Genomic DNA, 56316 nt, shown 5'->3' with positions numbered 1-56316 from the left:
GATTGCCTGCAAACAAAAACCCCGCCTTTTGAGCGGGGTTTGTTGTTTCTACAGCCTTACCACATCAGATCATCCGGGATCTGGTAGGCCGCGTACGGATCATCCTCGTCCGGCACCTGGCTCTCCGTCAGGATATTGAGCTGCACGATACGCTCCGGTGCGCGCTCCTGGATCTTCAGCGCCGCTTCGCGCGGGATCACCTCGTAGCTGCCGCCGTGGTGCACGATAGCCAGGGAGCCGTTGCTCAGCTTGTTGCGCATCAGTGTGTTGACCGACAGGCGCTTGACCTTCTTGTCATCCACGAAGTTGTAGTAGTCCTCGGTGGTCAGCTTGGGCAGGCGCGAAGTCTCGATCAGTTGCTTGACCTGGGCGGTGCGGGCCTTGGCCTCGGCTTTTTCCTGCTGCTGGCGGTTCAGTTCCTGGTCGCGCTTGACCTTCTCGGCGTGCGCCTCGGCTGCCAGGCGGGCCTGGGTGTCATCCGCCTCGATTTGGCCTTTATGGACCAGGCGCTGCTGCTTCTGTTTCTCTTTGCCGACCTGCTTGGCCTGCTTTTGGTTGACCAGACCTGCTTTGAGCAACTGGTCGCGAAGGGAAAGGCTCATGGTGCTTACTCACTTAGGCAACTGCTCAACCGCAGCTGGACACATTCTTTTCCTGACGTTTGGCTTCGCCCCACAGGGCGTCCATCGTTTCGAGGGTGCAATCTTCTATGGATTGGTGCGTATCGCGCAATGCCTGTTCGATAAATCGGAAGCGTCGTTCGAACTTGGCATTGGCGCCACGCAGCGCGGTTTCCGGGTCGACTTTGAGGTGACGGGCCAGGTTGACCGCCGCGAACAGCAGGTCACCGACCTCATCGGCAATGGCCACCGAATCGTTGTCGGCCATGGCTTCGAGCACTTCATCCAGCTCTTCGCGCACGTTATCCACCACCGGCAGGGCCGACGGCCAGTCGAAGCCGACCTGGCTGGCGCGCTTCTGCAATTTGGCGGCACGGGACAGGGACGGCAGCGCCGTGGGCACATCGTCCAGCAGGGAGAGCTGCTCCGGCGCAGCGGATTTTTCCGCACGCTCCTCGGCCTTGATCTGCTCCCAGCGTTCCTTGACCTGTTCTTCACTCAGTTGCGGGATATCCAGCGGTGCATACAGATCACCGGTAGGAAACACGTGGGGATGACGCCGGATCAGCTTGCGCGTGATGCTGTCGATCACCCCGGCGAATTCGAAGCGCCCTTCTTCGCGCGCCAACTGGCTGTAATACACCACCTGGAACAGCAGGTCGCCCAACTCGCCTTGCAGGTGATCGAAGTCGCCGCGCTCGATGGCGTCGGCCACTTCATAGGCTTCTTCCAAGGTGTGCGGGACGATGGTCGCGTAGGTTTGCTTGATGTCCCACGGGCACCCGTATTGCGGGTCCCGCAGGCGATTCATCAGGTGTAGCAGGTCTTCCAGCGAATACATCGACTCACTCATGGGGTACGGTTACGGCGTGTTTCAATGATGTTCGGCAACTGGGAAATCCGCCCCAGCAACCGCCCCAATGCGTCCAACCCCGGAATCTCGATCGTCAGGGACATCAACGCGGTGTTGTCCTCTTTGTTCGAGCGGGTGTTGACCGCCAGCACGTTGATCCGCTCGTTGAGCAGCACTTGCGACACGTCACGCAGCAAGCCGGAACGGTCGTAGGCGCGAATAATGATGTCCACCGGATAGGTGAGCACCGGCACCGGGCCCCAGCTGACCTGGATGATCCGCTCCGGCTCACGGCCGCCCAGTTGCAGCACCGAGGCGCAGTCCTGGCGGTGAATGCTCACGCCACGGCCCTGGGTGATGTAGCCGACGATGGCGTCACCCGGCAACGGCTGGCAGCAGCCGGCGATTTGGGTCATCAGGTTGCCGACGCCCTGGATCTGGATATCGCCGCGCTTGCCGGGTTTGTAGCCGGTGGCCTTGCGCGGGATCAGTTCCAGCTGTTCGCTGCCGCGCTCCGGCTCAACCAGTTGCTGGGCCAGGTTGACCAGTTGGGCCAGGCGCAGATCGCCGGCACCAAGGGCGGCGAACATGTCTTCGGCGATCTTCATGTTGGCTTTTTCGGCCAACTTGTCGAAGTCTACCTGGGGCAAACCGAGGCGCCCCAGTTCGCGTTCAAGCAAGGTTTTACCGGCGGCGACGTTTTGGTCGCGTGCCTGCAATTTGAACCAGTGGACGATCTTCGCCCGTGCCCGCGACGTGGTGATGTAGCCCAGGTTCGGGTTCAGCCAGTCGCGGCTCGGCGTGCCGTGTTTGCTGGTGATGATCTCGACCTGTTCACCGGTCTGCAGGCTGTAGTTGAGCGGCACGATGCGCCCGTTGATCTTGGCGCCCCGGCAGTTGTGGCCGATCTCGGTATGCACACGGTAGGCAAAGTCCAGCGGCGTGGCACCCTTGGGCAAGTCGATGGCGTGACCGTCCGGGGTGAAGATGTAGACCCGGTCAGGCTCGATATCCACGCGCAGCTGTTCGGCCAGGCCACCGATGTCGCCGAGTTCTTCGTGCCATTCCAGCACTTGGCGCAGCCAGGAGATCTTCTCTTCGTACTGGTTGGACCCGGCCTTGACGTCGGTGCCCTTGTAGCGCCAGTGCGCGCACACCCCCAGTTCGGCCTCTTCGTGCATGGCGTGGGTGCGGATCTGCACTTCCAGCACCTTGCCCTCGGGGCCGATCACCGCGGTGTGCAACGAGCGGTAGCCGTTTTCCTTGGGGTTGGCGATGTAGTCGTCAAACTCCTTGGGAATGTGCCGCCACAGGGTGTGGACAATACCGAGCGCGGTGTAGCAGTCGCGCATTTCCGGCACCAGTACGCGCACGGCCCGTACGTCGTAGATCTGGCTGAAGGCCAGGCCCTTGCGCTGCATTTTGCGCCAGATGGAATAGATGTGCTTGGCACGACCGCTGATGTCGGCATCGACGCCGGTGGCCTGCAACTCGGAGCGCAACTGGCCCATCACGTCGGTGATGAAGCGCTCGCGGTCCAGCCGCCGCTCGTGCAGCAGCGTGGCGATCTGTTTGTATTGATCGGGCTCGAGGTAGCGGAAGGACAAGTCCTCCAGCTCCCACTTGATATGGCCGATACCCAGGCGGTGCGCCAGCGGCGCATAGATATCGAAGACTTCGCGGGCAACGCGGTTGCGCTTCTCGTCGTCGGCAGTCTTCACCGCACGGATCGCGCAGGTACGCTCGGCCAGCTTGATCAGGGCGACACGCACGTCGTCGACCATCGCCACCAGCATCTTGCGCAGGTTCTCGACCTGGCCCTGGGTGCCCAGCACCATGGACTGGCGCGGGCTGAGGCTGGCGCTGATGGCGGCCATGCGCAGCACGCCGTCGATCAACTTGGCCACCACGGCGCCGAAACGCTGGCTGACGGTGGGCAACTGAATATGCCCTTCACGCACGCCGCGATAGAGCACGGCGGCAATCAGTGAATCCTGGTCCAGCTTGAGATCGGCGAGGATCTCGGCGATTTCCAACCCGGTGCGAAAGCTCGAAGTGCCTTCGGCCCACAGGTTCTTGGCCGCATTGTCTTGCTGCTCAGACTCGCGAGCGAACTCGCAGGCTGCTTTCAAGGCTTCACGGTCCAGTGCCGGGTCGACACTGATGGCATGATCCAGCCATGCCTCGAGATTGATACTGCCGTCGGTGTTGATCGGCTGGTGTGCTCTCACCTGTACCATCTTGCTTACCTTCCCTACGACGCACCTTTGATGCGCCAGAATTCATCGCCGACCTTCTACTGCTCCCTGGCAGATCACAGGCCCTGGAGACGACAGGCCGGTCGGATTAAACGGGCATCCTAGCCCGCTTCAAATAACGCCATCGCCTCGACATGCGCGGTTTGCGGAAACATGTCGAGGATCCCGGCACGTTTTAGCCGGTAGCCTTGCTTGACCAACTCAACCGTATCCCGCGCCAGCGTGGCCGGGTTGCAGGATACATACACCAGACGCTTGGCTCCCAGGGTCGCGAGCTTGCGCACAACCTCCAGGGCACCATCACGGGGTGGGTCCAAGAGTACCGCAGAAAAGCCCTGTTTGGCCCATTCCGCGTCAGTCAAAGGCTGGGACAAATCGGCCTGAAAAAACTGCGCATTATGCAAATCGTTGCTGACGGCGTTGACGGCCGCGCGGTCCACCATGGTCTGCACGCCTTCCACCGCCACCACTTCACGCACTTGGCGCGCCAGTGGCAGGGCAAAGTTGCCCAGGCCGCAAAACAGGTCCAGCACCCGTTCGTCGGGTTGTGGCGCCAGCCATTCCAGGGCCTGGGCGACCATAGCCTCGTTGACCCCGGCGTTGACCTGCACAAAATCGCCAGGTCGGTATGCCAGCTCCAGACCCCACTGTTCCAATCGAAAACCCAAGACTGAATCGACTTCGACCGGCTCAGGTTGACCCTCGCCATGCAGCCACAATTGGGCTTCATGGAAGGCGCAGAATTCCTTCAACACCTGCAGATCCGCTTCCGACAACGGCGCCATGTGCCGCAGCAACACGGCGATGGACGTACCGCTGAACAACTCCACATGCCCCAAGGCCTGCGGTTTGCTCAGGCGACGCAACATGTTCGGCAGACGCTGCATGATCGGTTGCAAGGCCTGTACCAGCACTGGGCAATCGTCGATGGCGACGATGTCCTGGCTGGCCACGGCGCGAAAACCTACTTCCAGCTGCTTCGCCTTGGCATCCCAGCGTACGGCGACGCGCGCTCGGCGACGGTAGCCGAACTCCGGCCCACTCAACGGTGCGGCCCACTCTTGCGGTTCGACACCGGCCACACGGGACAGTTGCTCGGCGAGCATGCGCTGTTTAAGGGCAAGTTGTTCGCCGTGGGGCAAATGCTGCACGCTGCAACCGCCGCAGCGGCCAACATGGGCGCACGGCGCCGGGCGGCGCAGTTCGCTGGCCTTGAACACGCGCTCGGTGCGCGCCTCGACGATCTTGCCGTGGGCACCCAACACTCGCGCTTCAACTTCTTCGCCGGCCAGCGCGCCATTCACGAACCAGATGCGGCCTTCAAAGAACACAATACCCCTGCCGTCATTGGCCAGGCGCTCGATGGTCAGGCGTTGTTTCTTGCCCACTGGGATCTGCGGGGCCCGGCTGCCGCCCGTCGGTTGGAAGCGCAGGCCTCTCTCGTGCTTGGCCATCAGTTGGGTTCGTCGAAGATGCCGGTCGACAGGTAGCGGTCGCCTCGGTCACAGATGATCGCGACGATCACCGCGTTTTCCACTTCCTGGGACAAGCGCAACATGCCGGCCACCGCGCCCCCGGACGACACGCCGCAGAAAATACCTTCTTCACGGGCCAGGCGGCGGGTGGTGTCTTCGGCTTCACGCTGGGCCATGTCGATGATGCGGTCCACACGAGTCGCGTTGTAGATCTTCGGCAGATACTCTTCGGGCCAGCGGCGGATACCGGGAATGGCCGAGCCTTCCATCGGTTGCAGGCCGACGATCTGGATCGCCGGATTCTGCTCCTTCAGGTAGCGGGAGTTGCCCATGATGGTGCCGGTGGTGCCCATGGAGCTGACGAAATGGGTGATTGAGCCCTGGGTCTGGCGCCAGATTTCCGGGCCGGTGGTGGTGTAGTGCGCCTCCGGGTTGTCACCGTTGGCGAACTGATCCAGCACCAGGCCACGGCCTTCGGCGGCCATGCGCTCGGCTAGGTCCCGTGCGCCTTCCATGCCCTCTTCCTGGGTCACCAGGATCAGCTGGGCGCCGTAGGCGGTCATCGCCGCCTTGCGTTCGGCGCTGCCGTTGTCGGGCATGATCAGGATCATCTTGTAGCCCTTGATCGCGGCGGCCATGGCCAAGGCGATCCCGGTGTTACCCGAAGTGGCTTCGATCAGGGTGTCGCCGGGCTTGATCTGCCCGCGCAGCTCGGCGCGGGTGATCATCGACAGCGCCGGGCGGTCCTTTACGGAACCGGCCGGGTTGTTCCCTTCGAGCTTGAGCAACAGGGTATTGCTGGTTTCACCCGCCATGCGTTGCAAGCGGACCAGGGGCGTGTTGCCGACGCAATCGGCGATTGTAGGGTACTGCAAGGTCATGGCGTATTCGCAATCCAGACTGCGGGGGCGAACATCATACCGGGAAAGGCCGGCGGGCCATATCACGCAAAGTGCGGACCTTATGGCTAAAAGGAATAAGCCGCCGAATGGTCACCGCTGTCCATGGTTGCGCTGGAACACGTCAGGCCCCATCGCCGCAATCTGGCCGTCGATCAACGCATCGAAGGGTTTGAGCAAGGGTGCAAACGAAGCTGGCGATTCCAGGACCTCCAGCGCCTGCACAATCGCCTCCACTGTCGACAGCGCACCGGGGCCGGGGGCCTTGCGCAACCGATAACGGGACACCGCACTGTCGGCCAACGCGACCCTTGGCAACGCCGCCAATAGCGGGTTGAGGTGCAAAAGCTTGCGCGCCTTGCGCCAAGTGCCGTCGGGAACCACCAGCAGCAGCGGCTGATCTTCGGGCGCGTACACCTTTAATGGCTGGGCGTCGTCAGCCGGAAACAGCAACCGAGCCTGGTAACCGGGCACGTTCAACAGCGTCGGCAAGTCTTCAAACACCTCCCCTACTACCAACTGCGCGTTGTTCAAACCCAACGCCGCCAGCCGTGCGGTATTCAACGCATGGTTGACCTCGCTCGGGTGCTGCAACAGCAACACCCGCGTGCGACTGTCGAGATTGGGGATCAACGCGCACAGACAGTGGGCGACAGGCCTGAGGCAACGGGAACATTGGGGTCTGGGCATGGTTTATCAGGCCTGGTTGAGCTGGGCTTTGAGTAAGTCGCGGAAGGTCTGGATCAGCGGTTCGCGGCTGCGGCCTCGACGCATGATCATCGAGAACGGCGCCTGATAGCCGAAGGTCGCCGGCAGCAACACACGCAGGTCGCCCTTATCGGCCCAGGCCTGGGCATAGTGCTCGGGCAGGTAGCCGATGTAGGCGCCGGACAGCACCAGGATCAGCTGCGCCTCCATACTCTCCACGGTGGCTGCGCTGTGCTTGAAGCCGTGGCGTGCCAACTCGGCCTGGCTCCAATAGCCGCGACCGACCATCCGTTGCTGCGTGATCACCTGCTCGGGAATGCGCCGTTCATTGAATAAAGGATGCCGCGTGCTGCAATACAGCCAGTGCTGCTCGCGGTACAACGGCATGTAGATCAGCCCGCTCATGCGGTTGGAAAACGCGCCGATGGCCAAGTCCAGGCGGTTGTCCTGCACGCCCAGTTGCAGCTCATAAGGGCTCATCACCGACAGATGCAAGTGCACCGCCGGGTGTTCCAGGCTGTAGGCGCCGATCACTTCGGCGAAGGGCAACGCTTTGTCGCTGACCGTGGAGTCCAGCACACCCAGTTTCAGCGTGCCGCGCAACTCGCCCTTCAACGCGGCGGCGTATTGCTCGAAACCTTCCAGCTCGCCCAGCAGACGCAAGGTCTCTTGATGAAACAATTCGCCTTTGCTGGTGAGGCTGAACCCACCACGCCCGCGATGACACAGCACCAGGCCCAACGCCGCTTCCAGCTGGCTCATGTACGTGCTGATGGCCGATGTGGACAGGTTGAGTTCGTGCTGGGCATTGGCAAACCCCTGATGCCGCACGACGCTGACGAAGATGCGCAGGAGTTTCAGGTCGGGCAAGGCGTTGGCCATGGGTTCTCCAGAAACACACAAAACCTGTGGGAGCGGGCTTGCTCGCGAATGAGGTGGATCAGTCGAGCTATCTATGGCTGACACACCGTATTCGCGAGCAAGCCCGCTCCCACATTTGAGCCGAGTTTACCTCAGGCAATAGTTTAGAAAAATCTGAACTAAGTATTTGCCCCTGCCGATTCTTTCATTTCCATGTATTTCGCAGAATCGGCCCCTAATAAACAAAACAACGATGAGGCACTCCCGTGGACAAGATTTTCCACCAACCACTGGGCGGCAACGAAATGCCGCGCTTCGCCGGCATCGCCACCATGATGCGTCTTCCCCACCTGCAAACGGCTAAGGGCCTGGATGCCGCCTTTGTCGGCGTGCCCCTGGACATCGGCACCTCGCTGCGCGCCGGCACCCGCTTCGGGCCGCGTGAAATCCGCGCCGAATCCGTGATGATCCGCCCTTACAACATGGCCACCGGCGCCGCACCATTCGACTCGCTGTCGGTGGCCGACATCGGCGACGTGGCGATCAACACCTTCAACCTGCTCGACGCCGTGCGCATCATCGAAGAAGCCTACGACGAGATTCTCGAACACGACGTGATCCCGCTGACCCTGGGCGGCGACCACACCATCACGCTGCCGATCTTGCGGGCGATCCACAAGAAACACGGCAAGGTCGGGCTGGTGCACATCGATGCCCACGCCGACGTCAACGACCATATGTTCGGCGAAAAAATCGCCCACGGCACCACATTCCGCCGCGCCGTGGAAGAAGGTTTGCTCGATTGCGACCGTGTGGTGCAGATCGGTCTGCGCGCCCAGGGCTACACCGCCGAAGACTTCAACTGGAGCCGCAAACAGGGCTTCCGTGTGGTTCAGGCAGAGGAATGCTGGCACCATTCCCTCGCGCCCTTGATGGCCGAAGTGCGTGAAAAAGTCGGCGGCGGCCCGGTGTACCTGAGCTTTGACATCGACGGCATCGACCCCGCCTGGGCTCCGGGCACCGGCACCCCGGAAATCGGCGGGCTGACCACCATCCAGGCCATCGAAATCATCCGTGGCTGCCAGGGCCTCGACCTGATTGGTTGCGACCTCGTAGAAGTTTCGCCGCCCTACGACACCACCGGCAACACCTCGCTATTAGGCGCCAACTTGCTGTACGAGATGCTCTGCGTGCTGCCTGGCGTGGCACATCGCTGATGAGCGCCCACGAAGTACTGCAAGCCGCCGCCGACCTGGTGGCGGCCTTCGCCCGCAATGACCGCGCCGCCTACTTCGGCGCGTTCACGGCGGACGCCAGCTTCGTGTTCTACACCCTGCCCCAGCCGCTGCTCAGTCGCGACGCCTACCAGGCGTTGTGGGACAGCTGGCGCCGGGATGAGGGGTTCGAGGTGCTGTCCTGCACCTCGAGCAACGCCTTTGTCAGCCTGCAAGGTGACGTGGCGATTTTCATGCATGACGTGGCCACCGAGCTGCGCATGAACGGGGAGCAATTCAATAGCCAGGAACGCGAGACCATTGTCTTCAAACGGCAAGGGCTTGGCGCAGAACAACAAGAAGGCCTGTGGCTGGCCTGTCACGAACATTTGTCCGCTATGCCGGAAGGGCTGCCGCCCCCTTAGCCAATGTGATCGGAGCAGATCATGAATAATAAAAACAACGATAAAAGTATTCGAAAGATAGAAACCAACGGGGTCGAACAGATCCCGGACCACGAACGTACCGCCGGCCCCAAGGATCTGTTCCGACTGATCTTCGGCGGTGCCAATACCTTTGCCACCGCCGTGCTGGGTTCTTTCCCCGTACTGTTCGGTTTGTCGTTCCAGGCGGGTGTCTGGGCGATTGTGCTGGGCGTGCTGGTGGGTGCGCTGATCCTGGCGCCCATGGGCCTGTTCGGGCCGATCAATGGCACCAACAACGCCGTGTCTTCAGGTGCGCACTTTGGCGTGCACGGGCGGATTGTCGGCTCGTTTCTCTCGCTGCTGACGGCGATTGCCTTCTTCTCACTGTCGGTTTGGAGTTCAGGCGACGCGCTGGTGGGCGGTGCGAAACGTCTGATTGGCTTGCCGGAAACCGACCTGAGCCTGGGCCTGGCCTACGGCGTGTTCGCGATCCTGGTGCTGACCGTGTGCATTTACGGTTTTCGCTTCATGCTGTGGGTCAATCGCATTGCGGTGTGGGCGGCGAGCCTGCTGTTCCTGCTGGGGATCTTCGCGTTCGCGCCGGCCTTCGACAGCCACTTCGCCGGCACTGTCGCCCTGGGTCAGACCGGCTTCTGGGCGGCGTTCATCGGCGCTGCATTGGTCGCCATGAGCAACCCGATCTCCTTCGGCGCGTTCTTGGGTGACTGGTCGCGCTACATCCCGCGTGAGACGCCGAAAATACGCATCATGCTGGCGGTGGTCCTGGCGCAAATCGCGACCTTGATCCCCTTCCTGTTCGGCTTGGCCACCGCGACCATCGTGGCGATCAAGGCACCGGACTACATCGCAGCCAACAACTATGTCGGCGGTTTGCTGGCGGTGGCGCCGAGCTGGTTCTTTCTGCCGGTGTGCCTGATCGCCGTGATCGGCGGTATGTCTACCGGCACTACTTCGCTGTATGGCACCGGGTTGGACATGTCCAGCGTGTTTCCACGCCTGCTGTCGCGGGTCAAGGCCACGTTGCTGATCGGGGTGATGTCGATTGCCTTCATCTTTATCGGACGTTTCGCCGCCAACCTGGTGCAAAGCGTGTCGACCTTCGCCGTGCTGATCATCACCTGCACCACGCCGTGGATGGTGATGATGATCATCGGCCTGATCGTGCGTCGCGGCTTCTATTGCCCGGATGACCTGCAGGTGTTCACGCGTGGTGAAACCGGCGGCCGCTACTGGTTCAGCCATGGCTGGAACTGGCGCGGGCTGGGGGCCTGGATCCCGAGTGCGCTGATGGGCCTGTGCTTCGTCAACCTGCCGGGGCAGTTTGTCGGGCCGTTGGGCAATCTGGCGGACGGCATTGATATCAGCCTGCCGGTGACGCTGGGGCTGGCCTCGGTGGTGTACCTGACCTTGCTTCGTATGTTCCCGGAACCGGCGGCTGTTTATGGGCCGGCCGACTCTCGCAGCAAGCGCACGGACGCGCGCGTTAAACCGGCGCTGCAACAAGCCGTCTGATCCTCATAAAAAAGATAATCGGAGAACCGCCGTCATGGCTTTGGATTTATTCGTCGTACTCATCTACGCCGCCGGCATGCTCGTGCTCGGCTACTACGGCATGCGCCGCGCCAAGACCCACGAAGACTACCTGGTGGCCGGGCGCAACCTGGGCCCGTCGTTGTACATGGGCACCATGGCCGCCACGGTATTGGGCGGTGCGTCCACCGTCGGCACCGTGCGTCTGGGCTACGTGCATGGCATCTCCGGCTTCTGGCTGTGTGCCGCGCTGGGCATGGGCATCATTGCGCTGAACCTGTTCCTGGCCAAGCCACTGTTGAAACTGAAGATCTTCACCGTGACCCAGGTGCTGGAAAAACGCTACAACCCGATGGCCCGCCAGGCCAGCGCCGTGATCATGCTGGCCTACGCGCTGATGATCGGCGTGACGTCGATCCTCGCCATCGGCACCGTGCTGCAAGTGCTGTTCGGCCTGCCGTTCTGGATCTCGGTGCTGCTCGGCGGTGGCGTGGTGGTGGTGTACTCCACCATCGGCGGCATGTGGTCGCTGACCCTCACTGACATCGTGCAGTTCGTGATCAAGACCGTCGGCCTGATGTTCATCCTGCTGCCGATCTGCCTGTACCGCGTCGGCGGCTGGGACGAACTGGTGGCCAAGCTGCCCGCATCGAGCTTCAGCTTCACTGCGATCGGTTGGGACACGATCATCACCTACTTCATGATCTACTTCTTCGGCATCCTGATCGGCCAGGACATCTGGCAACGGGTGTTCACCGCCCGTGACGAAAAGGTCGCCAAGTACGCAGGCACTTTCGCCGGTTTCTACTGCATCCTCTACGGCCTGGCCTGTGCATTGATCGGCATGGCCGCGCATGTGCTGATCCCGGACCTGGATAACGTCAACAATGCGTTTGCCGCTATTGTGAAAGTGTCGCTGCCGGACGGCATCCGCGGCCTGGTGATTGCCGCGGCACTGGCCGCGATGATGTCCACCGCCAGCGCCGGCTTGCTCGCCGCCTCCACCGTACTGACCGAAGACCTGCTGCCGCGCCTGCGTGGCGGCAAGCAGTCGAGCCTGGCCATCAACCGCCTGTTCACGATGCTGACCGGTATTGCCGTGCTAGGTATTGCACTGGTGGTGAGCGATGTGATCAGCGCCTTGACCCTGGCCTACAACCTGCTGGTGGGCGGTATGTTGATCCCGCTGATCGGCGCGATCTTCTGGAAACGCGCGACCACCTCGGGCGCCATTACGTCCATGACCCTGGGCTTTGTGACGGCGTTGGTGTTCATGATCAAGGATGGCTTGGATGCGAACACACCGATCTACTACAGCCTGGCGATTGGGCTGGTGAGTTTTGTGGTGGTGAGTTTGTTGTCGCGCCGGCCAGCGGGTGTGGCGGCCAGCGCGGTTTGAGATACAACTGGATTTAGAGCGGTTTCTTCAGCGGGCGCGACGTCGGATGTCGTGCCCGTTTTTTTATTCAGCATTCCGGCCGGCTTCTTCAAACAAATCTCCGCAAGATTTACAGCCAAAATACTGCTCGGTTATAGGGCAATCGATCTCCCCTGTCGCCCCCGCCCTCACCCGCCACGCACAAGCCTCGCCGTGAAATCTGAGTGTGCCTTCAAGGTAACAAGGTGCCCAGTCGTACTCGTCATGCAGCGTGCGTGCGTCAATAGGTTCTGCGCGCTTGAAGAAGGACGCGACTTGTCGCTCATCCAACGTAACGTCGCTGGGTCGACAGCGCTCCGGTTCTTCGGAGTGAAAACCCGAGATAGCGATGTTGTCGATATCTGGAGGGGAAGCTGCGCAACCGGCGATTATCACCCACACGCCCAACAAGCCTCCCCGTAGGTTCATTGCCACACCGCGCTGCTGGCTTCACCAGGGTGCTTGTAGGAGATTTGCGGATGCGTGTAGACGTCCTCCGGCGTCAGGCGGAAATGGCCATACAGCTCACCCACCAACCACTGCAGAGACTGATTTTGCATAGCAGTCACTTCCTCATATCGCGCTGCATCAAGGTGCTTGCCGACCAGCTCGATCGCCAAGGAGTCCGCATTCATCGGGTAGCGATCAGGATAGTCCTTGTTGCGCTCATAACGGTCCAGCGTTCGAACCTGCAACGTCCAGGTGAGTGTTTGAATAGAGTGGATTTGAGCCGGGTCGCACGTCGCCTTATCCGTTGCCAGACACTTGGAACGCAGGTAGCGCCCAACGTGGTAACAGCGCTTTTTGAGGCTGGCCGTCTGGTAGATCACGCCACTTTTCTCGATGAGAAAGTGCGCGCCGTTGCCCTTGGCAAAGTAAGCGTTAAAGGTGTGCTGCGCCGTCGGAGCGTCCGTCTGGTGGACCACCAAAGCGCTCACGCTACGCAAATCCCCATGCTCGATCGTTGAAAACCGGCGGAGCTCGACTCTGTCGGAAATCAACATGCCTTCGCTATCAATGCTCGACATTCCAATGCCCATTCATCCATGTGAAGGCAGAAATATAGAAGGACGAATAGGAAAAAGGGCACGGATGACGGAATAAGAGGAAGGCTCTGACAATGCGGCATGCCTCGTCAGACAATTGCGGATACTACGAAATGAACAGCGGATACAGTCTTGCTACAGGGAACCGAACACGCCCTGAAGAACGACCCGAGGTATCAGCGCCCGCGCGATTCAATCACGTGAGCGCTTCCAGGACTTACCTGCGACGTGGGCGACGTTGCTCGTCATCGGTGCGAATCGGCACGGGTTGCAGTGGGGGCTCGATCAAGCCCAGTGCAACACCCAGATCATGGAGCCAGTTTTGAATTTTCTCTTTCATGGTTGCCCCCTTTGAGGGTAATGCTGGTAGGCGCAAGTTCTGTCGCCCTTTCCTACACTGATAGTAGCCCTAAGTCCTACGTAATGCTTGAACGAAACCACAACGAACTATTACTGAATTCATCAAAATCCTGACGGATCGTTCAAGCAATGGCGCGGGTGTCTTGCAGGACCGCAGTCTTGCTGGCTTGCTGCAGGTCGATCCATGCGTTGAGGTTAGCGCCGAGCATACCCTTTCGCCACATCAGCCAGGTGGTCGCAGTGGCAAAAGGCCCTGTCAGCGGATGAACGGACACGCTGTCCTTGCCTGGCAGGCTCTCAAGCATGGATTCGGACATCAACGCCACCCCGGAGCCAGCGATCACGCACGCCAGCATGCCCTGATAAGACTCGATCTCAATTGCCCGCCCCATGGCCACGCGCTCGTGGGAAAACCAGGTTTCCAGGCGCGTGCGATAGGCGCAACTGCGACGGAAGGTGAACACCGAGCGTCCCGCAACATCCTGGGGCCCTCGCACAGGCGGGTGGTCGGCCTCGCAGATAAGCACCAGGCGCTCTTCACACAGAGGCACACCGTCCAGGGAAGCGATGGTAATAGGGCCGTCCACAAATGCCGCATCCAGACGGCCAGTAATCAGGCCTTCGAGCAACTCACCGCTGGGCGCCGATTGCACTTGCAGATTCACCATCGGGTAAGCCTTGTGATAGCCCGCCAGCAGCTTCGGCAAATGCACCGCCGCCGTGCTGTACATGCTGCCTACCACAAAATCGCCGGCCGGTTGCCCGCCTTGCACCGCGCCGTGGGCTTCATCATGCAGGGCCAGCAGACGGGTGCTGTAGTCCAGCAACACCTTGCCGGCCGGAGACAGCTGCAAGCGCTGGCGCTCGCGCACAAACAGCTCTACACCGAGCTGCTCCTCCATTTGCTTGAGGCGTGTCGACAGGTTCGACGGCACTCGATGCAAGCGGTCCGCCGCGCGCGTGATGGAGCCCTCTTCCGCCACCGCCTGGAAAATGCGCAATTGACTGAACTCCATACCTTTCTCCAAAACTGAACAAGTTACTCACTATTATTCATTTTTACAGAAAGTCAATCCGCTTTAGCCTGAGGGTATTCGTTTACCCGCAGGAAAACTGACCATGTCTCCATTCGTCCGCTTACTCGCCAGCTTTGTCGCCCTGATGATGGCGATGGGGATTGGCCGCTTCGCCCTCACCCCCCAAATGCCCCATCTGCTCAGTGAAGGGCAGATCGACCTGACCGGCGCCGGCCTGATCGCCGCCGCCAACTACCTGGGCTACTTCGTCGGTGCGGTGGATTCAATCTTCGCGCGCAGCCATCACCATGTCCGTGGGCGCTTATATGGCGGGTTGTGGTTGTGCGTGCTGCTGACGCTCGCGTCGTACTGGGCCCACGGGTTCTGGCCGCACCTGTTGCTGCGCTTTGGCACCGGTGTCGCGAGTGCCTGGGCCCTGGTGATGATCACCAGCCTGAGCCAGCCGCTGGCGATTGCCGCCGGACGTCCGCGCCTGGGTGCCTTGGTCTTTGCCGGGCCGGGGCTGGGGATTTTGTTGACTGGCTTACTGGCGTTGGGCTCGAACCTGATGGGGCAAAATTCGGGCACATTGTGGCTGGTGTATGGCGGGGTGGCGCTGCTGATGTTGCTGGCCATTTTGCCTTTCCTGCCGAAGCCCTCCGCCAGCGGCACGCCCGTTGTCGGCCAGACCGATGCTGGCAGCAACGGCAGCATCGCGCACTTGTGCTGGATCTATGTGTTGTATGGTCTTGGCTACATCATTCCAGCGACGTTTCTGTCGCAGATGGCCAGCGCGCAATTCAAGGGTGCCTGGCAAGCCGATCTGTTCTGGCCGTGCTTTGGCTTGGCCGCCGCGATTGGCGTGGTGGTGGCGACCCTGCGCCGCAAGGACCCAGACACCACTCGCCGCTGGCTGATGACTACATTGTGGCTGCAAGCGGCCGGGGTGTTTGCCTGCTTGCTGGGCAATGGCTGGGGCCTGGCACTGGGGGTGTTGCTGTGCGGCGGACCGTTCCTGGCTTGCATGCAGTTGGTGATGGCCCGCCTGCGGGACGTTGCCCCCCACGGCTATCAGCGCAGCACCGGACTGCTGACCGCCAGCTTCGCCATCGGCCAATTGAGCGGCCCATTACTGGCCTCGGTCAGCAGCCACCTGAGTGGCGGGCTGCAAACGGCACTGGTAGTCGCCGGTGCCGGATTACTGGTGGCGGGCTCGATTCTGGTCAGCCGGCAACCAGCGGCGCAGGCACGCGCACCTGTTCACGCCGCGCCAGCACCAGGAAAAACAGCCCACCCAGGAAGCAGCCGGTAAACCAGGCGAAGTTGGCCATGCCCTGCAACGCCGGGGTAAAGGTGATCGCGACGCCCACCAGCGTCGCGGGCACCAGCGCCTTGACCGCCGTCCAGTTCACGCCGCCGTCGAAGTAGTAGCGCCCGCTGGGGCTGTCATCGAACAACGCGTCCACATCGATCTGCTGTTTTTTGATCAGGTAGAAATCCACCAGCAGAATGCCGAACAGTGGCCCAATGAAGGCCGCGAGAATATCCAGGGTGTAGTGGATCATCAGCGGGTTATTGAACAGGTTCCACGGTGTGATGAAGATCGACGCCACGGCGGCGATCATCCCGCCCGCGCGCCAGCTGATTTTGCTCGGCGCGACGTTGGCGAAGTCAAAGGCTGGGGACACGAAGTTGGCGACGATATTGATGCCGATGGTTGCGGTGACAAAAGCAAAGGCGCCCAGCAACACCGCCATGCTGTTATCGATGCGCGAAACCGTGGCGATCGGGTCATGCAGCATTTCGCCAAACACCGGCAAGGTGCCCGAGACTATCACCACGGTGACCAGGGAAAATGCCAGGAAATTCACCGGCAGCCCCCAGAAGTTGCCGCGCCGTACGTCCTGCATGCTGCGGCAGTAGCGGCTGAAGTCGCCGAAGTTCAGGGTCGGCCCGGAGAAGTACGACACCACCAACGCCGTCGCCACGATCACCTGACCGAATGCCTGCCAGCCCGACAGGGATTTTTCCGCCAGGGTGAAGCTGATGTTCGACCAGCCCGCCTTCCACACGATCCAACCCGCCAGGGCGAACATCACCGCATAGACCACCGGCCCGGCCCAATCGATAAAACGGCGGATGGACTCCATGCCGGCCCAGAACACCGCCGCTTGCAACAGCCACAGGCTGAGGAAACCAAACCAGCCAAGGTAAGACAAGCCCGCAAAATGCGGCTCCGCGTACACCGCCATCTGTGGGAAGAAACGCAGCACCACGATGATCAAGGCGCTCGACGCCAGGTACGTCTGAATCCCGTACCAGGCCACGGCGATCAAGCCGCGAATCACCGCAGGAATATTCGCGCCGAACACACCAAACGCCAGGCGACAGATCACGGGATAAGGCACAGCGGCTTGCTGACTCGGCTTGGCCACCAGGTTGGCGATCAGTTGCACAATGCAGATACCGGCGAGCAAGGCGATGAGTACTTGCCAACTGGCCAAGCCCAAGGCGAACAGGCTGGCGGCAAACACATAACCGCCGACGCTGTGCACGTCGCTCATCCAGAAAGCGAAGATGTTGTACCAGTTCCACTTTTGCGGCAGCGGGCCCAGGTCCCGGTTGTACAGGCGCGGGCTGTAGCCTTTGGGCAATTGTTCGGTCATCGCGGGGCTCCTCGAAATACCGGCCTGCGCTTCCGTCACGGGGATGCATACGGGAGGCGGCATGGTTTGTATACGAGGTGTTCAGCAGAATGCGTGCCAATTGAACGCAATCCCTATGAAACGGTGTTCCAAATGGAGGGGAACAGGCTTGGATACAGGGCCTACGCTCAGCAACGGTGCACAAAAATCCTGTACACAATCAACGCTGCACTCGATGTGCACACAGATAACCCACCGTGCAGCAGGCTGCGGTCAAGAAGGTGCCCCACGCCATGTCCATGACCGCCAACTGCGCAGACCATCCTTTCAGCGTGGCCCAGTTGCTCAAGTCATAGGTGCCGTAGGCGACCAAGCCCAGTAAGGCACCCAGGCGTGCTGCGCGTTGCCAGCTTGCGCTGGGCAAGACCACGAACACCACGCAACCGAGCACGTAAAGGAGATAGAAGAATGTGGCGGGCAACAGACGGGGCTGGTCTAGCATCAATGGACCCAGCAGGGATTTGTAGGTGGGGCCCATGAGGACACCGAGCCAGAGACCGTCCAGCACTAGGAAGGCGAGCAACGTGCCGAGGTAGGCGAACAGCGATTTCTTGGTCATTGGTGCAACCTCTGTAGACGCCGACGAGCGTCTACAGAAGAGCAAAGCGTGGTCAGCTTAGTTCAATGCGATCCGCGTGAATCACAATCTGGCCCTGCTTGTACAACGCACCAATGGCCTTCTTGAAGTTGCCCTTGCTCACGCCGAACAAGTTGCTGATCACCGCCGGATCACTCTTGTCGCTGACCGGCAAGCTGCCGTTGTTTTCACGCAACTTGGCGAGGATCTTCGAGTTGAGGCTGGAGGCCGCTTCCTGGCCGACCGGCTGCAGGCTCAGGCTGATGTTGCCATCGGCGCGGATCTCTTTGATAAAGCCCTTCTCTTCTTTCCCTGGGCGCAGGAACTTGAACACTTCGTTCTTGTGGATCAGGCCCCAGTGCTTGTTGTTGATGATCGCCTTGAAGCCCATGTCAGTGGCTTCGGCCACCAGCAGGTCGACCTCCTGGCCCACCTGGTAGTTGGCAGGGGTCTTGTCCAGGTAGCGATCCAGGCGTGCAGTGGCGGTGATGCGCTTGGTGTGTTTGTCGAGGTAGACGTGCACCACGCAGTATTCACCTGCGGTCATCTGGCGCTTTTCTTCCGAATACGGCAGCAACAGATCCTTGGGCAAACCCCAGTCGAGGAACACGCCAATGCTGTTGACTTCCACCACTTTCAAACTGGCGAATTCACCCACTTGAACTTTGGGCTTTTCAGTCGTGGCGATAAGTTTGTCATCGCTGTCCAGATAAATGAAAACGTTTAGCCAGTCTTCATCTTCACTAGGAATATCTTTGGGGATATACCGATTAGGCAAGAGGATTTCGCCATCTTGCGCTCCGTCCAGGTACAAACCAAAGTTAGTGTGTTTAACCACTTGCAAGCTGTTGTAGCGCCCGACCAAAGCCATTTTCAATACCCTCATTACGTGGGCGGCATTCTACCCGAGTTGTGCCCGCCACGCGCGCGCGCCTGAAAAATCGCGGGTTGACATGGCTCCGACCCGCTCGTCTGATCAATCGACCCATTTTTTCCGCGCAGTCGGTCACGGATAGCTCCATGGTTTCGAGCTAAAACAGTAAGTTAGGGGATTATTTCAACGATGAACTTCGGCTATTTCCCACCGCGCCACTTATTCCCAGGGGATATTTGCCAAGCAATTGTCAAGTATTTCCTGTACGATGCCTGGCCAAGTTAATTTTCTACAGGTTAGTGGCCGCCATGCGCGTAAAAGCATCCAACAGCAAAGCAAAGCCAGCTCCCGCCGTTGAAACCAGCGAATCGATCAACAGCCAGATTGCTGCATTCCTCAAGTCCGGCGGCGAAATCCAGCAGATTGCCAAGGGCGTGAGCGGCCAGACTTTCGGCCCATCCAAGCAGATCAGCCTGGGTAAGAAGTAATACCGCGCAACACACCTGGTCCCTACGCGTCTTGCCATCAAGGCGCTAGGACTAGAGCCCGAAATACCCTCTGCTTACCTTCATCATCGCGCTAATCGACGAACGGGCCTCACCGCCTGGCATTCGCCGGTATGCTTGCACACGTCTAGCACGGGCATCTGCCCGATTTTCTCCGTTACTGCTCCTCGCTTTTCATGGAGTGAAGCATGTTCAAACCCTGCATATTCCTGGTCGGCGCCCTGATTGCCAGCCCTCTCGCCGAAGCCCAGATCTTCCAGCGTGAATTGGGTGACTTCGACTTGAAATTGGGCACGACGCCCAGCCGCAGCATGGCCCAGGGCCTGGTCAAGCCAACGTCTCCCGGCAGCGATTCATTCCATGGCGGGCTGGACCTGAGCCACGACAGCGGCCTGTACTTCGGCCAGTTTTCACCGAACATGGGCCTGTCTTCGTCCAGCAACCTCGAAGTCGATTCCTACATGGGCTTCAAGCACCCCTTCGACCAGACTTTGGGCTACGAAGTGGGCCTGATCCACTACAGCTACCCCACGCTCAGCCCCCTCGACAGCCAGGAGTTCTACGGCGGCCTGAACCTGCTGGGCAATCGCTTCGGCGCCTCCTTCAGCAACGACCCGGACCGCCAGGACAGCACCCTGTTTGCCGACCTCGGCGGCACCCAGCCGTTCGGCATCGGCGTCAGCATGAAATACACCACTCATCAGTTGGGCACCCCGGTCTCGGTGGACGGCGGCTCCATTCGGACCTTCAGCGACTGGTCGGTGCAATTCTCCCGACAGTGGATGGGCGTGGACTTGAACCTGATCTACAGCGATTCCAGCCTCAGCGGCGGGGATTGCTCGGCCTATTCCGGACACAACTCGCAATGCGATGGGCTGTTGACGTTGAAGGCCGCACGGTCGTTTTATTGAGGCGCTGAACTGTCGCACCCGGCGCGGGTTCACATGTGATAACCCACTCTGCGAAGGACCCGCCCATGCTGCGTCGGCTCAAACTACTGGTGGTACTGCTGACCCTGAGCCTGGTGCTCACCGGTTGCAATCGCGTGGGCCTAGCCTATCGCAACCTCGACGTGATCATCCCCTGGACCCTCAATGACTACCTGGACATGAATGCCGGGCAGAAGAGTTGGTTCAACGACAAGCTCAAGGAACACCTGGCCTGGCACTGCACCACGCAATTGCCGGGCTACCTGGATTGGCTGGACCGCCTGCAACAGATGGCCAACGACAATCAGGTCACCGACGCCGCACTCCAGGCCCGGACCACCGAGGCCAAACAGGCCATTGACGAAGTCGCCCGTGAGATCACGCCCTCTGCCATCGAACTGCTCCAAGGCCTGGACGACCAGCAGGTCAAGGAAATGAGCGACGCCCTGGCCAAGGACCTGCGCAAGCGCCAGGACGAATATCTCAAGCCGCCCCTTGCCCAGCAGATCAAGGACCGCGCCGAGCGCATGAGCAAACGCCTGGACGCCTGGATCGGCCCGCTCAGCGCCAGCCAGCAGAACCGGGTGACCGCCTGGTCCATCGCACTGGGCGAGCAGAACCATGAATGGATCGGCAACCGCGCCCGCTGGCAGGCGCAATTTATCGACGCCGTGCAACAGCGCAAAAACGCCGACTTCCCGCAGAAAATGCAGCAGTTGCTGGTGGACCGCGAAAACCTGTGGACCCCGCAATATCGCACCGCCTATGCACAGACGGAAGCCGCGGCCCGCAGCCTGATTGTCGACGTGATGGCCGAAAGCACTGTGCAGCAACGGCAGAAACTCACCCAGAAAATCGACAAGGTGCGCAGCGATTTCCAGGCGCTTAAATGCCTGAAGAGCGTGCAGCCCTAGCTGGGTGCCAAGGTCCCCAGCCAGGCCACAAGCCCCAGGATCAGCACCACCGCCCCAAACTCCAGGGTGATGCTGCGACGCAAGGCATTACGCGCCGCTCTGTGGTCACCCGCCGCGAGGGAGCGCTGAAGCAGGGGCGTCAAGTGCGAGCGATTGAGCGCCGCCAGCCCCGACATCAAGCCGAACATCCCCAACTTCAAGCACAACAGGATTGCGTAGACACCGCCGGTGATGCCATCCAAGTTCGGCCCGACCACAAACAGATAATTCGCCACGCCCGTACCGACCACTACCGCGACGAAGACCACACCAACACGCTCGAAGCCCGCCAAGGCGTGTGCCAACACCTGCACCGCCTGCTCAGACGCACTCGCCAGCATCAGCCCGAACGCCGCCAATGCCCCGACCCAGCCCGCCGCTGCCAGCAGATGCGCACTGTCGCTTAGCAGATGCCACTGCCCCAACGAGCCCTCATGCATCACGCCATGCCCGACCCACGCCAGCGTCACCAACGCGACGCCGCCGAACAAGGTGGCCAATCGGGTACTGAGCGCAACCAGCACCAGCGCCGCAATGCGCAACCACCACGTCCAGCCCAGCTCGCTCTGCCAGAGCATCATCTGCAGGTGCATCCACAGTCAAGGCCCAGACCGGGCTGCGCCAGAGGCCGAGCCCGCCCAGCAAGCCGCCGACGGCCAAGCCTTTGACGAAGGTTCGTCGGGAGGTATTGGAGTGCATGCCGATTCAATTCCATGAGTTGAATGGCAGCAGAGTAGGCAGGGCCGGCTGTCAGCCAGCTTAGCGGCAGATTACCGATCTGACAGTTTCGCCCCGGCGTTGCGAGCGTGCCGGGGCGTATTGGATATCAGGCGATCTGGGCCTTGGAGGCGACCTCGGCGAAGGCCGCCGGGTCCAGCGCGTCGGATTGCTCATCCAGCACTTGGCGTGGGTGATCGTTGCCCGGAATCGAACTGTCGATCAGCGCCAGCAACTGCGCGCCCAGCGGGGTCAGGATGAAATTCTCGCCATTACCGCCCTCATCTTCGGGGCGCGATTCGATAAAACCGCGCTTGAACAGCAGCGCTTCATAATCCGCAGCAGTCTTCTTGAGCGCGTCCAGATTACCGGTGGACTCGCCCGCCGTGGCCTTCTCAGCCGCTTCCTGCTCGGCGTATTTGCGCGGGGCGAAGCTGCCCTCGCCGTTCTGCACTTCATGCAGCAGACGTTCGATCAAATCCCAGTTGTAAGTCGTCATCCTGATTCCTCCTGCGGGCGAGTGGAAAGTAGCCCGTTAAAGGTGTGACCCGCCGCGCCACTGGCCGTTCAGCCAAAGAGACGAGCGTCATTGGCGTGAACTTTCCAGGTGCCCGCGACCTCAACTGAATATCCCAGCCAAGGAGGTGCACCCATGAAAACCCTGATGAACCTGGCCATCGCCACCGCATTGTTGACCGCCCTGCCCGCCTGGGCCTGTACGCCAGACGAGGCTACCGCCAAGCGCGAGCAACTGGCTCAGGAAGTGGCCAAGCTGACCGAGCAGAACCCGACCAAGGCCAAGGAGATGAACGACGAGCTGCAAAAGATGGACTTGGACACCGAAAGCGCGGAATTCCCGGACAAGTGCCAGTTGATCAATGCTCGCCTGAAGGAGCTCAAGGAAGCAGCCGCCAAGGCCAAAAACTGACGGCATAAAAAAACCGGACAATCGTCCGGTTTTTTCACATCACCTGCGCCTTATTCGGCGGCGGGGGCTTCCGGCTTGCGGCGCTTGAGCGGCGCCATGCCGTCCTTGCTGACGAGCGACAGGTTGTCGGTCTTCGGCCGGTTGGCGATCTTGCGCTTGGTCGGCGACTTGGCGCCGGTTTTCTTCTTGTCGCCCTTGGCGTCGGTCTTTTTCTTCTTCACGCCAACGGCCTTGCCCGACGCCTTGACCTTCTTCGGCCCGGTGTAGGTGCCTTTGACTTCCTTGATGGTGCGGCGCTCGAACGATTGCTTGAGGTAGCGCTCGATGCTCGACATCAGGTTCCAGTCGCCGTGGCAGATCAGCGAGATGGCCAGGCCGTCATTGCCGGCACGCCCGGTACGCCCGATACGGTGCACGTATTCGTCGCCACTGCGCGGCATGTCGAAGTTGATCACCAAGTCCAGGCCGTCAACGTCCAAGCCACGGGCGGCGACGTCGGTGGCGACCAGGATCTTCACGCCGCCAGCCTTGAGGCGGTCGATGGCCAGCTTGCGGTCCTTCTGGTCTTTCTCGCCGTGCAGCACGAACGCCTTGTATTCCTGGGCCACCAGGCGGCCATAGATGCGGTCGGCGGCGGCGCGGGTGTTGGTGAACACGATGGCTTTCTGATAGGTCTCGTTGGCCAGCAGCCAGTTGAGAATCTGCTCTTTGTGCACATTGTGGTCGGCGGTGACGATCTGCTGACGCGTGGTCGCGTTCAGGTCGCTGACGTTGTTGACCTGCAGGTGCTCAGGGTTGTTCAGTACCTTGGCGACCATGTCGCGCAGGGTCGAACCACCGGTGGTGGCGGAGAACAGCATAGTCTGCTGACGGTTGACGCATTCGCCCACCAGACGTTGAACGTCGTCGGCAAAGCCCATGTCGAGCATGCGGTCGGCTTCGTCCAGCACCAGCACTTCGACTTCCTTGAGGTCGAGGTTGCCGGCGTTGAGCTGCTCGATCATGCGGCCTGGGGTGCCGATCAGGATGTCCGGCACCTTGCGCAGCATGGCGGCCTGGACTTTGAAGTCTTCACCGCCGGTGATGATGCCGGACTTGATGAAGGTGAACTGCGAGAAACGCTCGACTTCCTTCAGGGTCTGCTGGGCCAACTCGCGAGTCGGCAGCAGGATCAGGGTCTTGATGCTGACGCGAACCTTGGCCGGGCCGATCAGGCGGTTCAGCACAGGCAGGACGAAGGCGGCGGTCTTGCCGCTACCGGTTTGAGCTGTCACCCGCAGGTCACGCCCTTCGAGCGCGAGCGGGATGGCCGCTGCTTGCACAGGCGTAGGCTCGACAAATTTAAGCTCGGCCACGGCTTTGAGCAGGCGTTCGTGCAGGGCGAATTGGGAAAACACGGGTGCTACCTCGAAGAAATACAAAAAATCAGCTGCATAGGTTACCGGTTTCGGGCGTCCAAACCGAGTTTCTTTACGCGAACGGTGCGAATCGGCTGCTTTTTTGTCAGGGCATTTGTCCATGACATCAACTTTGTTGCACTTAAATGCTCTAATCGCCCCGTGTTGTCTTATAGAAGAATCGGTTTCACCCATGGATATCAAACAGCTCTGGCTCAACGTCCAAGACCTTTGGGGCACCCTCGACGAACACCCGCTGCTGCATGCCAGCCTCGGCTTGCTGGTGTTGCTGGTGGTGGCCCTGTTGCTCGGACGAGTGGCACGTTACCTCATCCTCCACGCCGTCAAACTGCTCGGCCGGCAACCGGCGCTGCACTGGCTCAACGACCTGCGGCACAACAAGGTCTTCCATCGCCTGGCGCAGATGACGCCGTCCTTGGTGATCCAGTTCGGCCTGTACCTGGTGCCAGACCTGAGCAAGACCGCCATCCTGTTCATCGGCAACGTGGCCCTGGCAATCACCATCCTGTTCCTGGTGCTGGCCACCAGCGCGCTGCTCAATGCCCTGCTGGACATCTACGCCCGCACCGAACACGCGCGCACCCGCTCGATCAAGGGCTACGTGCAGTTGGCGAAGATGGTGCTGTTCGTGTTTGGCGCGATCATCATCGTCGCCACCCTGATTGACCGCTCCCCCCTGTTGCTGCTGTCAGGGCTTGGCGCCATGTCGGCGGTGATCCTGTTGGTATACAAGGATACGCTGTTGTCGTTCGTCGCCAGCGTGCAGTTGACCAGCAACGACATGCTACGGGTCGGCGACTGGATCGAAATGCCCCAGGTCGGCGCGGATGGCGACGTGGTGGACATCACCCTGCACACGGTCAAGGTGCAGAACTTCGACAAGACCATCGTCTCCATCCCCACCTGGCGCCTGATGTCCGAGTCGTTCAAGAACTGGCGCGGCATGCAGGCCTCCGGCGGGCGCCGTATCAAGCGCAGCCTGTTCATCGACGCCAGCGGCGTGCGCTTCCTGCGCGACGACGAAGAACTGCGTATGACCCAGGTGCACTTGCTCACCGACTACATCGGGCGCAAGCAGGCCGAGCTCAAGGCCTGGAACGAAGCCCAGGGCCACAGCGCACAACTCTCGGCCAACCGCCGCCGCATGACCAACCTCGGCACCTTCCGCGCCTACGCCCTCGCCTACCTGAAAAGCCACCCGGACATCCAGCCGAACATGACCTGCATGGTGCGCCAGATGCAAACCACCGCCCAAGGCGTACCGCTGGAGATCTACTGCTTTACCCGCACCACGGCGTGGGCGGATTACGAGCGTATCCAGGGGGATATTTTTGATTACCTGCTGGCGGTGCTGCCGGAGTTTGGCTTGAGCCTGTATCAGCAGCCGAGTGGCAATGACTTGCGTGCGGGGGTGTTGCCGGCGGTGTTGGGGGCTAGTCATTTACCGGCCCCTGAAAGTCGCGCGGGCTAAATCACGGAGCGGTTGGGCGACTTCACGCCCAACCGACTGATCCACACCGCCCCCAGAATCACCAACCCGCCCAACGCCAACCGCCCCAGCGGCTCATGCTGGTTCCAGATCAGCAAGTTCAGCAGCAACCCCACTGGCACATGCAGGTTGTTCATCACCGCCAGCGTGCCGCCCTGCACCAGGCAAGCGCCCTTGTTCCACCAGTACATGCCCAGCGCGGTGCTCACCAGCCCGAGGAACACCAATACGCCCCATTGCAGTGGCGCATCGGGCAAGAAATTAGCCTTGCCGAACAGTAGGAACGCCGGCAGCACCACCAGCAATGCCCCTACGTAGAAGAAACCAAAGCGGCGGTAATGCGGCAGGTCGCTTGGGTAGCGTTTGACCAAGTGCTTGTACATCACCTGCCCGGCGGCATAGGTGAAGTTGGCCAATTGCAGCAGCAGGAAGCCTCCCAGGAAGTGCGGAGTGATCTGGTCGAAGCGGATCACCGCCGCACCCGCCACCGCCACCAGCGCCGCAATCAGCGCCCAGGGGTTGAAGCGACGATTGAGTGCATCCTCGATGAGGGTCACGTGCAACGGCGTGAGGATGGTGAACAGCAACACTTCGGGCACCGTGAGCACGCGAAAGCTCAGGTACAGGCACACATAGGTCACGCCGAACTGCAACGCGCCGATCACCAGCAAGCCGCGCATGAAGCCCGGTTCCACCGAGCGCCAGCGGGTCAGCGGGATGAATACCAAGCCGGCCAGCAACACGCGCACCAGCACGGCGAAATAGCTGTCGACGTGACCGGCGAGGTATTCGCCGATCAAGCTGAAGGAAAATGCCTGAATCAGGGTGACAACCAGTAAGTAGCCCATGCGCGCCTCGTTTCGAATGGGCGGGACATTAAAGGTTTTCGACGGTTGAAGAAACTCGGCGCAAAAAAAACCCGACCTCGCTAAAGCGGCAGTCGGGCAGGAGCACTCAGGAGCAAAAGTGCAAAGGGAGGTCTGTTACGCGTACTTGAAGGGCTTGCGTGGGGCTAGATAAACATCGCGGGATTATCTGGCGATTAACGGATCAGGCGACCTGGGCCAACAGGGCCTTGGCGTGGTTGATGCCCTTCTCCTGGAAGTCCCCACTGAGGTTCACCCCTTCGGCGTGAATGAAGGTGACGTCGTGAATCCCGATAAAAGCCATGACCTGACGCAGGTAGGGTTCCTGGTGATCAGAGCTGGCCCCGGTATGGATACCGCCGCGCGCAGTGAGCACGATGGCGCGTTTGCCGGTCAGCAGGCCCTGTGGCCCGGTGGCGGTGTACTTGAAGGTCACACCGGCCCGCAACACGTGATCCAGCCAGGCTTTGAGAGTGCTGGGGATAGCGAAGTTGTACATCGGCGCGGCCATCACCAGAACGTCGGCAGCCAACAACTCATTGGTCAATTCGTCGGAGCGGTCCAGGGACGCCTGCTCGCTGTCGTTGCGTTGATCCGCTGGTTTCATCCAGCCGCCGAGCAGGTTGGCGTCCAGGTGCGGAACCGGGTTGAGGGCCACATCGCGCACGGTGATCTGATCGGCCGGGTGAACGGCCTGCCACTGACTGATGAACTGATGGGTCAGTTGGCGGGAAATCGAATCCTGCTGGCGAGCACTGCTTTCGATGATCAGAACATTGGACATGGCCTTGTAGGCTCCATCTGAAATTGCTGTAAGGCGATGGAGTGGAGATTAAACAGAGCCAATTCGATTAAAAAGCGCAAAAAACTGCTATAACCCATCTATAAATTTGTTTATAAGCGGAGCGTGCTCCGCTGCTGGGTTACTTCGGTGCGCAAGCCAGGGCGATCCGCATCTTGATAATGGCGCGGTTGAACTTGACCGTGGTGTTGGTGCTTTTGCCTGCTGGCACCGTGACCGTGCGGCGACGCGGCGATTCCGGGCCGTTGGTGAAGATTACCGAGCAAACGGCATCGTTGGTGCCGTAGTTATTGAGTTGAATCGAGCTGATATCGCCGTCCACGTCAGAAGCGGTGTAATCGATGCTGACGCCGTCGATCTTTTTCGTCACGTCGATGGGGTAGGCAAACGCACTTAACGGCAGCAGCGCCAGCAACACACAACAGAATTTTCTCATTCGGCAGTCTCCAATAAGGACTGTCAGCTTAGGACAAGAGGAACCCATCTTGAAAGCGCCCCGCGTTACCCTCGATCAATGGCGCACGCTGCAAGCCGTGGTCGACCATGGCGGCTTCGCCCAGGCGGCCGAAGCGCTGCACCGTTCGCAGTCCTCGGTGAGCTACACCGTGGCCCGCATGCAAGACCAGCTTGGCGTGCCGTTGCTGCGCATCGACGGGCGCAAAGCGGTGCTCACCGACGCCGGTGAAGTGCTGTTGCGCCGCTCCCGGCAACTGGTAAAAAACGCCAGTCAGTTGGAAGACCTCGCCCACCATATGGAACAAGGCTGGGAAGCCGAGGTGCGACTGGTGGTGGACGCGGCCTATCCAAACGCTCGCCTGGTACGCGCGCTCACCGCATTCATGCCGCAGAGCCGCGGTTGCCGTGTGCGTCTGCGTGAAGAAGTGCTGTCGGGTGTTGAAGAGTTGCTGATGGAAGGCGTGGCCGACCTGGCGATTTGCGGTTTCAGCATTCCAGGTTACCTGGGCACAGAAATGAGCGATGTGGAATTCGTCGCCGTGGCGCACCCCGAGCATACCTTGCACCGCATGAATCGCGAGTTGAGCTTCCAGGATCTGGAAAGCCAGATGCAAGTGGTGATCCGCGATTCCGGCCGCCAGCAACCACGGGATGTGGGCTGGCTCGGCGCCGAACAGCGCTGGACTGTCGGCAGCCTGGCTACCGCCGCCGCGTTTGTGGGCAGTGGCCTGGGCTTTGCGTGGCTGCCCCGACACATGATCGAACGCGAACTCGCCGAAGGCGTGCTCAAGCAACTCCCCTTGGAACAGGGCGGCAGCCGTCACCCCACGTTCTTTCTGTATTCCAATAAAGACAAACCCTTGGGCCCGGCAACGCAGATCCTCGTGGAACTGCTGCGCACCTTTGACACCGCCCCGTTGGATGCGCCTTTCGCCGCCCCACAGCAAGCCTGAAACGGAGTTCACGCATGGCCTGGTTCGACCACGAAGGATGCATCCTGCACTACGAGGAATACGGCCACGGTACGCCGCTGATCCTGATCCACGGCCTGGGCTCCAGCAGCCAGGATTGGGAGCTGCAGATTCCGGTGCTGGCCAGGCATTACCGACTGATCGTGGTGGATGTGCGCGGCCACGGGCGCTCGGACAAACCGCGCGAACGCTACAGCATCCAGGGCTTCACCTTTGATCTGCTGGCGCTGATCGAACACTTGGATCTGCCACCCGCCCATGTGGTGGGTTTGTCCATGGGCGGCATGATCGCCTTCCAACTGGCAGTGGACGAACCCGCCCAGGTCAAGAGCCTCTGCATCGTCAACAGCGCGCCGGAGGTGAAGGTGCGCAGTGCCGATGATTACTGGCAATGGGCCAAACGTTGGAGCCTGGCGCGCGTGCTCAGCCTGGCCACTATCGGCAAGGCGCTGGGCGACCGACTTTTTCCCAAACCAGAGCAGGCCGACCTGCGCCGCAAGATGGCCGAACGCTGGGCAAAAAACGACAAACGTGCTTATCTCGCCAGCTTCGATGCCATTGTGGGCTGGGGCGTGCAGGAACGACTTTCCAGAATCACCTGTCCAACCCTGGTCATCAGCGCCGACCACGACTACACCCCCGTGGCGCAGAAAGAAAACTATGTAAAACTGCTGCCCGATGCGCGACTGGTGGTGATAGAGGATTCCCGCCATGCCACGCCCTTGGATCAACCCGAAGTCTTTAACGCAACCCTGCTCGATTTTCTAAAGACAGTCGAAACCACTACCCAGGATCACTGACCCATGTTGAAAAAAATCGCCTTCTTTGCCGGTTCCGTTCTGTTCGCCGCCAACCTGATGGCCGCTGAGCCCGCCAAGGCGCCCCACGTATTGATCACCACCACCAACGGCGACATCGAGATCGAACTGGACCCGGTCAAGGCGCCGATCAGCACCAAGAACTTCTTGGCCTATGTCGACAAGGGCTTCTACACCAATACGATTTTCCACCGCGTGATCCCAGGCTTCATGGTCCAGGGCGGCGGATTTACCGCACAGATGTCGCAGAAGCCGACCGAAGCACCGATCAAGAACGAAGCCAGCAACGGCCTGCATAACGTGCGTGGCACCCTGTCGATGGCGCGCACCAATGACCCGAATTCGGCCACCAGCCAATTCTTCATCAACGTCGCTGACAATGCCTTCCTCGACCCGGGCCGCGATGCCGGTTACGCCGTATTCGCCAAAGTGGTCAAGGGCATGGACGTGGTTGATGTGATCGTCAACTCGCAGACCACCACCAAGCAGGGCATGCAGAACGTGCCAATCGATCCTGTTGTGATCAAGTCGGCCAAGCGCATCGACTGAGGTCAGCAGGTAGCTCCGCGCGCAGCCCACAAGGCCGCGCGCGCACTTGAAAGGAGAGCCCGCCCCGCGGGCGTCATACCTAATGCTCTATCGTCGTTTTGAACAACTGATCGATATTTTCCGCGACGCCCCCAGCGAAGCCCCGCCCGACAACGTCCTGCCCTTCTACCTCTACTACCTGCGCCAAGTGTGGCCGCATTTCGCCGCCTTGCTGGTGGTGGGCCTGATCGGGGCGCTGATCGAAGTGGCGCTGTTCAGCTACCTGAGCCGCATCATCGACCTGGCCCAAGGCACGCCGCCGGCCAACTTCTTCCAGTTGCATAGCACCGAGCTGATCTGGATGGCCGTGGTCGCCCTGCTGCTGCGCCCGATCTTCGGCGCCCTGCATGACTTGCTGGTGCACCAGACCATCAGCCCCGGCATGACCAGTCTGATCCGCTGGCAGAACCACAGTTACGTGCTCAAGCAGAGCCTGAATTTCTTCCAGAACGACTTCGCCGGGCGTATTGCCCAGCGCATCATGCAAACCGGCAACTCCTTGCGCGACTCTGCCGTGGCGGCAGTGGATGCGATCTGGCACGTGGCGATCTACGCCATCAGTTCCCTGGTGCTGTTTGCCGAAGCTGATTGGCGCCTGATGATCCCGCTGGTGACCTGGATCATTTGCTACAGCCTGGCGCTGCGCTTCTTCGTGCCACGGGTGAAGGAGCGCTCGGTGATTTCCTCCGAAGCGCGCTCCAAGTTGATGGGCCGCATCGTCGACGGTTACACCAACATCACCACCTTGAAGCTGTTCGCCCATACTCGCTATGAGCAGGAATACGCCAAGGAAGCGATCATCGAACAAACCGAAAAAACCCAGTTGGCTAGCCGCGTCGTCACCAGCATGGACATCGTGATCACCACCATGAACGGCCTGCTGATCGTCACCACCACCGGCCTGGCCCTGTGGTTGTGGACGCAGTCGCTGATCTCGGTGGGCGCGATTGCCCTGGCCACGGGTTTGGTGATCCGTATCGTCAACATGTCCGGCTGGATCATGTGGGTGGTCAACGGCATTTTCGAGAACATTGGCCAGGTGCAGGACGGCTTGAAGACCATCGCCCAGCCACTCGCCGTGATCGACCGCGACAACGCCCCGCGCCTGAGCGTGCCCCATGGCGAAGTGCGTTTCGAACAGGTGGATTTCCACTACGGCAAGAAGAGCGGAATCATTGGCGGCCTGAACCTTGAGATCAAGGCCGGTGAAAAGATCGGCCTGATCGGGCCGTCGGGTGCAGGCAAGTCGACGTTGGTCAACCTGCTGCTACGCCTGTACGACCTGCAAGGCGGACGCATCCTGATCGATGGTCAGAACATCGCCGACGTCGCCCAGGAATCCTTGCGCGAACAGATCGGCATGATCACCCAGGACACTTCGCTGCTGCACCGCTCGATCCGCGACAACTTGCTGTACGGCAAGCCGGATGCCACCGATGAAGAACTCTGGTCCGCCGTGCACAAGGCGCGTGCCGATGAGTTCATCCCGTTGCTGTCGGATTCCGAAGGCCGTACCGGGCTGGATGCGCATGTCGGTGAGCGCGGGGTGAAGCTCTCCGGCGGGCAGCGTCAACGCATCGCTATCGCCCGCGTGCTGCTCAAGGACGCGCCGATCCTGATCATGGACGAAGCCACCTCCGCGCTGGATTCGGAAGTGGAAGCGGCCATCCAGGAGAGCCTGGAAACCCTGATGCAGGGCAAGACGGTGATTGCGATCGCGCACCGGTTGTCGACCATTGCACGGATGGACCGCCTGGTGGTGCTGGAGAAAGGCCAGATTGCCGAGAGCGGCAGCCACGCCGAGTTGCTGGCCCATGGCGGGCTGTATGCGCGGTTGTGGCAGCACCAGACCGGAGGTTTTGTCGGCATCGACTAACCCACCTCTGTAGGAGCCGGCTTGCCGGCGATTGCGGCCTCAAGCACTGCAGTGATCTATCTGGCCTCATCGGCGGCAAGCCGGCGCCTACAGGTTAAAACGACGCCAGCCCTCTATTTCAAAGGGCTGGCGTTTTTTTTGGGCTGGAATTGTGCAGCAACCCTGCTGTAATCAGTGCAGTGCCCAGAAGGGCGCTGAAGTAAATCTGCAGGGAGCATCACTGATTTACGGATCCGGTAGAGCGATCTATCAAGGACGGGCGGCATGTCTTTGTTCAAGCGTTCAATCACAGAGGGGCTAGGTACATTTTGGTTGGTGTTGGGCGGTTGCGGGAGTGCGGTGCTTGCCGCAGCGTTCCCTGCAGTCGGGATTGGATTGTTGGGCGTGTCCCTGGCATTCGGGCTCACGGTGCTGACCATGGCGTTCGCCATCGGGCATATCAGCGGCTGTCACCTCAACCCGGCAGTGTCGGTTGGGCTGGTTGTGGGCGGACGGTTTCCGGCCAGGGAACTACCGGCGTACATCGTGGCGCAGGTGGTCGGCGGTACGATCGCCGCTGCGTTGCTGTATTTCATTGCCAGCGGCAAACCGGGGTTCGAACTCGCGTCGGGCCTGGCGTCCAACGGTTATGGCGCGCATTCACCCGGCGGCTATTCGATGGCGGCGGGGTTTGTGAGTGAGCTGGTAATGACCGCCATGTTCGTGGTGATCATCCTCGGCGCCACCGACCGCCGTGCCCCAGTGGGCCTTGCGCCCATCGCCATCGGCCTGGCGCTGACACTCATCCACCTGATCTCCATCCCCGTCACCAACACGTCAGTCAATCCGGCCCGCAGTACGGGCCCGGCATTGATCGTCGGCGGGTGGGCGATCCAGCAATTGTGGATGTTCTGGCTCGCGCCAATCCTCGGCGCGGTAATCGGTGGTGTGACCTACCGCTGGCTGGGCAAGGAAGAGCCGGGCTGACGCAACAGGGATTCAGCCCTGTCGATAAGGCAGGGCTGCCCTCGCCTCCTCGGCATACGCCACGATCCCCACCCGCTCGCGCTCGAGGAAATCTTCCACGGCGTTCTTCAATCCCGGATGGCGCAAGTAGTGCCAGGACCGCGTGATCACCGGTTCAAACCCGCGAATCAACTTGTGCTCGCCCTGTGCCCCCGCATCAAAGCGTTGCAGGCCGTGGGCGATGGCGTAGTCCATGCCCTGGTAGAAACAGGTTTCGAAATGCAGGCGGTCGAACTCCGCCAGGCAGCCCCAGTAGCGGCCGTAGAAGCTGTCGCCGCCGATCAGGCTGAAGGCCATGGCCACCGGGCGGGTGCCTTGTTTGGCCAGGACCACGCGAATCGCTTCGGGCATGCGCTCGGCCAGCAGGCTGAAGAACGCGCGGGTCAGGTAGGGTGATTGGCGGCGCACCGCGTAGGTGTTGGCGTAGCAGGCGTAGACGAAATCCCACTGGGCCTCGCTCAGTTCATGGCCTTGCAGCCACTCGAAGTCGATGCCCTGCCCTGCCACTTGTTCGCGCTCTTTGCGCATCTGTTTGCGCTTGCGTGAACTCAAGGCATCAAGGAAATCCTGGAAGTCGCGATAACCCCGGTTCTGCCAGTGAAACTGACAACCCAGGCGCTGCAGCCAGCCCGGTTGTTGGGCCAGTGCCGTATCGGCCAGTTCGTCAGTGAAGTTGATGTGGGCACTGGAGAGCCCTTCGATTTCCAGGTAACCCGGCAGGCTTTTCAGCAGTTCGAACCCCTTCTCTGCACTCGCCGCCAACAGGCGTGGCCCGCTGACCGGGCTGAACGGCACGGCAGTCAGCAGCTTAGGGTAGTACTCAATGCCAGCCCGCTCGCAAGCATCCGCCCAACCGTGATCAAACACGTACTCGCCGTAGGAATGCCACTTGCGATAACTGGGCAGTGCCGCCACCAGCCGATCACCTTCCCAATGCAGCAAATGCTCCGGCTGCCAGCCCGATTGCGGGCCCAGGCTGGCGCTGTCTTCCAATGCGCTCAGGAAGGCGTGCCGTACGAACGGCTGGGCCTGTGGCACCAGCGCATCCCAGGCTTGCGGGGCGATCTCGGACAGGCTGTCCAGGCGTTGCAACGGCATCGGCATCCTCACTGGTTTGGGGCGTGAAAGCTTGGCGAGTATCGCTGATTGCCGGCCTTGGCACACCCCCGTTTCGCACGACAAGGCTCTAAACCAATAGTTCCGAACGTGAAAAATTTGTCATCTAGATGACATCACTTCGCCACTGCTCGGTCATAAACGATCGTGATACTGACGCCTGTTTTTAGAGCGCCTGGTTCTACCCGGCGGCTATTTTTCCGTCCGTCATCGGTCGGTTGTGTCCTGGATGGTTTGCCATCCCTCCTCACTTTCGGAGATTGATATGCGTCTTGCTTCCACTAAAACTGCGGCGGTCCTGTGCGGCGGCCTGTTACTGGCCCTGAGCGTTCCGGCCAGCGCCGCAGTCGACGCTAAATTGCTCGACATGCTCAAGGCCAACGGCCAGATCACCGCGGCGCAGTACACTGAACTGCAAAGCGAATTGGCCAAAGACCAGAAAGAACAGCAGATCGCACGGCAAGCTCAACAAGAGACCAACGAACAGATCGCGGCCACCGCGAAGAAAACCAACGAGCTGAGCAGCTTCGACCAGAAGCTGGCCTGGGCGGCCAAGACTCAGTTCAAGGGTGACGTACGTTTCCGTCAGGAAACCGTGAAAATCCAGGGCGAATCCAACAACGGCGGCCGCGACAAAGACCGCCAGCGCATCCGTGCCCGCCTGGGCGCCTACACCGAGATCAACTCGCAAGTCGACACCGGTATCCGCATTGCCACCGGTAGCAGCGACGATGCGCGCTCGACCAACCAGGACCAGGACAACTATTTCGACAAGAAGTCGATCTGGCTGGACCTTGGCTACATCGACTACCACCCGGACCAGATCAAGAACCTGCACGTGATCGGCGGCAAGATGCTGCAACCGTGGGTGAACATGGGCGACGTCATCTGGGATAGCGACATCAACCCTGAAGGCCTGGCCCTGACCTACAAATACCCTCTGGGCAGCAGCGCCGAACTGTTCGGCAGCCTCGGCAACTACAACCTCAAGGACAACGTCGACGGCGACGGCGTGCAGTTCCGTCACGACCTGCGCCTGACCTCTGGCCAGTTGGGCACACGCTTCTCGGTCACCGACAACCTGAAAATGACCCTGGGCGGCAGCGTCTACGCCTACCAGAATGACAAGGACAGCCGTTGCACAACCACCACCACGCCTTGCGCACTGGCGGTCAACGGTAACTCGGCCGACAACCAGTTCCGCCTGTATGAAGGCTTTGCCCAAGCCGACATCGGCGGCCTGGCTGTACCGCTGGCGTTCTACGGCCAGTACGTGAAAAACAACGACGCCGTGACCGACCAGGACACCGCCTGGCTGATCGGCGCCAAGTCGAAAGTGTTCGGTTTCAACCTGGACTACAACTACCGCGACATTCAGCGTAATGCCGTGGTGGGTGCCTTCACCGACTCGGACTTCGCCAACGGCACCACCGGTTCGCGCGGTCACAAGATGAAGGTCAGCTACGACATCGACAAGAACTTCGCCCTCGGTGCCACGTACTTCCTGACCAAGGCCGACTACGCCAGCCGCACCCAGCGTGACGCCAACACCAACACCCTGCAGTTGGACGCAGAAGCCAAGTTCTAATAGTCAGTGTTGAAAGCCTCGGGCCAGGACGGCCCGGGGTGGCTGTAACAGTCTTGCGTGGGTGGAGCGGTCCCCATCATCCGTCCGATCCATCCACGTGAGCCTGCTTATTCCCCGCCTTTGTGATCCTTGAGTCGTTCTTCAGCCAAGCGCTGCGCCAAGGCCTCCATACCCTCTCCCGGCTCATCCGGCATTATCTTCAGCGTCGCCTGCATCAGGCGCATCTGGCGGATAAACCGGCGACAGTTCGGGCAGAACATCAGGTGATGACGCACCAGCAGACGCTCGCGAAAGGTCAGTTGCCCATCGAGATAGTCACTGGAACGTGCCACTTGTTCTTTACAGGTCAACATTCGCCCGTTTCCTCAAAATGCTCCACCGTGGCGAAGACTTTAAGCCGTGCTCGATGCAATAGCACACGGACATTGGAGAGCGACAACGTCAGAAGATTACAGATCTCTTCCAACTCCAGCCCCTGGCGTTCACGTAGCACCAGCACGCTGCTTTGCAATTCAGACAAACTCAGCAACGTATGCTCCAGGCACTTGCGCAGCTCATCCTCGGTCAGCAAGGCTTCCGGGGTGTCCTGATGCCAGGCGTAGGGGGCGACAGCCCAGTGGCCATCATCCGGAGAGAAACGGTCATCGCCAATGGTGCCATGGGGCGAAGGCAGATCGTCGAGCAACACTTCGCGACGATTCTGCTTATAGCGCCCCTTGGCGGCGTTGGCGGTGATGGTCAGCAGCCAGGTCTTGAGACTGGAACGCCCTTCGAACTTAGGCAGGTTGCGCACCACCGACAGCCAGGCGTCTTGCACGACTTCGTCGGTGTGACGCTGGCCGACGATGGCATAGGCCACCGCCCGCATGGCGCTTTGGTAGGTGGTGACCAATTCCTTGTAGGCCTGCTGCTCACCCTTGAGCAGGCGTTCAAGCAGGTGCGCGTCGTCCGCTGCTGCCATCGTTTACCTCGATTTCACTCTGGAAACCCGATCCCTGTGGGAGCTGGCTTGCCTGCGATGCAGGCGCATTGGTGGATCAGTCACACCGCAGTGATGCTATCGCAGGCAAGCCAGCTCCCACATTTGACCGAGTCTGACCGATCAATCAGCGCTTGCGCAGGATCACGCTGCCGATCGAATAGCCCGCGCCAAACGAGCTGAGTACCGCGACAGAGCCCTTGGGCAAATCATCCTGATACGTGTGGAACGCAATCACCGAGCCCGCCGAACTGGTGTTGGCGTAAGTATCGAGGATCACCGGCGCTTCTTCCACCGAGGCTTCACGGCCCAGCAGTTTCTTCACGATCAGGTGGTTCATGCTCAGGTTGGCCTGGTGCAGCCAGAAGCGCTTCACATCGGCTACGTTCAACTGGTTTTCTTGCAAATGCACGCCGATCAGCTCGGCTACCATCGGGCACACGTCGCGGAATACCTTGCGGCCTTCCTGTACGAACAGCTTGTCGGGCGCGCCGATGCCTTCTTCCGCCGTGCGGTTGAGGAAGCCGAAGTTGTTGCGGATGTTGTTGGAGAACTTGGTCAGCAGCTTGGTGCTCACCACGTCGAACTGGTGCTCGGAAGTCGCCAGGTCGGCGCGCTCCAGCACCACGGCAGTGGCCGCATCACCAAAGATGAAGTGGCTGTCACGGTCGCGGAAATTCAGGTGGCCGGTGCAGACTTCCGGGTTAACCATCAAAATCGCCCGCGCCTGGCCCAACTGGATGCTGTTGGCCGCGTTCTGGATGCCGAAGGTAGCCGAGGAACACGCCACGTTCATGTCAAAACCAAAACCTTCGATACCCAGGGCTTCCTGCACTTCAATGGCGATGGCCGGGTAGGCACGCTGCAGGTTGGAGCAAGCGACGATCACACCGTCGATATCGGCGGCGGTTTTGCCGGCGCGTTGCAAGGCTTGTTCGGCAGCGCCGACGGCCATCTGGCAGAGCACTGACCATTCGTCGTTGCTGCGCTCGGGCAAGCGTGGGGCCATTCGCTGCGGGTCGAGAATGCCGTCCTTGTCCATCACGAAGCGGCTCTTGATACCCGAGGCTTTTTCGATGAAGGCTGCGCTGGATTCGGTCAGCGGCTGCACATCACCGCGCTCGATGGCGGCAGCGTTGTCGCTGTTGAACTGATGCACGTAGGCATTGAAAGACTGCACCAGCTCTTCGTTGGAGATGCTGTTGGCCGGGGTGTACAGGCCAGTGCCGCTGATGACGACGTTATGCACGGTCGTTCCTCTAAATCTGTCAGGCAGAAGATATTGGTACCGTCGTACCAAACTGTAAGTAGTCCGATTCCGCACCGCGGACACCAAACTGGCATCGCTTTATTCCTTCGCGTCGCAGCCCTTCACGACGATCCCGGCATTTATAGGCGCGAAGTTTGCCACAACCCTCGGAATTTGGCGCTATCTGTGGGAGGGGGCTTGCCCCCGATAGCGGTGGGACAGTCAACACATCCTTTACTGACAGACCGCAATCGGGGGCAAGCCCCCTCCCACACTGGACCTGTATTGCCCTGGAAACCGTGTAAATATCAGGCCTCTACCAGGCTCCATTGCTTGCTCAAGCGCTTGTCGGAAATTGGCACTTTAGTGCCCAGTTGCTGGGCAAACAACGACACCCGGTATTCCTCCAACCACCAGCGGTAAAGTTCTAGCTGGGGGTCGCGCTTGCCTTCCTGGGCATGTTTTTTCAGGCGATTCTCGTACTGCGTCCACAAGCCTGCCAGCTCGCCGCTCCACACCCGATCCTTTTGCACCTGGCTCGGCAGTTTTTCCAGGCGTAACTCGATGGCCTTGAGGTAACGCGGCAGCTCCTTGAACCACTGCGCCGGGGTTTCCCGTACGAAACCGGGATACACCAAATTGCTCAGCTGCTGCTTGATGTCGTTCAGGGCCACGGCCTGGGCGAGGTCGATCTTGCCTTTGAAGCGTTTTTGCAGGCCGTGCCACAGTTTCAACACATCCAGGGTCAACCGCGCCAAGCGCTCGGCGTGCTCGGTCCAACTGCCGCGCTTGCGCTCGGCCAAAGCGGCCAGACCAGCACCATCACGCGGCAGGCTGGTTTCGCCTTCGAGCACGCAGGTGTCGAGGCTGGCCAGCAGGATGTCTTCCACCAGCGCATCGATACGCCCCAGTTCGCGGTACATCAGGCCCAACTCGGTCAGGCCTGGCAACTTGCCGCGCAGGAATTTTGCTGGTTCCGCCAGTTGTTGCATCAGCAAACGCTGCAAGGCGCGGCGATGCTGGAACTCCGCCTCGGCGGCCGTGGAGAAACGCCCTTCCTTGACCGTGCCGCTTTCTTCCACCAACGCGGGATACACCGTCATCGACAACCCAGCGATCTTCTGTTGGGTCTTTTCCGCCACCGCCGCAAACACCTTGGCTTCCACCGGTTGTTGGCTTTTCGCGGTTTGCGGCACGGCCAGCGCGGCCTGGCTGGCCTCGGCAAAACGTGCGGTAAGTTCGGCCAGGTCGCGGCCTTCGCCGAGGAACTTGCCCTGGCCATCGACCACTTCCAAGTTCATCTTCAGATGGCTTTCGACCTGCTGCGCGGCTTCGGCCCAGGCTTCATCGCTGACACGCGCCCCCGTCATGCGCAATAACTCACGGCCCAACGCCTGGGGCAAAGAGCCCTGGCCGAATTCGATGCGTTGCAGCGCGGCTTTGACGAAGTCCGGCACCGGCACAAAATTCTTGCGCAGCGCCTTGGGCAGGTTACGCACCAGGGCGATGCATTTGGCTTCGATCACCCCCGGCACCAGCCACTCCAGACGCTCTGGCGGCAACGCCGGCAGCAGTGGCGCCGGTACGCGCAGGGTCACGCCGTCACGCGGGTGGTTGGGTTCGAAGTGGTAACTCAACGCCAGTTCCAGGTCGCCCAGGTGCAGGGTGTCCGGGTAATGCGCGGCGGTGACTTCACTGGCTTCGCGGGCCAGCACGTCTTCTTCAAGCATGATCAGCAGTTGCGGGTCTTTCTGGCTGTTGATCTTGTACCAGCTGTCGAAGGTCGCGGTCTGGTGGATCTCCGCCGGCAACCGCGCATCGTAGAAGGCGAACAGGGTTTCTTCGTCCGCCAGGATGTCGCGACGACGCGCCTTGGCCTCCAGTTCGTCGAGTTGTTCCAGCAGTTGCTGGTTGGCGGTAAGGCACTTGGCCCGCGACTGGATCTCGCCACGCACCAGGCCTTCGCGGATAAACAGCTCGCGCGACACCACCGGGTCGATCGGCCCGTAATGCACCGGCCGGCGTCCGACCACAATCAGCCCGAACAGGGTGATCTGTTCAAAGGCCACAACCTGGCCGCGCTTCTTCTCCCAATGGGGTTCGAAGTGGTTTTTCTTGATCAGGTGCCCAGCCAGCGGCTCGATCCAGTCGGCGTCGATCTTGGCGACCATGCGCGCATACAGCTTGGTGGTTTCCACCAGTTCGGCGGTCATCAGCCATTGCGGGCGCTTCTTGCCGATGCCCGACGACGGGTGGATCCAGAAGCGGCGCTGACGGGCACCGAGGTAATCGCCGTCTTCGGTTTTCTGGCCGATCTGGCTGAGCAGGCCGGACAGCACCGCCTTGTGCAGTTTTGGGAAGTCCGCCGGCTCTTTGTTGACCGTCAACTGCATGTCGCGGCAGATCAGGCTCAGCTGGCGATGGGAATCACGCCACTCGCGCAGGCGCAGGTAGTTGAGGAAGTTCTTGCGACACCAATTGCGCAACGGGCTGGCCGTCAGTTCCTGGCGCTGCTCTTCGAAACCGCGCCACAGATTGACCAGGCCGGCGAAATCCGAATCCGGGTCTTTCCACTGCGCGTGGGCTTGGTCAGCAGCCTGCTGACGTTCCGGCGGACGCTCGCGCGGGTCCTGGATCGACATGGCGCTGGCAACGATCAGCACTTCCTGCAGGCTGCCGAGCTTGGCGGCTTCGAGCAACATGCGACCCATGCGCGGGTCCACCGGCAGGCGCGCCAACTGGCGGCCCAACGGCGTGAGCTGACTGTTGCGGTCCACCGCCGACAGCTCTTGCAGCAAGTTGAAACCGTCGCTGATAGCCTTGCCGTCCGGCGGCTCGATAAACGGGAAATCGGTGATCTCGCCGAGGCGCAGGTGCAGCATCTGCAAGATCACGGCGGCGAGGTTGGTGCGCAGGATCTCGGGGTCGGTAAATTCCGGACGGCCGATAAAATCCTCTTCGCTGTACAAGCGAATGCAGATACCCGGTTCGACCCGGCCACAACGGCCTTTACGCTGATTGGCGCTGGCCTGGGAGATCGCCTCGATCGGCAGGCGCTGCACTTTGGCGCGGTAGCTGTAGCGGCTGATGCGCGCGGTGCCGCTGTCGATCACATAACGAATGCCCGGCACGGTCAGCGAGGTTTCCGCGACGTTGGTCGCCAACACCACGCGCCGCCCCGGGTGGGACTGGAAAATGCGCTGCTGTTCAGCCGGCGACAGGCGCGCGTACAGCGGCAGGATTTCGGTGTGCTTGAGCTGGGCCTTGCGCAGCATGTCGGCGGCGTCGCGAATCTCTCGCTCTCCGGGCAGGAACACCAATACGTCACCAGGACTGCGTCGCTCGCTGCGTTCATAAGCAGCGATTTCATCGAGGGTGGCGAGGATCGCCTGGTCAACAGTCAAGTCGTCCTCGACGCGGTTGCCTTCTTCATCCTGTTCCAGGGTCAGCGGGCGATACCAGGTGTCCACCGGGAAGGTACGACCCGAGACTTCGACAATCGGCGCATCGTCGAAATGCTTGGAAAAACGCTCCAGGTCGATGGTCGCCGAGGTGATGATGACCTTCAGGTCCGGACGGCGCGGCAGCAGGGTTTTCAGGTAGCCCAGCAGGAAGTCGATGTTCAGGCTGCGTTCGTGGGCTTCGTCGACGATGATCGTGTCGTAGCGTTCCAGGTAGCGATCGTTCTGGGTTTCCGCCAGCAGGATGCCGTCGGTCATCAGTTTGATCAGGGTGTTGGAATCGCTCTGGTCTTCAAAACGCACCTGATAGCCCACCAACGCGCCCAACGGCGTGGCCAACTCTTCGGCGACCCGGCTGGCGACGCTGCGGGCCGCGATCCGGCGTGGCTGGGTATGACCGATCAGGCCGAACTGGCCACGACCGATTTCCAGGCAGATCTTCGGCAACTGGGTGGTCTTACCCGAACCGGTCTCACCGGCAATGATCAGCACCTGGTGCTTGTTCAGCGCGGCTTTGATCTCATCACGCTTGGCCGCAATCGGCAGGCTGTCGTCGTAGCGAATCACCGGCAGACTGGCGCGTCGCGCCGTGACTTGGGCGCAGGAAGCCTGCATGCGCGCAACCCATTGCGCCAACTTTTCCTCGTCGGGCTTCTTGCGCAGCTCAAGCAGTTGCCGCCGCAAACGGTGGCGGTCGGCGAGCATGGCGTGATCGAGGGTTTTGAGCAGTTGGTCGATGGTGGGTGCTTGGTCGGTCATCAGGGTGGCAAAGGTCTTCTGGGTGAGGCAGGGCACGCCTGCATAACTGTGGACGTAGAAAAGAGGAGCGATTGTCGCAGATTTCGACATTCCTGGAGACGCTCAGTCAGTGACTGGCCGCGTAACGCCGCCTAATCAACATATTTCTTACACGAGAAAGTCGCTCATCCGACCATTTCACAGTGCAAATCCGATGGTTTGAGTGCCATACGCAGGATCAAATCAACCCGCCAGAAACCTCTGACAGATCACTGTATCGCTTATGAAACCGGAGCTTTTATGCCTATCGATTCGACAAATAGCCAACCTTATCTACCCAGCTACTCTGCATCCATGCAGGCCCAACCGCGCTCGGCAGCGTCGCAACCACCGCCCAAATATGAGTTCCCGCCCGCCTACACAGAAAAGCCGTCGTCCAAAGCAGCCCCGCAGACCGCCTCGACACCGCCCACTGATTTGACGGCCAATCGAATCTCGAATTTCCACACGGCCACTCGGGCAGTACGAGGCATGAATTTCATGAGCGGCCTGTAACTCAGCGGCAAAACCCTGATTGATATCGCCTCTAACGCCCGAGGAATTCTTATGCCCATTGACGCCAGCCGCTACTACAACGCATCCACCCAAAACCTGCATAGTTACGCCAACAAATACCAGGACATTGCACCTGTATCCGATTCGGCGAACGGTTCCTGGACCTCAAACCCCTCTGGACCTTCCTATGCCTCCAAGAGCTATCCGAAGCTACCCAATACGAAGGCGAGAGACTTGGGCGCTGAGCTGCATCTGGCGGGAGCGGCTACAAACCCCCGAAACTCCACGGCAACGGTGACAACCGTAAAAAAGCCAGAGGATCTGAACATCGCGAAGACACCGAATACGGTTACCAAGTTTGTCGTGACGGGAGACGGACAGATGGCGATTGCCAACATCAGTAAAAACGTAGCGCCAAAAATGATATCCCACCCCGCCACCGCCGAACTGGGCGTCGGTGCCGGGCAGTCGAATAACATCGTCAGTGCCGGCTACTTAAAGCAAACCATGACAGGGAGAACTCACTTATCCAATACCTCGGGCCACTACCGACCCACAAAGGAGAATATGAGGCCCGCACAGGATTACTTGGAAAATATCGGCGTGAAGTCGACCAAAAGCCAATTCGGTATTTTCTGAAGATTGATCAATCCGTAAATCAAGTTCATGAGTAGTGATCGCGCTCCTTGCTCCGGTACGAAAACACATCAATCACCTTACCGGCGCAAATTGCCTCCTGCAGCCCTTTCCAGTAATCGGCGTTGTACAACTCGCCATGCAGCTCATCGAACAACTTGCCCTGACCAGCATCGGCTGGACTTCAAGGTATTGATTCATTCCACAGGCAAACCGCACGTCAAACTGGGCGCCATCAATCCGCTAAAAGAAAGCAATAAACAGCGGGCGTTAGTTGCCGAACTGAATACCGATTTACTCAATATCTACACTGATTTGAGAAACAATCTGACCCTTCACCGCATGACCGCTTCACACCAATAACAAGGACGAGTTCTTAATGCCTGCGGATGAGGCCTTTTGAAAGGATTATCCTGATGCTACTCGGTAAATCGCTGCATGAATCACAGCCCCAAAGAGCGAACGCTGTACAGCCGGCCGCAACCCAGGTCGGCACCCAAGCCGTTGGCGATGCCGACAAACCGTTGAGCCCTCACCGAGTGCGTGACCTGACATTTGTCGGCACCGGCAGCAGCGTGGCTTATCTGGTCAACGAATTGAACCACCGGTTTTCGACGAATAGTCACGCATCCCCTCTGCACGGAAAAGTCAGCATCATCGGCCAGGAAGATCCTTGGCTGCCCAGTGTGCGAGGCCAGGGCTACATCAATCATCAACGTGAAATCATCGACCAATGGGGCCCTACGGTACCCTGCTATAACTCTGGCTACGCAGACCGGGGCGAGTTTGCAGCGCGGAACCGACAACAGTTGGACCGGGCACAGGCATTGGGGGCGGAATATCTACCGGCGCAGGTCACAGGCATCAACCAACTGAAAGACGGTCGCTATCAGGTTCGCCTGGAAAACGGCCAGGCTATAGAAAGCCGGCAGGTAGTGTTGGGCATGGGGGCCGGGCCGCACACCAGCGTATGGAACAACGACAGCGCACAGACTTTGGCGGAGAAACGCCTAGGCAATATCCGCCTGCACCAGCAAGAGGTCTTGCGGGGCAACGTCATGGACCTGGATGAGTTTATGCGGGCCACCGACAGCCGCCCTGAACAGTTCGCGGGCAAGAAGGTGGTGGTGCACGGCCCCAACGCAGGTATCGATGCGGTCGAACGCGCGGGAGAACTGGGCGCACAAGTCAATTGGCTGATCCGCAGTACCAAGCCGGTGCTGCTGGACGGCCACCAGCTGAAGTTTGCACCTCAGGTGGCCAACCACCACTTGGTGTCGGTGGACGCGCTCGACATCCATCCGAACCCCACCCCTGGTGGCGCGCCGTTGCAACTGAGGTACAGTGTGCCCACCGGCGAGAGCCAGGCGCCTCGTCAAACCCTCGACGCCGACTACTACGTCTATGCCCTCGGACAGGACATTCACAAGCCGGGAAGCGCCGGTGCCGTCTTGGGCGACTTGTTTGGCAAGCTCGAACCCGTTTACGACTACGATCAGGTCTATAGCGACCAGCCCTTCAAGACCGTTCTCGGCCTGCAAACCCGCGGCAGCAACAGCGATAGCGGCCTGCTCATTGTCGGCGCCGCCGTCACGCAGTTGGCAGCCACTGTCCAGCACAGCTACCTGGACCATGCAGCCGACCGAATTTTCCAACAACTGGAAAAGCTTCCAGGCGCCGCTGGCGAAGCACTCTCACGTCTTATCGTGGAGGACGCAAACACCCAAGACATCCAGGCACACATACAGACATGGGCGGCCGACACCCCAAGCACACCGCGTATGCAGACATTACTCAACTCGATCGCGGACTACCTGGCAGCCCGCGAGTACTTCCAACAACAAGCTCAGAAAAAAGGCCCGCGTGGGGTGGCGCAAGAAGTGGAAAACCAGACCTTGAACCAGGTGCCTTCAGTGATCGTCTCTCCACAGTTGGGTACGGTGAAAGCTTCCGTCGCTGCACTCTCAGGATTGATGCCGGCCTACGTGGCACAAGGCGAAAACAACTTCACCGCCGATGATCGCACGATGCTGCGCGCAGGCATCGCCCACCGATACCCGAACATCGGCAATGCCACGGCCAGCCGTTTCATTGATGAGGTCTTGCACCTGCGGCATCTGGATGACCAGGCGTTCAGGGCCAAGGCAACGGCCGAAGGGGGCAACGCAGCGCCGGTGCAGACACCTGTCGTCGGCGTACCTGACGCCGTCAGGAAAAACTATAGCGCCTACTTGCAAGCCAAGAACGACGGTGCCGACGACACACCGCTCATTCGCCAGTGGTTGCCAGGCTAACTCGTCACATCGGGGCAGCGGCTTGCCTGTTGCCCCGTTCGAGTTTTGGTGCTTTACGTCGATTTGCGCCGATACGGAAACACATCAATCACCTTACCGGCACGAATCGCCTCCTGCAGCCCTTTCCAGTAATCGGCGTTGTACAACTCGCCATGCAGCTCATCGAACAACTTGCGTTGGCCAGCATCCGCAAACAGGAACGGCGGGAACTCCTCCGGGAATACATCCAGCGGGCCAATGGAGTACCACGGCTCCGAGGCCATCTCATCCTCGGGAGTACGCGGCGCGGGGATGTGGCGGAAGTTGGCTTCGGTGAGAAAGCAGATTTCATCGTAGTCGTAGAACACCACGCGGCCGTGGCGGGTGACGCCGAAGTTCTTCAGCAGCATGTCGCCGGGAAAGATATTGGCCGCCGCCAGTTGTTTGATCGCCAGGCCGTAGTCTTCCAAGGCTTCACGCACCTGGGCGGGGTTGGCGTTGTCGAGGTAGAGGTTGAGCGGGGTCATGCGCCGTTCGGTCCAGCAGTGGCGGATCAACACCGTGTCGCCTTCGACTTCGACGGTGCCAGCGGCGACTTCCAGCAATTCGGCGAGGCATTCGGGTTCGAATTTGCTCAAGGGAAAACGGAAATCGGCGAACTCCTGGGTGTCAGCCATGCGCCCGACCCGATCGACGCTTTTGACCAGGCGGTACTTCTCGATCACCGTGGCGCGGTTGACGTTTTTCGACGGTGAGAAACGGTCCTTGATGATCTTGAACACGGTGTTGAAGCCCGGCAGGGTGAACACGCTCATGACCATGCCACGCACGCCAGGGGCCATGATGAATTGATCGTCGGTGGTCGCCAGGTGGTTGATCAGGGCGCGGTAGAACTCCGACTTGCCGTGCTTGTAGAAACCAATGGAGGTGTACAGCTCTGCGACGTGCTTGCCCGGCAGGATGCGCTTGAGAAAGCCGATGAATTCCGCCGGCACCGGCACATCCACCATGAAGTAGGAACGGGTGAACGAGAAGATGATCGATACATCGGCTTCATCGGTGATCAGTGCGTCGATCTGGATGCCCTGCCCTTCGCGATGCAACAGGGGGATCACCAGCGGCCATTGTTCGTCGCGGGTGTAGATGCGTCCTACCAGGTACGCGCCTTTATTGCGGTAAAGCACCGAGGAAAACAGCTCGACCTTGAGGTCTGGGTCCTTGCACACCCAGTCCGGCAAGTTTTCCCGCAGTTGGGCTTCAAGGCGGTGCAGGTCGCCGGCCAGGTCCGCGTAGGGTTCGCTGAAACGGTAGTCGGCAAAGATCTGCGCGAGCATCTCCGGGATTTTTGCGGCGGGCGTGTAGGTGCGCGTCTGCGCGGCCCGTGCCCGGCGCAGGCTGGGCCGGGTGGTGTGGATAAACATGCTGCCGTCGCTGATCAGGTCGTGGCTGAACAGCCCGCAGAAGATCGAGTTGTACCAGGTCTCGGAGAGTTCATCATCGAAACGCAGGTCGATCAGACCGATGTAGGCGCTTTTCACCACGGGCCACTGGTCAACATCGAGTAATGCTCCGTCATCAAAGCTACTGCGCAAACGCGCAATCACCTCACTGACCTTTTCTTCATAGAGGTTAATCCGCGCCGCCGACGCCGCCTGCCCCTGCTGCCACTGGGCCTTCTCAAAACGCTCGCGGGCGCCGTCGGTGATCTGGCGGAAGTGCTCACGGTAATCGTCGAAGCCATCGAGGATCATCTGGGCGACTGCGAGGGCGGATTGCGACATGCGGGAAACCTCTACGGGCATCTGGAAGCCCTGAGCTTAGCCAGTGTACGAGAACACGAGAAGGGTCATTTTTTGCCCTGCCTTGTACAACTTCGTTCATTTCGTACATTTATTTTCAATTTTTTTAATTCGACCATTTGGTCAATAAACACACCATCAAGTCACACTGCGTTTTACCTGCACGCCTGCATTGGCGGGGCTTGGCAGATTGATGCCGGAAATCCCTATGCAACGCCGGCCGCAATCTGCGCGCAGTGCTCTGGATCCAACTAAGGGAAACCCTGATTACCACGATAGTGGCACTTTGATATATAGCGCGCCCTCTCCCACCCTAACAAGGTCAAAAGACCGATCCGGGAACAGGTTCTAATCGCCCAAGGAGCATTGAGATGTCATTGAGGAACATGAGGATCGGTCTGCGTGCCAGTCTGAGTTTTGGGGTTTTGGCCAGCTTGCTGGTGATCGTCGGGATGTTTGGGCTTGGCCAGATGGCCAAGTTGCGGCAGAGCGCACTGGTTATCGAAGAATCGTGGATGCCGAGTATCGAGAACATCCACGACAGCGCGGCCTTCGTGGCCAGCATCCGCCTAGAGGCGTTGCGCCTGGCGACCACTGACGAATCGCGGATCCGCGACAACAGCAAAGCCCTGATCACCCGCCAGCGCACCGAGCTGCAAACCTTGCTCGACCATCACAAAACCCTGCTCAGTGGCGATGAAGAGCGCGAGATGCTCAAGCAACTCGAAGGTAATGTGAACGCCTACCTGACCCTCGTCGGGCAGATCGTTGCCTTGGTGGACAAAGATCAGCAACAGGACGCCATCGATCTGCTCAACAGCCGCCTCGCGCCACAAGGCGTGATTCTCAACAAAAGCCTGGAGGACATGATCGCGTTCAACCAGAGCGGCGTGGAAACCGCTGTGGACTCCGCCGCACAGACCTATTCCAGCGCGCAGTGGGTCGTCGGCTCGATCATCGTCTTCGCGTTGATCGTCACCTTACTGTTGGCCTGGCTGCTGACCCGCAGCATCATCGCCCCCCTCGGCCAGGCCCTGATCGTTGCCCGCACCATTGCCGGCGGCGACTTGAGCCAGCCAATCGCCGTCAACGGCAACGACGAACCCGCCCAATTGCTCACGGCCCTGGCCACCATGCAGGCGCAGCTGCAAGGCACCATTCGCGGGATCAGCGAGTCGGCGCAGCAGCTGGCGTCTGCTGCCGAAGAAATGAGTTCGGTGATGGAGCAAAGCACCCGTGGCCTGCAGGCGCAGAACGACGAGATCGAACAGGCCGCCACTGCCGTGACCGAAATGAGCGCGGCCGTGGATGAAGTGGCGGGCAATGCGGTGTCCAGCGCCGAGGCGTCCCAGGCCTCCGACGAGGACAGCAAGCACGGCCATTACCAGATCAGCGAAACCATCAGCTCGATCCAGAACCTGGTGGACGAAGTGCTCGGCGCTTCAAACAAAGCCGAAGGCCTGGCGGTACAGGCTCAGGACATCAGCAAGGTGCTGGAAGTAATCCGTGGTATCGCCGGGCAGACCAACCTGCTCGCACTCAACGCCGCCATTGAAGCGGCCCGCGCGGGCGAGGCCGGGCGTGGTTTTGCGGTGGTGGCCGATGAAGTGCGCTCCCTGGCGCAGCGCACCCAGGACTCCACCGAAGAAATCGAGCAGATGATCACCGGTATCCAGCAGGGCACCCAAGACACGGTCGAAGCCCTGAACAGCAGCGCCGAACATGCCGGCCAGACCCTGCAACGTGCCAACAGCGCAGGCAGTGCCCTGGAGAAGATCACCGCGGCCATCTCGCAGATCAGCCAGCGCAACCTGGTGATCGCCAGCGCCGCCGAGCAGCAGGCGCTGGTGGCACGCGATGTGGACCGCAGCCTGGTGAACATCCGCGACCTGTCCACCCAAACCGCCGCTGGCGCCACCCAGACGTCGGCGGCCAGCCAGGAACTGTCGCGTCTGGCAGTGGACCTGAATGGGCTGGTGACGCGGTTTGTCCTGTAATCATTGGAAATGTCATGCAACACTCGCGGGCTTATTGAGGTAGGAGTGTTGTGTGAGACCTGTCGACAGCCTGTATTTACTGGGGCTCGCCGCCATCTGGGGCGCGAGTTTCCTGTTCATGCGCATCATTGCGCCGGAGATCGGCACGGTGCCAACCGCGTTTTTCCGCGTGTCGATCGCCGCCGCCGGGTTGCTGGTGATTTTGGCGATGATGCGCGTGAGCTGGGATTTCCAGGGCAAGTTCAGGACGGTGTTGCTATTGGGGGTCATCAACTCCGGGGTCCCGGCGACCATGTACTCGGTCGCCGCCCAGGTGCTGCCGGCGGGTTACTCGGCGATCTTCAACGCCACCACGCCGTTGATGGGCGTATTGATTGGCGGGCTGTTCTTCAGTGAACGGCTCACACCGTCGAAAATTGCTGGCGTGTGCCTGGGCCTGTTTGGCGTGGGGGTGCTGACCCGCGCAGGGCCGGTGGCGTTTGACCTGGAATTGTTGATGGGTGCGCTGGCCTGTTTGCTGGCGACCACCTGTTATGGCTTTGCCGGGTTCCTGGCGCGGCGCTGGTTGGATCAGCGCGGTGGCTTGGACAGTCGCCTGTCGGCCCTGGGCAGCATGCTCGGTGCGACGTTGTTCCTGTTGCCGTTCTTCGCCTACAGCGCGATCAGCCAGCCGCCCGCCAGTTGGGGTGGGTGGCAGGTGTGGTTGTCGTTGCTGGGCTTGGGGCTGGTGTGTACGGCGTTTGCCTACATTCTTTACTTCCGGTTGCTGACGTCCATTGGGCCGGTTAAGTCGATGACGGTGACGTTTATGATTCCGCCGTTTGGGGTGCTGTGGGGGGCGTTGTTGCTGGATGAGCCGTTGTCGATGGCGCACCTGTATGGCGGGGTGTTGATTGCGGGGGCGTTGTGGTTGGTGTTGCGGCCGAAAAGAATCCTGTAGGAGCCCGCTCGCGGGCTCCTACAGGGTGCGGTTGTGTCAGGTCTTACGGAACACGAAAACCAGGCCGATGATGATCAACCCCATCCCCATCAGGCTCAACATCGCGAGCCGGTTGCCAAAGATCAGGTAATCCATCACTGCCGTCACCGCCGGCACCAGGTAAAACAGGCTGGTGACATTCACCAGGTTACCCCGGGCGATCAGGCGGTACAGCAACAGGGTGGCCAGCAACGACACCACCAACCCCATCCACAGCACCGGCAGGTAGAAACCGCTGCCGTGCTCGAAGTGGAACGGCTGGAACGGCACGAATACCGAACACAGCAGCAACCCCGCCAGGTACTGCACCGGCAGTGTGCCCAAGGGGTTGTCGGTGATGCGCTTCTGCATGATCGAGCCGAAGGTCATGCTGGCCAGGGCCAATAACCCGAACAGCATCCCCGCCAACGACATGCCGGACAAGCCGATGCCCTGGTAGACCACCATGATCAGCCCCACCAACCCCAGCGCCAAGCCAAACAGCCGGCTCAACGAACGCTGGCGCTCCATCAGCACGACGGTAAGGATCGGCTGCACGCCCATGATGGTCGCCATTACGCCGGGGGTGACCTTGAGGTCCAGGGCCAGCAGATAGAAAATCTGGTAGGCACCCAGCAGCACCAACCCGGTTGCCGCCGCGTACAGCATGGGTTTGCCGGGGCGCGGCAGCTTGAGTTTGAGGATCGGTATCAGGATCACCAAGCCCACGAGGGCGATGGCAAAGCGGATCAACAGAAACGCGAAGGGTGATGCGTGGGCCAGGCCCCATTTGGAGAAGATCGCCCCGCTGCTCCACAGCAGGACAAACAGACTCGTCGAGGCCGCCGCGGCCACGGATTGTTTCGAAAGAACAGACATGGATACCACCTGTCATCAGGCAAAAAAAGCCGATTCAGCAGACGCTGAAGGTCAGTAGTTTTTTTCAGGCGGGCAGACGGGAACAGCAATCAGCTGATCAGCCCGAAATGCCAACACCCGGCGGTGATACGACTGCGTACACCGGCGTGCTACGGACAGGTGGGGGGTAGTGGCTGATCTGCGCAGGCTGCTTGTCCGCGCACGGCACGACCGCAGCGTTGACCGCTGAATCGACTACCGCTATGCGCTGGAAAGCTGGCATGGGCTGATCTTGTGTGAAGGGATGAAGAGGCTGGGACTATAACCAGCCGTTGATAGGTTTTGCAATCACCCTGGATGGCGGAGTTTTCATGTGGGCCCTGCGAGATGGCTCGCTATAATGCCGCCCAGATTTTTCCAAGGATTCCCCATGATCGCATTGCCCTGGCTGTACCTGGCGCTTCTTTCCATCGGCTATCTGCTGGCCTTGATCTACGGGCAACTCGGGCTGTTGGCAGGTGTGTCCGTCGGCCTGCTGCTGATCGCCGGCTATGCGGTACGCCAACAACGCACGCCGTGGGCGCGCTACGTGGGTCACGGCCTGTTTATCGTACTGGCGCTGGGTCTGGCGATGCACTGGCTACCGGGCTTCTACAATGGGCGTGGCATTGCCTCACAACGTTTCACCGAAGATGCAGTGCCCTTCTCGATGTACCTGAACCAGGACAAACCACTGATTGGCTTCTGGCTGTTGCTTGCCTGCCCGTGGATCGTGGCACGGCGCCCGCTGCGGCTGTCGATCTGCGTCGCGGCCCTGGCACTGACCTTGACTGCCGTTGTTGCACTCGGTGGAGCAGTGCTGTTGGGGATCACCCACTGGGCACCAAAATGGCCGGAGCAGTCGTGGTTATGGGTGCTGAATAACGTACTGTTGGTCACGCTGGTGGAAGAGGCGTTGTTTCGGGGCTACGTACAGGGCGGGATAAGCCGACGATTAAAGCATTTGTCGTATGGCGACAACCTGGCGTTGTTACTGGCCTCATTGCTGTTTGGACTGGTGCACCTGGGTGCTGGATGGCAATGGACAATGCTGGCAACCATTGCTGGCGTCGGGTATGGGTTAGCGTATCGGTTTGGCGGGCTGGGGGCAGCGGTAGTCACCCATTTTGGGGTAAATCTGGTGCATTTTGGGTTGTTTGTGTATCCGATGGCGGCCTGAACTTCCCTCCCGCACGCAATGAAAACCTACTACCCTGCTATCAATAGGAAGGTGAACTGGAGCACATATTTGAGTTTTTCATGTGTTCATCAACCCAAACTAGCAGCACAAGACATCGCCAACATAGAAAATGCTCAGGCCAAAACCCGGAATTCATGGATGCGGGGCAAGGCGTCAAGTTTTTAACAAAAAAAAACACAATAGACAGCCTATTAATATCTGGCATATCTTGCAGCCCGCAAGGTCTCAAAACGCGGAACTGACCCAGAAGTCACCCTAAGCCGGCTACACGCCAAAATGGACACTGTAAATGCAACAATACAATGACAAAGTCATCTTTGCCAACCAGCTACGGGCTCTGGCTATTATCGCAGTGATGATAGTTCACCTGTGTGGAATTTTCTGGCTGGCCCGAGAGACTGTTTCAACTTACATTTACTCTCCCGTCATAGAAGGTGCTACGCCACCTTTATATGGGTGGCTGTCGCCGCGAACAGTAAACTATGGTCCCTTTGGTGTTGCTGTCTTCTTTCTTATCAGTGGTTTCGTCATACCCTTTTCTCTTTCTAAATCTTCGCCGGTTGAGTTCTTGATTTCGCGAGCACTTCGAATCTATCCAACCTACTTGATCGGATCCGTTCTCGCGATCACAGCGGTCTGGCTTTCCAGCCTGTATTGGGGAAAGACGTTTAGCATAAACTTCAAAGAGCTGTTCTTAAACCTGACCCTGACGCACTCCAACCTGAACACTCGCACCATTGACTTAGTCAACTGGACACTGGCGATAGAGATAAAGTTTTATATCATATCCGCCCTACTCTTCAGCGCACTGAGAAAAGCCAGCGTCATGCCAATACTGTTATTGGCCATCGGCGTGCTGGGTTTCACTGAGTTTTACCCCACTGCAAAATCCATCATCGCACTTAAATACGTAAACTTTTCGGTGGAGTCGCTAAAAGCCGAACTGATGATTGTATGTTTCATGTTCGTCGGCACTCTGTTTCATTTTCACTTCATCCAAAAGATCAGTACTCTCCAGTTGGTCATCTATAGCACTGCTCTGTTGAGCCTTGTGCTCATGTGCTGGACTCACAATGAATGGGCACCGGGAATGCCTAATACACCCTTGAACTATTTTTATGGGCTTGGTGTGTTCACGCTCGCTTATACATTGAGAAAATACTTCAGGCCCATTGCACCACTCGACTTTATCGCCAAAATCAGCTACCCGCTTTACATCATACATTCTTTGATCAGCTATTCGATAATGCGCGTGATGCTGGACAACAATGCATCCTTCTATGTGGCACTGGCAACGGCTGTTTCAACCGTGATAGGGATTGCTTATCTTCTCCACATCACCGTAGAAAATGCATCAATCAATTACGCCAAGACGCTTATCAAACGGATGCGAAAAGTGGAGCCAGCGATACCGGATACACAACTCCAGTCTCGTTCGACCCTCTAATGACCCCTGCCTGTATTTGGCGCAACCACGCCAAATACAGCATATTCATACTGTCTCTGGTAGCCACACGTAATTAAAACGAGGTTATTAGCGATTGATTAAATCACGATAAAGCTTCACGTAAGCCTCACCCATCGAGTGAGAAGTAAACACCTTCAAATATCGTTCTCTTGCAGCAGCACCATAACGTGCAGCCAACTCAGGAGACTCCCACAATGCTGCCATGGCATGGCGCATGGCGGGCGCATCGCCTGGGGGAACTACTATTCCAGAAACATCATGCTGGTTAATAAAACTGGTTCCCGTACCAATTTCGCTGCATACCATCGGCTTACCAAACATTGCCGCTTCAAGCAGGCTGATACCGAACGCCTCTGAGCGTAAATGCGAAGGAAACACTACCGCATAACAGGCCTCAAATAGATTGACCTTTTCCTGCTCGGTCACTTGCCCGATGAAATGCACATTGTGCAGTTGCCGCTCGGATGCAACGCGCATTAGTTCTTGCTCTAAGGGGCCAGCACCAACAATCAACAACGGCCAATCAGTCCCTTCGACGGCCCGGAGTAAAAACTCAAGCCCTTTATAATAGCGCAGCACACCCACAAATAGAAAAAAACGCCCGTAACGGCCTCGAAGTTCCTGAACCTTATCAGCCTCAGAAACGGGGTACATTGACTGCTCCAACCCGATGGGAATCGAAGTAGACTTATGACGATAACGCGCTAAAACGGGAGAGCTTTCAAGATAGTTCGGACTGGTTGCCACAATCGCATCGACATCATTCAAAAAAAGGCGCTGCAAGGGACTGTATAAGCATTTAAGAACTTTTTGACGGACAATATCCGAGTGATACGTCACGACGCTTGGTTTCTGGATCCGGGTTGCAAAATGAACCACGTCCATAAATGGCCAAGGAAAGTGGTAGTGCACAACATCGGCAGACTTGGCCAACTCCGCGAACAGCTTGAACGAAGACACAGAAAAGCCGGTAGAGGCCACATTGAAATCTTCTTTCGCCTGGACCAACTTATAACTCGGGCCTTCGACGTTCGCCACTTCACCCTTGGCTAACGAAAGCACTACATTTTCGCAACCCTGCTGAGCGCTCACATGTGTCAAATGGCGAATAAACATTTCGACGCCACCATGCTGGTCAGCGGCAAAGGTTTTATAAAAGTGTAGAATTTTCAAATAACACCTACTTTAAAACGGTGAAGCTTGCCGCCTGACAAGCGAGCAAACTTCACGGCTATTTGATTAAAATACAAACACTTATTTAACTTTCACAGCAAGCTCCAGCGGTTTGACATTCTTCGCCTCAAACCAACCTGCACCTTCTTTGACAAGGCTGACTTGAAGGATATAGTTCCCGGGCGCCTTAGGTGCCACTACACCCAACTGCACTGCCACTTCTGAATCAGGCTTAACCGGTTGTGCAAATGGTGTACGGTTCCCATCAAGCAAAAGCACTGTTTTGTCCGCATTCAGCCAGTGATAGCTGGCCAAGACAGGGGCCTTCGAAGCCTTGGAATCCCAAGTACCGCTGCTGGTGTTCTTGACGGTAATCGGCACTGCAAACTTGCTGCCTGCGGCAACATCTAAACTCGACGAGGAGGCACTGTATTGAGCAGAAAAGACGTTCTCCACTTTACCATCATCGCAAGCGCTCAACGCTGCAACACCAACCATCACGCCCGCCAATTTACCTAACTTCATCATATAACTACCTTGTGAGTGATTTTTCCAGTTTTCATCGGTTGGTACAGTGTGTACGTGCTGATACATCGACGAAAATTACTAACTTAAATCGGCTGTCTCTGCCTGAGATCAACCCCTATTCCAAAAAAATCGAGAAGCCGCATCAAGCCCTCACGCTGATGCGCCGGATGCCCTGAACGGGAGACAACCGAGCCGGGACTTACGGACAGCTTTACTCCTCGAATGTGTCAGTAAACTGCGGGCCACCCTACACATTTCGTTTAGACACAGAACCTTTTGAACAGTTCTATATTTTTCCGAACAGGTAGCCCCCAGTTCACAGCACCGCGTAGCTGTAAATAGCAAGCGTTCGACTATTCAAGCCGTAATGATACGAACCCAATCCCCAATTTACGCGAATCGTTCCCTACGCCCAGCTGTTCGGGTGAAACGGGGGTAGGTGGGCTGAAGACAATGCTGTCAGCATCGTCACCTTGAAGGTCTACCGAGAGTCGGACTTCAGATGGCTCAGCCCCCAGC

General features: G+C 59.5%; 51 protein-coding genes and 2 pseudogenes (1 of these 53 only partly in view). 22 read left to right on the top strand and 31 right to left on the bottom strand.

Features of this window, described 5'->3' with window-relative positions; translation table 11 throughout:
• Positions 1–56: 56 nt before the first annotated feature.
• From EJ576_RS14770 to EJ576_RS14740, 7 genes are all read right to left on the bottom strand, one after another.
• Positions 57–602, bottom strand: coding sequence for a DUF2058 domain-containing protein (locus tag EJ576_RS14770; RefSeq protein WP_016976511.1), 546 nt, complete (start codon positions 600–602; stop codon positions 57–59).
• 25 nt (positions 603–627) lie between these two features.
• A complete protein-coding gene (gene mazG / locus EJ576_RS14765) occupies positions 628–1461 on the bottom strand; it encodes a nucleoside triphosphate pyrophosphohydrolase (RefSeq protein WP_126570611.1) in 834 nt (277 codons plus the stop codon).
• Positions 1462–1469: 8 nt separating this feature from the next.
• A complete protein-coding gene (gene relA, locus EJ576_RS14760) occupies positions 1470–3713 on the bottom strand; it encodes a GTP diphosphokinase (RefSeq protein WP_122726677.1) in 2244 nt (747 codons plus the stop codon).
• 119 nt (positions 3714–3832) lie between these two features.
• Positions 3833–5185: a 23S rRNA (uracil(1939)-C(5))-methyltransferase RlmD gene (rlmD, locus tag EJ576_RS14755; protein ID WP_126570610.1), complete on the bottom strand. Its 1353-nt coding sequence runs from the start codon at positions 5183–5185 to the stop codon at positions 3833–3835.
• Complete coding sequence (gene cysM / locus EJ576_RS14750) at positions 5185–6087, bottom strand: cysteine synthase CysM (protein WP_123474483.1); 903 nt, start codon at positions 6085–6087, stop codon at positions 5185–5187. Before cysM ends, rlmD begins: the two co-directional genes overlap by 1 nt.
• A gap of 111 nt (positions 6088–6198) precedes the next feature.
• A complete protein-coding gene (locus EJ576_RS14745; protein ID WP_122726673.1) occupies positions 6199–6795 on the bottom strand; it encodes a tRNA-uridine aminocarboxypropyltransferase in 597 nt (198 codons plus the stop codon).
• Between the two features lie 6 nt (positions 6796–6801).
• Positions 6802–7695, bottom strand: coding sequence for a LysR family transcriptional regulator (locus tag EJ576_RS14740; protein WP_028617381.1), 894 nt, complete (start codon positions 7693–7695; stop codon positions 6802–6804).
• A 245-nt stretch (positions 7696–7940) separates the two neighbouring features.
• Here EJ576_RS14740 and speB point away from each other — a divergent pair, with 245 nt between their 5' ends.
• Genes speB through EJ576_RS14720 form a run of 4 tightly spaced genes read left to right on the top strand, consistent with a single transcriptional unit; the run spans position 7941 to position 12263 of the window.
• The gene (gene speB / locus EJ576_RS14735; protein ID WP_065909690.1) at positions 7941–8891 is read left to right on the top strand and encodes an agmatinase; all 951 of its coding nucleotides are present in this window, start codon (positions 7941–7943) and stop codon (positions 8889–8891) included.
• Positions 8891–9313, top strand: a complete 423-nt coding sequence (locus tag EJ576_RS14730; RefSeq protein ID WP_095017154.1) for a nuclear transport factor 2 family protein — start codon at positions 8891–8893, stop codon at positions 9311–9313. Before speB ends, EJ576_RS14730 begins: the two co-directional genes overlap by 1 nt.
• 21 nt (positions 9314–9334) lie before the next feature.
• The gene (locus EJ576_RS14725; protein ID WP_126570609.1) at positions 9335–10846 is read left to right on the top strand and encodes a cytosine permease; all 1512 of its coding nucleotides are present in this window, start codon (positions 9335–9337) and stop codon (positions 10844–10846) included.
• Positions 10847–10880: 34 nt separating this feature from the next.
• Positions 10881–12263: a sodium:solute symporter gene (locus EJ576_RS14720; RefSeq protein ID WP_123474487.1), complete on the top strand. Its 1383-nt coding sequence runs from the start codon at positions 10881–10883 to the stop codon at positions 12261–12263.
• Between the two features lie 443 nt (positions 12264–12706).
• On the opposite strand, the gene EJ576_RS14710 is transcribed toward EJ576_RS14720, so the two are convergent.
• The 3 genes from EJ576_RS14710 to EJ576_RS14705 form a co-directional block, all read right to left on the bottom strand.
• The gene (locus tag EJ576_RS14710) at positions 12707–13309 is read right to left on the bottom strand and encodes an N-acetylmuramoyl-L-alanine amidase (protein ID WP_126570608.1); all 603 of its coding nucleotides are present in this window, start codon (positions 13307–13309) and stop codon (positions 12707–12709) included.
• Between the two features lie 235 nt (positions 13310–13544).
• The gene (locus EJ576_RS30025) at positions 13545–13667 is read right to left on the bottom strand and encodes a PA1414 family protein (protein ID WP_003193089.1); all 123 of its coding nucleotides are present in this window, start codon (positions 13665–13667) and stop codon (positions 13545–13547) included.
• Between the two features lie 142 nt (positions 13668–13809).
• Positions 13810–14703: a LysR family transcriptional regulator gene (locus EJ576_RS14705; RefSeq protein ID WP_122687305.1), complete on the bottom strand. Its 894-nt coding sequence runs from the start codon at positions 14701–14703 to the stop codon at positions 13810–13812.
• 103 nt (positions 14704–14806) lie between these two features.
• Here EJ576_RS14705 and EJ576_RS14700 point away from each other — a divergent pair, with 103 nt between their 5' ends.
• On the top strand, positions 14807–16015 hold the full coding sequence (locus tag EJ576_RS14700; protein WP_126570607.1) for a YbfB/YjiJ family MFS transporter: 1209 nt from the start codon (positions 14807–14809) through the stop codon (positions 16013–16015).
• Here the strand turns inward: EJ576_RS14700 and EJ576_RS14695 are convergent.
• The 3 genes from EJ576_RS14695 to EJ576_RS14685 all read right to left on the bottom strand — a co-directional run bounded on the left by EJ576_RS14695 (position 15927) and on the right by EJ576_RS14685 (position 18856).
• Entirely contained in the window at positions 15927–17369 is a 1443-nt protein-coding gene (locus EJ576_RS14695; RefSeq protein WP_126570606.1) for an NCS1 family nucleobase:cation symporter-1, read from the bottom strand. The two genes, EJ576_RS14700 and EJ576_RS14695, sit on opposite strands and share 89 nt — an antisense overlap.
• Before the next feature lie 199 nt (positions 17370–17568).
• A complete protein-coding gene (locus EJ576_RS14690; RefSeq protein WP_122726661.1) occupies positions 17569–17967 on the bottom strand; it encodes a DUF2177 family protein in 399 nt (132 codons plus the stop codon).
• A gap of 52 nt (positions 17968–18019) precedes the next feature.
• Entirely contained in the window at positions 18020–18856 is an 837-nt protein-coding gene (locus tag EJ576_RS14685; RefSeq protein WP_017845295.1) for a S1 RNA-binding domain-containing protein, read from the bottom strand.
• A gap of 311 nt (positions 18857–19167) precedes the next feature.
• Between EJ576_RS14685 and EJ576_RS14680 the strand changes: the two genes are divergently transcribed.
• From EJ576_RS14680 to EJ576_RS14670, 3 genes are all read left to right on the top strand, one after another.
• Entirely contained in the window at positions 19168–19347 is a 180-nt protein-coding gene (locus EJ576_RS14680; RefSeq protein ID WP_003193095.1) for a hypothetical protein, read from the top strand.
• Positions 19348–19553: 206 nt separating this feature from the next.
• The gene (locus EJ576_RS14675) at positions 19554–20276 is read left to right on the top strand and encodes a TorF family putative porin (protein WP_123474491.1); all 723 of its coding nucleotides are present in this window, start codon (positions 19554–19556) and stop codon (positions 20274–20276) included.
• Positions 20277–20341: 65 nt separating this feature from the next.
• Positions 20342–21208, top strand: coding sequence for a DUF6279 family lipoprotein (locus EJ576_RS14670; protein ID WP_028617393.1), 867 nt, complete (start codon positions 20342–20344; stop codon positions 21206–21208).
• On the opposite strand, the gene copD is transcribed toward EJ576_RS14670, so the two are convergent.
• The 3 genes and pseudogenes from copD to EJ576_RS14655 form a co-directional block, all read right to left on the bottom strand.
• Positions 21205–21840, bottom strand: a complete 636-nt coding sequence (gene copD, locus EJ576_RS14665; protein ID WP_256656609.1) for a copper homeostasis membrane protein CopD — start codon at positions 21838–21840, stop codon at positions 21205–21207. The two genes, EJ576_RS14670 and copD, sit on opposite strands and share 4 nt — an antisense overlap.
• A gap of 4 nt (positions 21841–21844) precedes the next feature.
• A pseudogene (locus tag EJ576_RS14660) lies at positions 21845–21946 on the bottom strand (twin-arginine translocation signal domain-containing protein); the annotation flags it as partial.
• A gap of 127 nt (positions 21947–22073) precedes the next feature.
• Positions 22074–22463, bottom strand: a complete 390-nt coding sequence (locus EJ576_RS14655; RefSeq protein WP_122726659.1) for a transcriptional regulator — start codon at positions 22461–22463, stop codon at positions 22074–22076.
• A 153-nt stretch (positions 22464–22616) separates the two neighbouring features.
• On the opposite strand from EJ576_RS14655, the gene EJ576_RS14650 reads away from it, so the two are divergent.
• A complete protein-coding gene (locus EJ576_RS14650; RefSeq protein ID WP_122726657.1) occupies positions 22617–22892 on the top strand; it encodes a hypothetical protein in 276 nt (91 codons plus the stop codon).
• A gap of 50 nt (positions 22893–22942) precedes the next feature.
• Here the strand turns inward: EJ576_RS14650 and EJ576_RS14645 are convergent, their stop codons facing one another.
• Positions 22943–24289 carry a DEAD/DEAH box helicase gene (locus EJ576_RS14645; RefSeq protein ID WP_016979359.1) on the bottom strand — a complete coding sequence of 449 codons (1347 nt, stop codon included), beginning with the start codon at positions 24287–24289 and terminating at the stop codon, positions 22943–22945.
• A 193-nt stretch (positions 24290–24482) separates the two neighbouring features.
• On the opposite strand from EJ576_RS14645, the gene EJ576_RS14640 reads away from it, so the two are divergent.
• The gene (locus EJ576_RS14640; RefSeq protein WP_126570605.1) at positions 24483–25781 is read left to right on the top strand and encodes a mechanosensitive ion channel family protein; all 1299 of its coding nucleotides are present in this window, start codon (positions 24483–24485) and stop codon (positions 25779–25781) included.
• Here the strand turns inward: EJ576_RS14640 and EJ576_RS14635 are convergent.
• From EJ576_RS14635 to EJ576_RS14625, 3 genes are all read right to left on the bottom strand, one after another.
• Entirely contained in the window at positions 25778–26647 is an 870-nt protein-coding gene (locus EJ576_RS14635; protein WP_126570604.1) for a carboxylate/amino acid/amine transporter, read from the bottom strand. The two genes, EJ576_RS14640 and EJ576_RS14635, sit on opposite strands and share 4 nt — an antisense overlap.
• Positions 26648–26849: 202 nt before the next feature.
• Positions 26850–27449, bottom strand: coding sequence for an FMN-dependent NADH-azoreductase (locus tag EJ576_RS14630; protein ID WP_126570603.1), 600 nt, complete (start codon positions 27447–27449; stop codon positions 26850–26852).
• Between the two features lie 139 nt (positions 27450–27588).
• The gene (locus EJ576_RS14625; protein ID WP_028617426.1) at positions 27589–27903 is read right to left on the bottom strand and encodes a hypothetical protein; all 315 of its coding nucleotides are present in this window, start codon (positions 27901–27903) and stop codon (positions 27589–27591) included.
• 49 nt (positions 27904–27952) lie between these two features.
• Here EJ576_RS14625 and EJ576_RS14620 point away from each other — a divergent pair, with 49 nt between their 5' ends.
• The 5 genes from EJ576_RS14620 to aqpZ all read left to right on the top strand — a co-directional run bounded on the left by EJ576_RS14620 (position 27953) and on the right by aqpZ (position 33142).
• Complete coding sequence (locus tag EJ576_RS14620; protein WP_028617427.1) at positions 27953–28876, top strand: LysR family transcriptional regulator; 924 nt, start codon at positions 27953–27955, stop codon at positions 28874–28876.
• Between the two features lie 14 nt (positions 28877–28890).
• Positions 28891–29694, top strand: coding sequence for an alpha/beta fold hydrolase (locus EJ576_RS14615; RefSeq protein ID WP_126570602.1), 804 nt, complete (start codon positions 28891–28893; stop codon positions 29692–29694).
• Positions 29695–29697: 3 nt separating this feature from the next.
• On the top strand, positions 29698–30261 hold the full coding sequence (locus EJ576_RS14610) for a peptidylprolyl isomerase A (protein WP_016979352.1): 564 nt from the start codon (positions 29698–29700) through the stop codon (positions 30259–30261).
• An 82-nt stretch (positions 30262–30343) separates the two neighbouring features.
• Positions 30344–32176 (top strand): ABC transporter ATP-binding protein, encoded by a 1833-nt coding sequence (locus EJ576_RS14605; protein WP_126570601.1) that lies wholly within the window; start codon positions 30344–30346, stop codon positions 32174–32176.
• Between the two features lie 264 nt (positions 32177–32440).
• The gene (gene aqpZ, locus EJ576_RS14600; RefSeq protein ID WP_123474497.1) at positions 32441–33142 is read left to right on the top strand and encodes an aquaporin Z; all 702 of its coding nucleotides are present in this window, start codon (positions 32441–32443) and stop codon (positions 33140–33142) included.
• Between the two features lie 12 nt (positions 33143–33154).
• Here the strand turns inward: aqpZ and EJ576_RS14595 are convergent, their stop codons facing one another.
• A complete protein-coding gene (locus EJ576_RS14595) occupies positions 33155–34279 on the bottom strand; it encodes a GNAT family N-acetyltransferase (RefSeq protein ID WP_122726651.1) in 1125 nt (374 codons plus the stop codon).
• Positions 34280–34562: 283 nt separating this feature from the next.
• On the opposite strand from EJ576_RS14595, the gene EJ576_RS14590 reads away from it, so the two are divergent.
• Positions 34563–35885 (top strand): putative porin, encoded by a 1323-nt coding sequence (locus EJ576_RS14590; RefSeq protein WP_028617432.1) that lies wholly within the window; start codon positions 34563–34565, stop codon positions 35883–35885.
• 107 nt (positions 35886–35992) lie between these two features.
• Here EJ576_RS14590 and EJ576_RS14585 read toward each other — a convergent pair whose 3' ends face one another.
• From EJ576_RS14585 to hrpA, 4 genes are all read right to left on the bottom strand, one after another.
• On the bottom strand, positions 35993–36238 hold the full coding sequence (locus EJ576_RS14585) for a zf-HC2 domain-containing protein (protein WP_126570600.1): 246 nt from the start codon (positions 36236–36238) through the stop codon (positions 35993–35995).
• Positions 36232–36846, bottom strand: a complete 615-nt coding sequence (locus EJ576_RS14580; RefSeq protein WP_123474499.1) for an RNA polymerase sigma factor — start codon at positions 36844–36846, stop codon at positions 36232–36234. The genes EJ576_RS14585 and EJ576_RS14580 overlap by 7 nt, the downstream gene beginning before the upstream one ends.
• Before the next feature lie 145 nt (positions 36847–36991).
• Entirely contained in the window at positions 36992–38113 is a 1122-nt protein-coding gene (locus EJ576_RS14575; protein ID WP_028617435.1) for a beta-ketoacyl-ACP synthase III, read from the bottom strand.
• Between the two features lie 308 nt (positions 38114–38421).
• Positions 38422–42333 (bottom strand): ATP-dependent RNA helicase HrpA, encoded by a 3912-nt coding sequence (gene hrpA, locus EJ576_RS14570; protein WP_126570636.1) that lies wholly within the window; start codon positions 42331–42333, stop codon positions 38422–38424.
• 585 nt (positions 42334–42918) lie between these two features.
• Between hrpA and EJ576_RS14565 the strand changes: the two genes are divergently transcribed.
• A complete protein-coding gene (locus EJ576_RS14565; protein ID WP_122726645.1) occupies positions 42919–43506 on the top strand; it encodes a hypothetical protein in 588 nt (195 codons plus the stop codon).
• 25 nt (positions 43507–43531) lie between these two features.
• Here EJ576_RS14565 and EJ576_RS14560 read toward each other — a convergent pair.
• Positions 43532–43681 (bottom strand): annotated as a pseudogene (locus tag EJ576_RS14560) (isocitrate dehydrogenase kinase/phosphatase-domain containing protein); the annotation flags it as partial.
• 238 nt (positions 43682–43919) lie between these two features.
• On the opposite strand from EJ576_RS14560, the gene EJ576_RS14555 reads away from it, so the two are divergent.
• Entirely contained in the window at positions 43920–45797 is a 1878-nt protein-coding gene (locus EJ576_RS14555) for a restriction endonuclease (RefSeq protein ID WP_126570599.1), read from the top strand.
• Positions 45798–45850: 53 nt separating this feature from the next.
• Here the strand turns inward: EJ576_RS14555 and aceK are convergent, their stop codons facing one another.
• Positions 45851–47557 carry a bifunctional isocitrate dehydrogenase kinase/phosphatase gene (gene aceK / locus EJ576_RS14550; protein ID WP_122726642.1) on the bottom strand — a complete coding sequence of 569 codons (1707 nt, stop codon included), beginning with the start codon at positions 47555–47557 and terminating at the stop codon, positions 45851–45853.
• A 389-nt stretch (positions 47558–47946) separates the two neighbouring features.
• On the opposite strand from aceK, the gene EJ576_RS14545 reads away from it, so the two are divergent.
• Together EJ576_RS14545 and EJ576_RS14540 are read left to right on the top strand one after the other, a co-directional pair.
• Entirely contained in the window at positions 47947–49572 is a 1626-nt protein-coding gene (locus EJ576_RS14545) for a methyl-accepting chemotaxis protein (protein ID WP_122726640.1), read from the top strand.
• A 52-nt stretch (positions 49573–49624) separates the two neighbouring features.
• On the top strand, positions 49625–50512 hold the full coding sequence (locus EJ576_RS14540; protein WP_122687293.1) for a DMT family transporter: 888 nt from the start codon (positions 49625–49627) through the stop codon (positions 50510–50512).
• Between the two features lie 36 nt (positions 50513–50548).
• Here EJ576_RS14540 and EJ576_RS14535 read toward each other — a convergent pair whose 3' ends face one another.
• Entirely contained in the window at positions 50549–51409 is an 861-nt protein-coding gene (locus EJ576_RS14535; protein WP_122726638.1) for a DMT family transporter, read from the bottom strand.
• A gap of 409 nt (positions 51410–51818) precedes the next feature.
• Between EJ576_RS14535 and EJ576_RS14530 the strand changes: the two genes are divergently transcribed.
• Both EJ576_RS14530 and EJ576_RS14525 read left to right on the top strand, forming a co-directional pair.
• Positions 51819–52607: a CPBP family intramembrane glutamic endopeptidase gene (locus tag EJ576_RS14530; protein WP_126570598.1), complete on the top strand. Its 789-nt coding sequence runs from the start codon at positions 51819–51821 to the stop codon at positions 52605–52607.
• Between the two features lie 310 nt (positions 52608–52917).
• A complete protein-coding gene (locus EJ576_RS14525; RefSeq protein ID WP_126570597.1) occupies positions 52918–54075 on the top strand; it encodes an acyltransferase in 1158 nt (385 codons plus the stop codon).
• 87 nt (positions 54076–54162) lie between these two features.
• Here EJ576_RS14525 and EJ576_RS14520 read toward each other — a convergent pair whose 3' ends face one another.
• From EJ576_RS14520 to EJ576_RS14510, 3 genes are all read right to left on the bottom strand, one after another.
• Complete coding sequence (locus EJ576_RS14520) at positions 54163–55269, bottom strand: glycosyltransferase (protein WP_218570336.1); 1107 nt, start codon at positions 55267–55269, stop codon at positions 54163–54165.
• Positions 55270–55350: 81 nt separating this feature from the next.
• On the bottom strand, positions 55351–55797 hold the full coding sequence (locus EJ576_RS14515) for a hypothetical protein (RefSeq protein ID WP_126570596.1): 447 nt from the start codon (positions 55795–55797) through the stop codon (positions 55351–55353).
• 353 nt (positions 55798–56150) lie between these two features.
• Positions 56151–56316 carry the 3' end of a sugar translocase gene (locus EJ576_RS14510; protein ID WP_256656608.1) on the bottom strand. Its footprint extends 2129 nt past the window's final position, so the window shows 166 of its 2295 coding nt (coding positions 2130–2295); its start codon lies off the right edge, out of view; its stop codon occupies positions 56151–56153.

The organism is Pseudomonas sp. C 49-2 (genome assembly GCF_003970195.1).
Taxonomy (GTDB): domain Bacteria; phylum Pseudomonadota; class Gammaproteobacteria; order Pseudomonadales; family Pseudomonadaceae; genus Aquipseudomonas; species Aquipseudomonas canadensis.
Note: the sequence above shows the minus strand (reverse complement) of the source record. Positions and strands in the feature narration are given on the sequence as shown.

Excerpts from the sequence above, each read along its gene's own strand:
- EJ576_RS14700 (WP_126570607.1), top strand. The coding sequence starts at position 14,807 with ATGTCTCCATTCGTCCGCTTACTCGCCAGCTTTGTCGCCCTGATGATG.
- EJ576_RS14675 (WP_123474491.1), top strand. The coding sequence starts at position 19,554 with ATGTTCAAACCCTGCATATTCCTGGTCGGCGCCCTGATTGCCAGCCCT.
- EJ576_RS14640 (WP_126570605.1), top strand. The coding sequence starts at position 24,483 with ATGGATATCAAACAGCTCTGGCTCAACGTCCAAGACCTTTGGGGCACC.
- EJ576_RS14610 (WP_016979352.1), top strand. The coding sequence starts at position 29,698 with ATGTTGAAAAAAATCGCCTTCTTTGCCGGTTCCGTTCTGTTCGCCGCC.
- EJ576_RS14515 (WP_126570596.1), bottom strand. The coding sequence starts at position 55,797 with ATGATGAAGTTAGGTAAATTGGCGGGCGTGATGGTTGGTGTTGCAGCG.
- EJ576_RS14745 (WP_122726673.1), bottom strand. The coding sequence starts at position 6,795 with ATGCCCAGACCCCAATGTTCCCGTTGCCTCAGGCCTGTCGCCCACTGT.
- EJ576_RS14655 (WP_122726659.1), bottom strand. The coding sequence starts at position 22,463 with ATGACGACTTACAACTGGGATTTGATCGAACGTCTGCTGCATGAAGTG.
- EJ576_RS14690 (WP_122726661.1), bottom strand. The coding sequence starts at position 17,967 with ATGACCAAGAAATCGCTGTTCGCCTACCTCGGCACGTTGCTCGCCTTC.
- EJ576_RS14720 (WP_123474487.1), top strand. The coding sequence starts at position 10,881 with ATGGCTTTGGATTTATTCGTCGTACTCATCTACGCCGCCGGCATGCTC.
- EJ576_RS14680 (WP_003193095.1), top strand. The coding sequence starts at position 19,168 with ATGCGCGTAAAAGCATCCAACAGCAAAGCAAAGCCAGCTCCCGCCGTT.
- EJ576_RS14635 (WP_126570604.1), bottom strand. The coding sequence starts at position 26,647 with ATGGGCTACTTACTGGTTGTCACCCTGATTCAGGCATTTTCCTTCAGC.
- EJ576_RS14630 (WP_126570603.1), bottom strand. The coding sequence starts at position 27,449 with ATGTCCAATGTTCTGATCATCGAAAGCAGTGCTCGCCAGCAGGATTCG.
- EJ576_RS14585 (WP_126570600.1), bottom strand. The coding sequence starts at position 36,238 with ATGTTGACCTGTAAAGAACAAGTGGCACGTTCCAGTGACTATCTCGAT.
- EJ576_RS14725 (WP_126570609.1), top strand. The coding sequence starts at position 9,335 with ATGAATAATAAAAACAACGATAAAAGTATTCGAAAGATAGAAACCAAC.
- EJ576_RS14670 (WP_028617393.1), top strand. The coding sequence starts at position 20,342 with ATGCTGCGTCGGCTCAAACTACTGGTGGTACTGCTGACCCTGAGCCTG.
- EJ576_RS14555 (WP_126570599.1), top strand. The coding sequence starts at position 43,920 with ATGCTACTCGGTAAATCGCTGCATGAATCACAGCCCCAAAGAGCGAAC.
- EJ576_RS14685 (WP_017845295.1), bottom strand. The coding sequence starts at position 18,856 with ATGGCTTTGGTCGGGCGCTACAACAGCTTGCAAGTGGTTAAACACACT.
- EJ576_RS14650 (WP_122726657.1), top strand. The coding sequence starts at position 22,617 with ATGAAAACCCTGATGAACCTGGCCATCGCCACCGCATTGTTGACCGCC.
- EJ576_RS14545 (WP_122726640.1), top strand. The coding sequence starts at position 47,947 with ATGTCATTGAGGAACATGAGGATCGGTCTGCGTGCCAGTCTGAGTTTT.
- EJ576_RS14535 (WP_122726638.1), bottom strand. The coding sequence starts at position 51,409 with ATGTCTGTTCTTTCGAAACAATCCGTGGCCGCGGCGGCCTCGACGAGT.
- aqpZ (WP_123474497.1), top strand. The coding sequence starts at position 32,441 with ATGTCTTTGTTCAAGCGTTCAATCACAGAGGGGCTAGGTACATTTTGG.
- EJ576_RS14605 (WP_126570601.1), top strand. The coding sequence starts at position 30,344 with ATGCTCTATCGTCGTTTTGAACAACTGATCGATATTTTCCGCGACGCC.
- EJ576_RS14705 (WP_122687305.1), bottom strand. The coding sequence starts at position 14,703 with ATGGAGTTCAGTCAATTGCGCATTTTCCAGGCGGTGGCGGAAGAGGGC.
- EJ576_RS14590 (WP_028617432.1), top strand. The coding sequence starts at position 34,563 with ATGCGTCTTGCTTCCACTAAAACTGCGGCGGTCCTGTGCGGCGGCCTG.
- EJ576_RS14730 (WP_095017154.1), top strand. The coding sequence starts at position 8,891 with ATGAGCGCCCACGAAGTACTGCAAGCCGCCGCCGACCTGGTGGCGGCC.
- EJ576_RS14625 (WP_028617426.1), bottom strand. The coding sequence starts at position 27,903 with ATGAGAAAATTCTGTTGTGTGTTGCTGGCGCTGCTGCCGTTAAGTGCG.
- EJ576_RS14530 (WP_126570598.1), top strand. The coding sequence starts at position 51,819 with ATGATCGCATTGCCCTGGCTGTACCTGGCGCTTCTTTCCATCGGCTAT.
- EJ576_RS14770 (WP_016976511.1), bottom strand. The coding sequence starts at position 602 with ATGAGCCTTTCCCTTCGCGACCAGTTGCTCAAAGCAGGTCTGGTCAAC.
- aceK (WP_122726642.1), bottom strand. The coding sequence starts at position 47,557 with ATGTCGCAATCCGCCCTCGCAGTCGCCCAGATGATCCTCGATGGCTTC.
- hrpA (WP_126570636.1), bottom strand. The coding sequence starts at position 42,333 with ATGACCGACCAAGCACCCACCATCGACCAACTGCTCAAAACCCTCGAT.
- EJ576_RS14615 (WP_126570602.1), top strand. The coding sequence starts at position 28,891 with ATGGCCTGGTTCGACCACGAAGGATGCATCCTGCACTACGAGGAATAC.
- EJ576_RS14525 (WP_126570597.1), top strand. The coding sequence starts at position 52,918 with ATGCAACAATACAATGACAAAGTCATCTTTGCCAACCAGCTACGGGCT.
- EJ576_RS14695 (WP_126570606.1), bottom strand. The coding sequence starts at position 17,369 with ATGACCGAACAATTGCCCAAAGGCTACAGCCCGCGCCTGTACAACCGG.
- EJ576_RS14595 (WP_122726651.1), bottom strand. The coding sequence starts at position 34,279 with ATGCCGTTGCAACGCCTGGACAGCCTGTCCGAGATCGCCCCGCAAGCC.
- rlmD (WP_126570610.1), bottom strand. The coding sequence starts at position 5,185 with ATGGCCAAGCACGAGAGAGGCCTGCGCTTCCAACCGACGGGCGGCAGC.
- EJ576_RS14740 (WP_028617381.1), bottom strand. The coding sequence starts at position 7,695 with ATGGCCAACGCCTTGCCCGACCTGAAACTCCTGCGCATCTTCGTCAGC.
- cysM (WP_123474483.1), bottom strand. The coding sequence starts at position 6,087 with ATGACCTTGCAGTACCCTACAATCGCCGATTGCGTCGGCAACACGCCC.
- EJ576_RS14580 (WP_123474499.1), bottom strand. The coding sequence starts at position 36,846 with ATGGCAGCAGCGGACGACGCGCACCTGCTTGAACGCCTGCTCAAGGGT.
- copD (WP_256656609.1), bottom strand. The coding sequence starts at position 21,840 with ATGCACCTGCAGATGATGCTCTGGCAGAGCGAGCTGGGCTGGACGTGG.
- EJ576_RS14565 (WP_122726645.1), top strand. The coding sequence starts at position 42,919 with ATGCCCATTGACGCCAGCCGCTACTACAACGCATCCACCCAAAACCTG.
- relA (WP_122726677.1), bottom strand. The coding sequence starts at position 3,713 with ATGGTACAGGTGAGAGCACACCAGCCGATCAACACCGACGGCAGTATC.
- mazG (WP_126570611.1), bottom strand. The coding sequence starts at position 1,461 with ATGTATTCGCTGGAAGACCTGCTACACCTGATGAATCGCCTGCGGGAC.
- EJ576_RS30025 (WP_003193089.1), bottom strand. The coding sequence starts at position 13,667 with ATGAAAGAGAAAATTCAAAACTGGCTCCATGATCTGGGTGTTGCACTG.
- EJ576_RS14710 (WP_126570608.1), bottom strand. The coding sequence starts at position 13,309 with ATGTCGAGCATTGATAGCGAAGGCATGTTGATTTCCGACAGAGTCGAG.